Annotated in this window: 44 protein-coding genes (1 of these 44 running past the window's edge); 20 read left to right on the top strand and 24 right to left on the bottom strand. The window is 65.2% G+C overall.

Annotation, left to right across the window (positions count from 1 at the left end; genetic code table 11):
• From J2R80_RS08290 to J2R80_RS08280, 3 genes are all read right to left on the bottom strand, one after another.
• Window positions 1–752: the 5' portion of a trehalose-6-phosphate synthase gene (locus J2R80_RS08290; RefSeq protein ID WP_057021128.1), read on the bottom strand. It extends 700 nt beyond the left edge of the window; 752 of the gene's 1,452 nt are visible here — the first part of the coding sequence; it begins with the start codon at window positions 750–752; the stop codon falls past the left edge of the window.
• 202 nt (window positions 753–954) lie between these two features.
• The gene (gene otsB / locus J2R80_RS08285; RefSeq protein ID WP_375162565.1) at window positions 955–1,788 is read right to left on the bottom strand and encodes a trehalose-phosphatase; all 834 of its coding nucleotides are present in this window, start codon (window positions 1,786–1,788) and stop codon (window positions 955–957) included.
• A gap of 3 nt (window positions 1,789–1,791) precedes the next feature.
• Window positions 1,792–3,282 (bottom strand): MFS transporter, encoded by a 1,491-nt coding sequence (locus J2R80_RS08280; RefSeq protein ID WP_233475856.1) that lies wholly within the window; start codon window positions 3,280–3,282, stop codon window positions 1,792–1,794.
• A gap of 184 nt (window positions 3,283–3,466) precedes the next feature.
• Here J2R80_RS08280 and J2R80_RS08275 point away from each other — a divergent pair, with 184 nt between their 5' ends.
• On the top strand, window positions 3,467–3,835 hold the full coding sequence (locus J2R80_RS08275) for a DUF3175 domain-containing protein (protein ID WP_253638356.1): 369 nt from the start codon (window positions 3,467–3,469) through the stop codon (window positions 3,833–3,835).
• Between the two features lie 192 nt (window positions 3,836–4,027).
• On the opposite strand, the gene J2R80_RS08270 is transcribed toward J2R80_RS08275, so the two are convergent.
• A complete protein-coding gene (locus J2R80_RS08270) occupies window positions 4,028–6,061 on the bottom strand; it encodes a methyl-accepting chemotaxis protein (protein ID WP_057021126.1) in 2,034 nt (677 codons plus the stop codon).
• Between the two features lie 466 nt (window positions 6,062–6,527).
• Here J2R80_RS08270 and J2R80_RS08265 point away from each other — a divergent pair, with 466 nt between their 5' ends.
• Window positions 6,528–7,700 (top strand): FIST N-terminal domain-containing protein, encoded by a 1,173-nt coding sequence (locus J2R80_RS08265; protein ID WP_253638355.1) that lies wholly within the window; start codon window positions 6,528–6,530, stop codon window positions 7,698–7,700.
• Window positions 7,697–9,070, top strand: a complete 1,374-nt coding sequence (locus J2R80_RS08260; RefSeq protein ID WP_229192426.1) for a hybrid sensor histidine kinase/response regulator — start codon at window positions 7,697–7,699, stop codon at window positions 9,068–9,070. The genes J2R80_RS08265 and J2R80_RS08260 overlap by 4 nt, the downstream gene beginning before the upstream one ends.
• A 266-nt stretch (window positions 9,071–9,336) precedes the next feature.
• On the opposite strand, the gene J2R80_RS08255 is transcribed toward J2R80_RS08260, so the two are convergent.
• The 4 genes from J2R80_RS08255 to J2R80_RS08240 all read right to left on the bottom strand — a co-directional run bounded on the left by J2R80_RS08255 (window position 9,337) and on the right by J2R80_RS08240 (window position 14,125).
• On the bottom strand, window positions 9,337–10,077 hold the full coding sequence (locus J2R80_RS08255) for a response regulator transcription factor (RefSeq protein ID WP_057021123.1): 741 nt from the start codon (window positions 10,075–10,077) through the stop codon (window positions 9,337–9,339).
• A 280-nt stretch (window positions 10,078–10,357) separates the two neighbouring features.
• Window positions 10,358–11,038, bottom strand: coding sequence for a response regulator transcription factor (locus tag J2R80_RS08250; RefSeq protein ID WP_016843264.1), 681 nt, complete (start codon window positions 11,036–11,038; stop codon window positions 10,358–10,360).
• 135 nt (window positions 11,039–11,173) lie between these two features.
• Entirely contained in the window at window positions 11,174–12,382 is a 1,209-nt protein-coding gene (locus tag J2R80_RS08245) for a c-type cytochrome (RefSeq protein ID WP_309143802.1), read from the bottom strand.
• 27 nt (window positions 12,383–12,409) lie between these two features.
• Window positions 12,410–14,125, bottom strand: a complete 1,716-nt coding sequence (locus tag J2R80_RS08240) for a PQQ-dependent methanol/ethanol family dehydrogenase (protein WP_253638353.1) — start codon at window positions 14,123–14,125, stop codon at window positions 12,410–12,412.
• A gap of 404 nt (window positions 14,126–14,529) precedes the next feature.
• Here J2R80_RS08240 and J2R80_RS08235 point away from each other — a divergent pair, with 404 nt between their 5' ends.
• The 4 genes from J2R80_RS08235 (at window position 14,530) to J2R80_RS08220 (ending at window position 19,605) form a co-directional block, all read left to right on the top strand.
• A complete protein-coding gene (locus J2R80_RS08235; RefSeq protein ID WP_028335209.1) occupies window positions 14,530–15,015 on the top strand; it encodes a (2Fe-2S)-binding protein in 486 nt (161 codons plus the stop codon).
• Window positions 15,016–15,105: 90 nt separating this feature from the next.
• Window positions 15,106–17,445, top strand: a complete 2,340-nt coding sequence (locus tag J2R80_RS08230; RefSeq protein ID WP_253638352.1) for a xanthine dehydrogenase family protein molybdopterin-binding subunit — start codon at window positions 15,106–15,108, stop codon at window positions 17,443–17,445.
• 13 nt (window positions 17,446–17,458) lie between these two features.
• Window positions 17,459–18,259 (top strand): xanthine dehydrogenase family protein subunit M, encoded by an 801-nt coding sequence (locus J2R80_RS08225; RefSeq protein WP_057021118.1) that lies wholly within the window; start codon window positions 17,459–17,461, stop codon window positions 18,257–18,259.
• Between the two features lie 233 nt (window positions 18,260–18,492).
• The gene (locus J2R80_RS08220; protein WP_076834780.1) at window positions 18,493–19,605 is read left to right on the top strand and encodes a CaiB/BaiF CoA-transferase family protein; all 1,113 of its coding nucleotides are present in this window, start codon (window positions 18,493–18,495) and stop codon (window positions 19,603–19,605) included.
• Between the two features lie 201 nt (window positions 19,606–19,806).
• Here J2R80_RS08220 and hppD read toward each other — a convergent pair whose 3' ends face one another.
• Window positions 19,807–20,925 carry a 4-hydroxyphenylpyruvate dioxygenase gene (gene hppD / locus J2R80_RS08215; RefSeq protein WP_076834778.1) on the bottom strand — a complete coding sequence of 373 codons (1,119 nt, stop codon included), beginning with the start codon at window positions 20,923–20,925 and terminating at the stop codon, window positions 19,807–19,809.
• A gap of 123 nt (window positions 20,926–21,048) precedes the next feature.
• Between hppD and J2R80_RS08210 the strand changes: the two genes are divergently transcribed.
• A complete protein-coding gene (locus J2R80_RS08210; protein WP_038385738.1) occupies window positions 21,049–21,525 on the top strand; it encodes an Lrp/AsnC family transcriptional regulator in 477 nt (158 codons plus the stop codon).
• Window positions 21,526–21,606: 81 nt separating this feature from the next.
• Window positions 21,607–21,918 carry a DUF1272 domain-containing protein gene (locus tag J2R80_RS08205; protein WP_028335203.1) on the top strand — a complete coding sequence of 104 codons (312 nt, stop codon included), beginning with the start codon at window positions 21,607–21,609 and terminating at the stop codon, window positions 21,916–21,918.
• Between the two features lie 99 nt (window positions 21,919–22,017).
• Here the strand turns inward: J2R80_RS08205 and fahA are convergent, their stop codons facing one another.
• From fahA to J2R80_RS08180, 5 genes are all read right to left on the bottom strand, one after another.
• Entirely contained in the window at window positions 22,018–23,289 is a 1,272-nt protein-coding gene (gene fahA / locus J2R80_RS08200) for a fumarylacetoacetase (RefSeq protein WP_076834776.1), read from the bottom strand.
• 109 nt (window positions 23,290–23,398) lie between these two features.
• Window positions 23,399–24,745, bottom strand: a complete 1,347-nt coding sequence (hmgA, locus tag J2R80_RS08195; RefSeq protein ID WP_057021113.1) for a homogentisate 1,2-dioxygenase — start codon at window positions 24,743–24,745, stop codon at window positions 23,399–23,401.
• A gap of 2 nt (window positions 24,746–24,747) precedes the next feature.
• Window positions 24,748–25,701 (bottom strand): MBL fold metallo-hydrolase, encoded by a 954-nt coding sequence (locus tag J2R80_RS08190; protein WP_057021112.1) that lies wholly within the window; start codon window positions 25,699–25,701, stop codon window positions 24,748–24,750.
• A gap of 231 nt (window positions 25,702–25,932) precedes the next feature.
• Window positions 25,933–26,160 carry a DUF2783 domain-containing protein gene (locus J2R80_RS08185; protein WP_225643236.1) on the bottom strand — a complete coding sequence of 76 codons (228 nt, stop codon included), beginning with the start codon at window positions 26,158–26,160 and terminating at the stop codon, window positions 25,933–25,935.
• A 9-nt stretch (window positions 26,161–26,169) separates the two neighbouring features.
• Window positions 26,170–27,798, bottom strand: a complete 1,629-nt coding sequence (locus J2R80_RS08180) for an FAD-dependent oxidoreductase (protein ID WP_253638351.1) — start codon at window positions 27,796–27,798, stop codon at window positions 26,170–26,172.
• 169 nt (window positions 27,799–27,967) lie between these two features.
• On the opposite strand from J2R80_RS08180, the gene J2R80_RS08175 reads away from it, so the two are divergent.
• Entirely contained in the window at window positions 27,968–28,528 is a 561-nt protein-coding gene (locus J2R80_RS08175; RefSeq protein ID WP_375162564.1) for a MarR family winged helix-turn-helix transcriptional regulator, read from the top strand.
• Window positions 28,529–28,791: 263 nt separating this feature from the next.
• On the opposite strand, the gene J2R80_RS08170 is transcribed toward J2R80_RS08175, so the two are convergent.
• Window positions 28,792–29,778: an NAD(P)-dependent oxidoreductase gene (locus J2R80_RS08170; RefSeq protein ID WP_309143801.1), complete on the bottom strand. Its 987-nt coding sequence runs from the start codon at window positions 29,776–29,778 to the stop codon at window positions 28,792–28,794.
• The gene (locus J2R80_RS08165; protein WP_253638350.1) at window positions 29,747–30,553 is read right to left on the bottom strand and encodes an N-acyl homoserine lactonase family protein; all 807 of its coding nucleotides are present in this window, start codon (window positions 30,551–30,553) and stop codon (window positions 29,747–29,749) included. The genes J2R80_RS08170 and J2R80_RS08165 overlap by 32 nt, the downstream gene beginning before the upstream one ends.
• A 387-nt stretch (window positions 30,554–30,940) precedes the next feature.
• Here J2R80_RS08165 and J2R80_RS08160 point away from each other — a divergent pair, with 387 nt between their 5' ends.
• From J2R80_RS08160 to J2R80_RS08145, 4 genes are all read left to right on the top strand, one after another.
• On the top strand, window positions 30,941–32,500 hold the full coding sequence (locus J2R80_RS08160) for a caspase family protein (protein WP_253638349.1): 1,560 nt from the start codon (window positions 30,941–30,943) through the stop codon (window positions 32,498–32,500).
• Window positions 32,501–32,639: 139 nt separating this feature from the next.
• Window positions 32,640–33,293 (top strand): OmpA family protein, encoded by a 654-nt coding sequence (locus J2R80_RS08155; protein ID WP_253638348.1) that lies wholly within the window; start codon window positions 32,640–32,642, stop codon window positions 33,291–33,293.
• A gap of 247 nt (window positions 33,294–33,540) precedes the next feature.
• The gene (locus tag J2R80_RS08150; RefSeq protein ID WP_028335192.1) at window positions 33,541–34,458 is read left to right on the top strand and encodes an efflux RND transporter periplasmic adaptor subunit; all 918 of its coding nucleotides are present in this window, start codon (window positions 33,541–33,543) and stop codon (window positions 34,456–34,458) included.
• A gap of 13 nt (window positions 34,459–34,471) precedes the next feature.
• A complete protein-coding gene (locus J2R80_RS08145; RefSeq protein ID WP_253588560.1) occupies window positions 34,472–37,624 on the top strand; it encodes an efflux RND transporter permease subunit in 3,153 nt (1,050 codons plus the stop codon).
• 474 nt (window positions 37,625–38,098) lie between these two features.
• On the opposite strand, the gene J2R80_RS08140 is transcribed toward J2R80_RS08145, so the two are convergent.
• The 6 genes from J2R80_RS08140 to J2R80_RS08115 all read right to left on the bottom strand — a co-directional run bounded on the left by J2R80_RS08140 (window position 38,099) and on the right by J2R80_RS08115 (window position 45,233).
• Window positions 38,099–38,734, bottom strand: coding sequence for a pyridoxamine 5'-phosphate oxidase family protein (locus tag J2R80_RS08140; RefSeq protein WP_076834761.1), 636 nt, complete (start codon window positions 38,732–38,734; stop codon window positions 38,099–38,101).
• A gap of 107 nt (window positions 38,735–38,841) precedes the next feature.
• Window positions 38,842–40,143, bottom strand: a complete 1,302-nt coding sequence (locus J2R80_RS08135) for an ArgE/DapE family deacylase (protein WP_253638347.1) — start codon at window positions 40,141–40,143, stop codon at window positions 38,842–38,844.
• Window positions 40,140–41,828: an ABC transporter ATP-binding protein gene (locus tag J2R80_RS08130; RefSeq protein WP_253638346.1), complete on the bottom strand. Its 1,689-nt coding sequence runs from the start codon at window positions 41,826–41,828 to the stop codon at window positions 40,140–40,142. Before J2R80_RS08130 ends, J2R80_RS08135 begins: the two co-directional genes overlap by 4 nt.
• Complete coding sequence (locus J2R80_RS08125) at window positions 41,825–42,658, bottom strand: ABC transporter permease (protein WP_057021099.1); 834 nt, start codon at window positions 42,656–42,658, stop codon at window positions 41,825–41,827. The genes J2R80_RS08130 and J2R80_RS08125 overlap by 4 nt, the downstream gene beginning before the upstream one ends.
• Window positions 42,658–43,659: an ABC transporter permease gene (locus tag J2R80_RS08120; RefSeq protein ID WP_057021098.1), complete on the bottom strand. Its 1,002-nt coding sequence runs from the start codon at window positions 43,657–43,659 to the stop codon at window positions 42,658–42,660. Before J2R80_RS08120 ends, J2R80_RS08125 begins: the two co-directional genes overlap by 1 nt.
• A complete protein-coding gene (locus tag J2R80_RS08115) occupies window positions 43,656–45,233 on the bottom strand; it encodes an ABC transporter substrate-binding protein (protein ID WP_057021097.1) in 1,578 nt (525 codons plus the stop codon). The genes J2R80_RS08120 and J2R80_RS08115 overlap by 4 nt, the downstream gene beginning before the upstream one ends.
• Before the next feature lie 185 nt (window positions 45,234–45,418).
• On the opposite strand from J2R80_RS08115, the gene J2R80_RS08110 reads away from it, so the two are divergent.
• On the top strand, window positions 45,419–46,279 hold the full coding sequence (locus J2R80_RS08110; RefSeq protein ID WP_016845952.1) for a helix-turn-helix domain-containing protein: 861 nt from the start codon (window positions 45,419–45,421) through the stop codon (window positions 46,277–46,279).
• A 244-nt stretch (window positions 46,280–46,523) separates the two neighbouring features.
• On the opposite strand, the gene J2R80_RS08105 is transcribed toward J2R80_RS08110, so the two are convergent.
• The gene (locus J2R80_RS08105; protein WP_057021095.1) at window positions 46,524–47,198 is read right to left on the bottom strand and encodes a Crp/Fnr family transcriptional regulator; all 675 of its coding nucleotides are present in this window, start codon (window positions 47,196–47,198) and stop codon (window positions 46,524–46,526) included.
• 211 nt (window positions 47,199–47,409) lie between these two features.
• Here J2R80_RS08105 and J2R80_RS08100 point away from each other — a divergent pair, with 211 nt between their 5' ends.
• The 4 genes from J2R80_RS08100 (at window position 47,410) to J2R80_RS08085 (ending at window position 54,312) form a co-directional block, all read left to right on the top strand.
• Window positions 47,410–49,461 (top strand): AsmA family protein, encoded by a 2,052-nt coding sequence (locus tag J2R80_RS08100; RefSeq protein WP_253638345.1) that lies wholly within the window; start codon window positions 47,410–47,412, stop codon window positions 49,459–49,461.
• A 129-nt stretch (window positions 49,462–49,590) separates the two neighbouring features.
• Complete coding sequence (locus J2R80_RS08095; RefSeq protein WP_253638344.1) at window positions 49,591–52,029, top strand: adenylate/guanylate cyclase domain-containing protein; 2,439 nt, start codon at window positions 49,591–49,593, stop codon at window positions 52,027–52,029.
• A 470-nt stretch (window positions 52,030–52,499) separates the two neighbouring features.
• Window positions 52,500–53,426, top strand: a complete 927-nt coding sequence (locus J2R80_RS08090; RefSeq protein WP_253638343.1) for an alpha/beta fold hydrolase — start codon at window positions 52,500–52,502, stop codon at window positions 53,424–53,426.
• Between the two features lie 7 nt (window positions 53,427–53,433).
• A complete protein-coding gene (locus J2R80_RS08085) occupies window positions 53,434–54,312 on the top strand; it encodes an efflux RND transporter periplasmic adaptor subunit (RefSeq protein WP_076834752.1) in 879 nt (292 codons plus the stop codon).
• Window positions 54,313–54,516: 204 nt separating this feature from the next.
• Here the strand turns inward: J2R80_RS08085 and J2R80_RS08080 are convergent, their stop codons facing one another.
• On the bottom strand, window positions 54,517–55,368 hold the full coding sequence (locus J2R80_RS08080; protein WP_253638342.1) for a caspase family protein: 852 nt from the start codon (window positions 55,366–55,368) through the stop codon (window positions 54,517–54,519).
• A 372-nt stretch (window positions 55,369–55,740) separates the two neighbouring features.
• On the opposite strand from J2R80_RS08080, the gene J2R80_RS08075 reads away from it, so the two are divergent.
• On the top strand, window positions 55,741–57,468 hold the full coding sequence (locus J2R80_RS08075; RefSeq protein ID WP_253640948.1) for a hypothetical protein: 1,728 nt from the start codon (window positions 55,741–55,743) through the stop codon (window positions 57,466–57,468).
• Window positions 57,469–57,671: the final 203 nt, after the last annotated feature.

The following is a 57,671-nucleotide window of genomic DNA, read 5'->3' as shown; positions in this document are numbered from 1 at the left end:
CGCAGCCGCGTCACGTCGGGATGCGTCATCGCCTTGGTCGCCTGCTGCGCGAACTTGCCCGGATCGATGCCGATCGGAAACACCGCGGCGCGGGTGCGGCCGAACGACGAATTGATCACGCCGTCGCGCACCTCGAAGTCGAGATCGTGCTGCACATAGCTCAGGAAGTTCTCGCAGTCCTCATCGGTCTGGAAGCCGATCAGGTCATAGGACAGCATCGCCTCGATCAGCTCGCGATGATTGGGCACGCCCGCGATTACCGCGCGCGCCGGCCATGGCGTGTGCAGGAAGAAGCCGATCGGCTGCGTGACGCCGAGATCGCGCAGCTCGGCGCCGAGCGCGAGGAAATGATAGTCCTGGACCCAGAACACGGAATCCGGCTTGCGGAAGCGCAGCAACGCGCGCGCCATGAACGCGTTCACTTCGCGATAGCTCGCGTAGTCCTCGCGAGACGCACGAATCAGATCGGCGCGCGAATGCATCGCGGGCCACAGCGCCGAATTGGCAAAGCCTTCGTAATAGCCGCCATAGTGCGCGGCCGGCAGATCGAGCATCGCCAGCGCCCCCGCCCCGAGCGCTTCGACCTCTGCGAAAGGTTCCTTCAGGTTCCCGTCGCGGACGCGTCCGCTGGAACCCACCCATATTGCCCCTGTCTTTTCCACCACCGGCAACAATGCCGCAGCCAGCCCCCCCGTCATGGGTTCATTGGGTTTTCCGCGCGAGACGCGGTTCGATACGACGACGAGGTTCACCAGGTCCCCTCCTGTTGGTCAACTCGCGTATTAACAACCATTCATCAAGATGGTTCCTGATCAAGGAATCTCCCAATTGAAACCAAATTCTGGCGAACACGCACGGAACTCGCGGGAACTCGCGAAAAGAAAATTACGCGCGAGGTTGACGCCACGACGCAAAAGCACCGTATTCGATTCGCCTGCGATGAATGCGTTTCGGTTAGGACAGGCTGACGTCCCTATCAACGTCGAGCAGATGCGCGAGGAATTCGCGCACATCGCTCGGTCCGTCGAAATGTCCGGCGACGCCGGTTGCGCGACGGCCGACGGAGAACGCTAGACCGTCGAAATCGGGCATGATCGCAAACACGGTCTCGTCGGTGACGTCGTCACCGATGAAGAACGGGCGCCGTCCCTTGAACGGCTCATGCGTCATCAGCTCGAGCACGCCAGTCGCCTTGGTGAAGCCGGAATGCTTGATCTCGCAGACGCTCTTGCCCGGCAGCACCTCGATCGGCGCATTCGGCAACTCGGCGCGGATCAGCGACACCGCTTCATAGATCGCCTTCTCCGCCTGCGGCGCCAGCCGGTAGTGCAGCGCCAGCGAATAGCCCTTGTCCTCGAGCAGAATGCCGGGGCTGAGCTTTGCGACCGCGGCAAGACGGCGCTTCAACTCCTTGTCGAGCGGCGGCGCGTGTGCGGCGACCGCCTCGCTGTCCGGCTGCAGCCGCATCTCGGCGCCGTGGCCGCCGATCGCGGGAAACACTTCCGGCGCGAAGATCAGGTCGATGTCGTTGAGGGAGCGGCCGCTGACCAGCGCCAGCGCGCCGTGGGTGCGCTCATGCAGCTGCTTCAGCGTGGTCGACAGTTCCGGCGGCACCCAGACCTCGCGCGGCGTCGGCGCGAAATCGAGCAGGGTGCCGTCGATGTCAAGCAGCACCGCGGCCTGGCGGAGCGGCGGGATCAGCGACGCCGGCGTCGGCACGCTGTCCGTCTTGGCGTCAGGGGCAATGTCATCATCCATGGGCATTTCGGCCACGTCATGCTTCGTCATAGTCTACTCCACACATGCCAGTGGTCGCGCGACAGATTCGAGCGATTTCCGCTCGGCCGCGACGGCATAGCGCCATGCGACCGCTGCGGCGACCATCATGAGCGCCGACCCCAGCAGGTAGCCGGCGAAGACACTGTTGCGCGATCCGGTGTCGATCAGCACGCCGAACAGCGCCGGTCCAATTACGCCGCCAATGCCGGTGCCGATCGCATAGAAGGCGGCGATCGCGAGCGCGCGGACCTCCAGCGGAAACGTCTCGCTGACGGTGAGATAGGCGGCGCTCGCGGCCGGCGAGGCGAAGAAGAAGATCACCATCCAGGCGATGGTCTGGGTCTGCGCGGTGAGCACGCCGATCGAGAACAGATAGCCGGACAGCGCCAGCAGCACGCCCGAGATGCCATAGGTCAGCGCGATCATGGTGCGGCGGCCGAGCGTATCGAACAGGCGGCCGAGCAGCAGCGGCCCGAGGAAGTTTCCGGCGGCGAAGGGCAGGATGTACCAGCCGACATTGCTGGCGGCGACACCGAAGAAGTCGGTCAGGATCAATGCGAAGGTGAAGAAGATCGCATTGTAGAAGAACGCCTGCGCGGCCATCAGCGTGAGCCCGACCAGCGAGCGCTGCCGGTAGGTGGAGAACAGCGTCACCGCGACCTCGCGCAGCGGCGTGTGATCGCGCATCCGCAGCCTGATCTTCTCGAAGTCCGCGCTCGACTGCTCGTGGCCGAGCACGGAGGTCTCGATATCGGCGACGATCTTGTGGGCCCGGTCGGGATAGCCGTGGATCATCAGCCAGCGCGGGCTCTCCGGAATCCACATCCGCATCAGTAGCACGACGAGGCCGAGCACCGCGCCGGTGAAATAGGCGATCCGCCAGCCGTGGTCCGGCGCAAGGAACGCGGGATCGAGCAGGATGATGGCGCTCAGCGCACCGATCGCCGCCCCGATCCAGAAGCTGCCGTTGATGACGAGATCGGTCCAGCCGCGATAGCGCGCCGGCACCAGTTCCTGGATGGTCGAGTTGATCGCGGTGTATTCGCCGCCGATGCCGGCACCGGTGAGAAAGCGAAACAGCGCGTAGCTCGCGACATTCCACGACAGCGCGGTCGCGGCGGTCGCCGACAGATAAAGCGCGAGCGTGATGAAGAACAGCTTCTTGCGCCCGATCCGGTCGGTGAGCCAGCCGAAGCCCAGCGCACCGAGCACGGCGCCGGCGAGATACGCGCTGCTGGCAAGACCGACATCGGCGTTGGAGAAGCTCATCGTCGGGCTGTCCTTCAGCGCGCCCGACAATGCACCCGCGAGCGTCACTTCCAGCCCGTCGAGGATCCAGGTGATGCCGAGCGCCAGCACGACGCGGGTGTGAAAGCGGCTCCAGCTGAGATTGTCGAGCCGGACCGGAATCGAGGTCTCGATGATGCGGTCATCGTCCGGCGTGACCGGAGCCACGGCCTGTTGCGTCGTCGCGGAACTCAATTGTGTCGGCTGCACTGTCATCAGAATCGACCAATGAGAAAAACCCCGGAACGATCTGTTCCAAGGTTCACTCACCCGGAATTGCGGCAAACGGAGTGCCCGCCACGCGGTGTCAACGCCGCAGGCCGGCAAGGGTTCCCGCAATGCGGCATAGGAACCGCGGTCGCGGCGATCTGTTCTCGGCTCAAAACACACGGAGGCATCGATGGCCGCACACAAGAAAGCAACGCGCAAGACGGCAAGGACATCACCGGTACGGTCCACGAGCACGACGCGTCGCAGGAGTGGCGCAAGCAAGAGGACGGCGAAGCGCTGGTCGCAGCGGGTGACAAAGGAGAGCGACGCGCTCGACCTCAAGCACGGCGTGTTCAAGCAGACCAGCGCGAAGAAGATCGCATCATCGCTGAAGCGATCCGCCGAGCACAGCGCGCGCCGCAAGAGCGGCGCCTATCGTTCCGCACTGTCGATGCTGACCTTCTATATCAACCGCGCCGGCAAGACGCTGCCGAAGACCGAGCGATCACGGCTGGAGCGCGCCAAGGTCGAGTTGAAGCACCAGTTCGGGCGGGATTAGTCGTCTCATCCCGCCAACCAACAGCGTCGTCCCGGCGGAGTCGATTTGATTCTGTCGTCCTGGCGAAAGCCAGGACCCATACGCCGCGGCTCAACAAAAGGGCACGCGGCGAGTTGTGCTTACAGCAACAAACTGCGGTGGTTATGGGTCCTTGCTTACGCCAGGACGACGATGGATAGACCCGCGCGCGCCTTACGCTGCGCGGATGTTCGCCATGAAGCGGTCGAGCTCCTCGCGCAGCCGCGAGCTCTCGACCGACAGCGAGCGGGCCGAGTTCAGCACCTCTTCGGAGGCAGCTCCCGTCTCGGTGGCGCCGCGATTCACCTGGGTGACGCTGGACGCCGCTTCCTGTGTGCCCTGCGCGACGTTCTGCACGCTGCGCGCGATCTCCTGAGTTGCCGCGCTCTGCTGCTCGACCGAGCTTGCGATGTTGGTCGCGATCCCGGAGATCTGGCCGATCGTGCCGCCGATCTCCTTGATGGCGGCGACCGATTCCTGCGTCGCTGCCTGCATGCCCGAGATGTGGGTGGAGATCTCGTCGGTGGCCCTGGCGGTCTGGCTCGCCAGCGACTTCACCTCGGCGGCGACCACCGCGAAGCCGCGGCCGGCGTCGCCGGCGCGCGCGGCCTCGATGGTGGCGTTCAGCGCCAGCAGATTGGTCTGCTCGGCGATCGCCGTGATCAGCTTGACGACGTCGCCGATCTCCTGCGCAGCGCGCGAGAGCTTGCCGATCCGCGCGTCGGTCTGCTCGGCCTGACGCACGGCGGAATCCGCGATCTGGCTCGACTCCTTGGCGCGACGGCCGATCTCGTCGACGGACGCCGACAGCTCCTCGGTTGCGGAGGCGACCGATTGCATGTTGCTGGAGGCTTCCTCCGAGGCGCCGGCGACCTGGCTCGACAGGTTCTGCGTGGTCTCCGCCGTCCGGGTCAGTGTACCGGCCGCGGATTCGAGCTGCACGGCGGAGGCCGACACGTTGGAGACGATCGAGCCGACCGCGGATTCGAATTCGTCGGCAAAACGAATCAGCTCATTGCGCCGCGCGGTCGCACTCGCCTTGTTCTGCGCTTCCTGGGTCGCGGCATCGCGTTCGGCCTTGGCGATCGCCTGGACCTTGAATTCCTCCACGGCGCCGGCCATCTCGCCGAGTTCGTCGCGGCGGCCGAGGCCCGGCAGCACAACGTCGAAATTACCCGCCGCGAGCTCGCGCATCGCCGCACACATCGCCGCGATCGGTCGCGAAATACCCTTGCCCAGCAGGAACGCCCAGACCAGCCCGAGCACGAAGCTGCCGGCGGCGAGCATCAGGATCAGCTGCTCGGTCTCGCCGATCATGGTGTGCGATTCGTTTTCAAGTCGCTTCTGGTCGGCGAGCAGATCGGACTTCATCGCCGCCGCGCCCTGGCTGATAGCGGCCGCGGACTCCGTCATCTCGACGGTCAGTTCGTCGATCGACTTCGCGTTCGCGATCAGCTTGGCGAGCGCCTCGCGGTACTCTTCGAGCAGCGCGGTGATGTCCTTCACGCTCTGGGTGATCCGCTCGTTATTCGAGGTGATCGCCTTCACGAGATTGTCGGCGAATTTCAGCCGGGCGAGCGCGCTCGAAGCGACCGTCTTGTCGCCGTTGACGACGAAGGTATTGACGGCCCCGGTGATCGACTGGAGCTGGTCGGCCACCTTCTTGGCGCCGAACTGGATCGACTGCAGCTCGGAATCATCGGCGTTGCTCGGGAGATCGTCGAGCTTGTAGCGCATCGAGGTCGCGCTGCGGGTCAGCTTGTTCTGCGCGGTCTGTGCGCTGTCGTTCTTGATGCGGACGATCTCGGCGAAGATCTTGGTGAAGGCGCGGAATTCGCGCTCCAGCTTGGTGATCTGCTCGAGCCGGGCCGGGTTGGTGGTGCCCTTCATCGACGCCATGATGGCATCCTTCAGGCTGCCCTCGGCGGCGAGCGCGGCCTTGGCGTCGTCCTCCTTGCCGGTCGCGACGAAGTAGCGCGCCAGCGAACGGTAGGAGATCAATTCGCGATCGATGTTGCGGGCCAGATCGGCTTCCGCGACGCTCTGGCGATAGGAGCCGACGCCGGCGGAGACCCGCTCGAAGCCCATATAGGCAAAGCCCATGGTGGCTGCCGAAAGCGCCAGCGTGACGGCAAAGCCGAGCATGATCTTGGCGCGAAATCTGAGGGTTGGGATCCTGATCGACAACGATCGCTTCAGCCCCGGCATTCCAACCCCCGTCTTCATTCTGAAAACCACGCGGGGTCCGGCAGCAACCCGCCCCAGACCCCGGAGCGCAAAACTAAGGCAAAATCGATAAGGCCCGGTAAATGGGCAGCGGCCGCTTGGCCCGGCGCGATACTACCTTGGTCGGGCTAGGCGGGTGGGTAAGGCGATTGACGCGCGGGTCCGGCCCGATAGTTTAGAACCGATCAAATCCTGTCCCTGCCCGGGCCAGGAGAACACACATCGGGAGGTGTCCCATGTCATCGCGTCGACCGGCGCCATTGGCGCTTGCGGCGAGCGTAGCTGCCGGCGCAATAGCCCGGCCAATGGCATTTCCCCTCACGACCTGAAAGCCGCGGGCAAGCCGGAACGCCAGCCATCGCGGCATGGTCCGGATGCCCTCACGACCCGCGCGGGTTCAATCGGCCGCGCCAAGAAAAGCAAAAAATTCTGGTCAGGGAGAGCGCCTTTGGCGAAGCAGAACGGTAGCACCGCCGACAGTATCGTCGTGGTGCAGGCAAAGACCGACGGGCCGCGGGAAGCAGCCGACGAGATCGCGCGCCAATTGGCGGCGGCTGATCTCGCGATGCTCGTGGTGTTCGTGTCACCGGTCTACGAGCCGCAGACATTCATTGCCGAACTGTCCAGCCGGATGCCCGACGTACCGATCTTCGGCTGCACCACGGCCGGCGAATTGTCGCCCGGCGGTTGGGACGAGGACAGCGTCGTCGCGATGGGCTTCAACGCGGCCGATTTCGTCATCGCGGCCCGGCCGCTGTTCGACCTTTCGACATTTCGGGTCGATCACGGCCGCTCGATCTGCACCGAATTGCAGAACGAATTCGCGCAACGCACCGAGCATTGCGATCACACCCATGATTCCTTCGGGCTGCTCTTCATCGACGGCATGTGCCAGCGTGAGGAGACCATCATGTCGGCGATCTATGCGTCGCTCGGCGACATCCCGGTGGTCGGCGGCTCCGCCGGCGACGGTCTGCGCTTCGAGAAATCGTGGGTCTTCCATGGCGGCGAGGCCTTTACCGATGCCGCCGTCCTGATCCTGATCCGGACCCGGCTGCCGTTCCGCCTGTTCAAGTGCGATCACTTCGAACCGACATCGACCAAGATGGTGGTGACCGAGGCCGACATCGAGCACCGCATCGTCAAGGAATTGAATGCCGAGCCGGCGGCGCTGGAATATTCCCGCGCCGTCGGCCTCAGCGACAGCAAGCTCGAATTGTTCTCGTTCGCCGCGCATCCCGTGCTGGTTCGCGTCGGCGGCGCCTATTACGCGCGGTCGATCCAGCGCACCAACCCGGACGGATCGCTGCAATTCTTCTGCGCCATCGACGAGGGCATGGTGCTGACGGTGGCGCGCGAGCGCGACCCGATCGACGTGACGAGCCGCCTGCTCAAGGAGCTGACCGAGGATCTCGGCGAGGTCTCGATGTTCATCGGCTTCGAATGCGTGCTGCGCCGGCTCGACGTCGAGCAGCGCCAGCTGTCGCGGGAGATGTCGGAGCTCTATCGCCGCAACAAAGTGATTGGCTTTCAGACCTATGGCGAGCAGTATCGCTCCATGCATGTCAACCAGACGCTGACCGGCATCGCCATCGGCAAGCGGGCACTCGCGCCGCAATGACGGATACCAAGACCACGCGAATTGCGGCGCTCGAACGCGAGGCCGAGAAGCTGCGCAAGATCAACGCGGCGCTGATGTCGCGCGTCGAACGCTCGACCGATCAGCAGCTCAACGCCTTCTCGCTGTTCGAGACCGCGATCGCGCTGGACCAGCAGGTGCGCGACCGCACCCAGCAGCTCAAGCAGGCGCTGCAATCGCTGGAAAAAACCAATGGTCGCCTGCTGCAGGCCAAGCAGCAGGCCGAGGCGGCGAGCTCGCTGAAATCATCCGTGCTGGTCTCGGTCACGCACGATCTGTTGCAACCGCTGAATGCGGCGCGGCTGACGCTGTCCGCGCTGACCGAGATGGCAACCGAATCCAAGAGCGTCGCGCTGACCGATCAGATCGACCGTTCGCTGGCGACGCTCGAGGACATGCTGCGGACGCTGCTCGACATCTCCAAGCTCGATGCGGGCGTGCTCAGGCCCGAATTCGGGCCGGTCGCGATCGCCTCGCTGTTCGAGCCGCTGGAGCAGGAATTTGTCGCGACCGCCGCCAAGCGCAATCTCGGTTTCCGGATCATGCCGTCGTCCGCGGTGGTTCGCTCCGATCCGCTGATGCTGCGGCGGATCCTGCAAAACCTCGTCGCCAATGCGCTGCGCTACACCCAGCGCGGCAGCGTGCTGATGGGATGCCGGGCCAGGGGCGATGACATCTGCATCGAGGTGCACGACACCGGGCCGGGCATTCCGGAAGCGCAGCGCGAAGCCATCTTCGTCGAGTTTCAGCGCGGCGAGACCAGCGCCGGCGACAAGGCCGGCATCGGGCTTGGTCTTTCGATCGTGCGCCGGTTTGCCGACCTGCTCGGCCATGACATCAGGCTGAGCTCGCGCGCCGGCAAAGGCTCGGTATTCTCGGTCACCGTGCCTCGCACGCTGGATCCGGTTGCGATCCCGGTGCGCGAACAGGCCAGCGTCGACTATCGCTATGGCGGCATGGAGGGCGCCAAGATCCTGCTGATCGAGAACGACCTCTCGAGCGCCGAGGGGCTCGCCCATTTGCTGGAGAAATGGGGCTGTGACGTCGCGGTGACGATCTCCAAGACCGAGGCGCTCGAGCGCATCCACGCGCTCGACGGCATTCCCGACGCCATCATCGCCGATCTGCATCTCGACAATGGCGAGACCGGAATTCAGGCCGTCGATGTCATCCGCGGCGCGATCAACGCCAAGGTGCCGGCGATCATCGTGACCGCCGACTACTCGGCCAAGGCCGCCTCCGACGTATCGGCCTTCGGCCATGAACTGTTGAAGAAGCCGATCAAGCCCGCCGAGATGCGCTCGCTGCTGTCGTTCCTGCTGGCGGCGGAGCAGTCGGGCGCGCGGTTATGAGCAGAGCGTTTTCGAGCGAAGTGGATACCGGTTCGCGTGAAGAAAACGCGTCAGACAAGAACCTGGAGCCTTTCCCGTTGCGATTCCATCGAAACGGGAAAGGCTCTAGTGTCCCGAATCCGAAGTTCGCATCATTTGCCGCACCTTCGGAGCGAACTTCGGATTCGATAAGGACACTAGCAAACTTATGGTTCTAGTGTGCATTATGAATGCGAAGTTCGTGAACGTGGCTGCCGCGAAATCGCACGAACTTCGCATTCAGCACACTAGGCGCCATGCGATGACGGCGAGGCCGTCACCGGCGCGTGGTCGTGCTTGCCGAAGTCCAGCTTCGACAGCGCGATGATGGCCTCGGTGCGGCTGCGCACGCCGAGCTTGCGCAGGATCTCCGAGACATGCACCTTCACGGTGGTGACCGAGATATCGAGCTCATAGGCGATGTGCTTGTTCTGCAGGCCGCGGCAGATCATGTCGAGCACGCGAAGCTGCTGCGCGGTGAACTGGCCGAGCTGCTGCACCAGCTCGCGCGCCTCGGCCTGGGCCTTCCGCGCGGCGGCGGTATCGCGAAAGCGCGGCGGCAGGCACACCGCGCCTTCGAGAATGCCGCGCAACAGCCGCGCCAGCTCGAGCTTCGGCGTCGACTTCGGGATGTAGCCGGAAATCCCGAGCGAGATCGCGCCGCCGACGATCCGGGGATCGTCATGCGCCGACACGATCACCAGCGCGCTGCGCGGCGCGGCGGCACGCACCCGGTAGGCGCCGAGCAGGCCCGTGGTGCCGGGCATCGACAGATCGAGCAGGATCAGATCGAGCCCGTCGCGCGCCGCGATCACATCCAGCGCACCGTCGATCGACGTCGCCTGCAGCACCTCGGCATCGGGAAACTCGGCCCCGATCACGCCGATCAGGGCGGCACGGAACAGCGGGTGATCCTCGACGATCAGCAGTCGAGGCGTACCCGCCTTGCCGAGCGGCGGCTCGTCCGCCAGGGGCGCGGTCGTGGTCAATGCTGCGCCGTCCTCCCTCGGATGCTCATAACAGCCATTGTGCGCACGACGTTATCTCAAAGCCGGATGGCAGCCTATAGGCAGGATTTCCAATGCGCCCGCCTCGCAGTGCAGCACGGCTAGTGTCCCGAATCCGAAGTTCGCATCATTTGCCGCACCTTCGGAGCGAACTTCGGATTCGATAAGGACACTAGCAAACTTATGATTCTAGTGTGCTTTATCAATGCGAAGTTCGTGAAAGTGGCTGCCGCGAAATCGCGCGAACTTCGCATTCAGCACACTAGGGCGCCTTCTCCGCCTTTGCGCCCGAACAGGCCTCCGGGACCGGAAGCGGAATCTTGCCGAGCTCGATGATCGCCTTGTTGCGGCTGAACAGCTTCAGCTTGCGCAGGATCTCGGTGACATGCGCCTTCACGGTGGATTCCGCGAGCTTGAGCTCGGCGGCGATCTCGCGGTTCTGCAGGCCGCGGATGATCAGATGGAGCACGCGGATCTGCTGCGGCGTCAACTTCTGAATGCGTTCGCGCAGCGTCCGCGCCGTCTCGGACTGTTCCAGCGCACCGACCGCGACGAAATCCCGCGGCGCGGAGACCGACCCGCTCAGCACACGCGCGATCGCCTGCGAGAGCTCGCCGAGCGAGGTCGACTTCGGCAGATAGCCGACCGCGCCCATCTCGAGCGCCTCGCGGATGGTGTGCTTGTCCTCCTCGCTCGAGACGATGGCGATCGGCAGCCGCGGATAGCGATCCCTGATCTTCTGGAAGCCGGAGAAGCCGACCACGTCGGGCAGCAGCAGATCGAGCAGCGCCAGGTCGATATTCGGCTCGCTGGCGAGGATGCCAAGGGCCCCCTTGATCGAGGTGGCCTCATAGATCCGGGCATCGGGATGCGAGATGCGGATGGCGTTGCCAAGCGCCTCCCCGAACAGGGGGTGATCGTCGATGATCAGGAACCCCATCATGAGGACCCTCGCACTGCCCAAGCCTCCGTTCCGATTGGATCGGAACGGGGCTCTCGATTCATGTTCTGACGCGTTTTCTTCACGCGAACCGGTATCCACTTCGCTCGAAAACGCTCCTCTTGCGAACCGCAGCTTCTAGTTCGATCCGCCGGTATCCTGCACGCTCTGCAGATAGACATATACGTTTCTGAGCTCGTCGTCGTTGAAGACGTCCTTCCAGGCCGGCATGCCCTTGGCCGGCCGCCCGTCATGGACCGTCTTCCAGAATGTCGATTCCATGTCGTCAGCATAGCGCTTCTTGAGCAGCCTGAGATCGATCTTTCGCTCGGCCTGCACCGCGTCCGGGCCGTGGCAATGCGCGCAGGTTCCGTTGAAGACCTCCCGCCCGGCGGTGGCATCCCCCTTGGCGTCGCCGGCGGTCGCGGCGGTCTGAACCGGTCTCTCGGCCGCCGCGGCCGCGGCCTGCCCGACCGTGACGGGCTCGCTGGCGCCGACGGACGACGTCGTCGCGCGGTCGGCCTCGCCGAACTTCACCGGTGCGCCGTTCGGCACGCCATATTTGGCAAACAGGGCGGCAATCTCCGGCTGCAGCGCCGGCAGCACGCCGTCGACTTCATCGCGCAACGCGCCGGACGCCTTGGCGAAACCGATCGCGGTCGCCCAGAGCAGGCCGTCGCCCTCGGTGGACACGATCTGATATTTGTCGCCGAAGCTGGTCTTGTTGAGCCAGCCCGCCACCGGCGCCCAGATGAAGGCGATGTCGGCCTTGCCCTGTTCGAGCGCCGCCATGCCCTCCTCCGGGCTGAGCACGGTCACCTTCCGGACGTCGTCGCGCAGCGCGAGCAGGTTCTGCGGCGTCGATTGATACTGCACCGCAACCCGCAATCCCCTGAGGTCGTCGACGCCGGCAAGCTTGCGGTCCTTGCTGCCGACCAGCGCATAGCCCTCATGGGCGATCGGCTTCGAGAAGATCACCGCCGGGCCCATGAAATCGTCGATCAAAGGCAGGCCGACCATGGCGTCGCACTGCTTGCTGAGCAGCGTCTCCCGCACCGTGCGCTTGCCGAAATAGGACTTGTACCAGTTGGTGCTCACCGTGCGGCCGAGCGTCTGCGCCACCGCCTGGCCGATCTCGAGATAGAGGCCGGGCTTGCCCGGGTCGTCGCTCGAGAACGGCAGGTTGGTCGGGTCGGCGCAGAGCCGCAGCGGCGGCTTTGTCTCGTCGGCGCCGGCCGCCAGGGCCGGCACCATGAGCAGGGCGGAGAGCAGCACGGTCCGGATTGCATGTTCCAACCGCGTGTTGCGCGAGGGGGTGCGCAGTTCGTTTCGGGCGATGCAGGACACGGACAATGCTGCCTCCTAGACGATCGTTTACTGCAGGGCGAACACGAACAGCGAGCCGCCTTCGGGCGCCGCGGCGACCATCTTCTTGCCGATGTCACCGAGGAAGGCCGGCAGCGCCGCGGTGCGTCCGACCACGATCGCGACATACTGCTTGCCGTCGACCGAATAGGTCACTGGACCTGCACCGATGCCGCTGCCGAGGTTCTTGCTCCACAGCACCTTGCCGTTCTTGGCATCGATGGCGCGGAAGTCGCCATGCAGATTGCCGGAGAACACCAAATTGCCGCCGGTCGTCAGCGTGCCGCCGTTGAAGGGCAGGTCTTCCTTGATGCTCCACACCTTCTTGTTGGCGATCGGATCCCAGGCTACGAGCTCGCCGAGGAAGCCGCCGGGGCCCGGCTTGGTCGGGAATTCGGCGCCAAGATAGAACACGCCGCGCTTGTAGTTCACGTCAGAGACCGACCAGTCCATGCACACATTGTTGCTCGGGATGTAGACGAGGCCGGTCTGCGGGTTGAACGACATCGGCTGCCAGTTCTTGCCGCCGATCAGGTTCGGGCAGATGTCCTTGGCGGGATGGCCCGGGCCCGGACGCTTGTCCGGATCCTCTTCCGCCCGCATCGTGTTGATGTCCCACTTCTTGGCCCAGTTGGCGAAGACGTATTTCTCCGCGGAGATCATCTTGCCGGTCTCGCGGTTGGCCACGAAGAAGAAGCCGTTGCGGTCCGCCTTCATCAGCACGGGCGTCTCGGTACCCTTGATCTTGAGGTCGGCGAGCAGCAGCTCGTTGACGCCGTCATAGTCCCAGGCGTCAGCCGGCGTGCCCTGGATGTGCCACTTGATCTTGCCGGTGTTGGGATCGATCGCCAGCGTCGAGGCCGTGTAAAGGTTGGTCAGCTTGCCGAAATTGCCGTCGCCGGTGGAGCGCACCGCGGTGTTCCACGGCCCCGGATTGCTGGTACCCCAGTAGACCGTGTCGGACTTGGCATCGTAGGAGCCGACCAGCCAGGCGGCGCCGCCGCCGTGCAGCCCGGTGTCGCCCTTCCAGGTGTCGCTGCCGGGTTCGCCCGGCGCCGGCACCGTGTAGGTCTGCCAGAGCAGCTTGCCGTCCTTGAGCGAGAACGCCTGCAAGGCGCCGCGGACGCCATATTCGCCGCCGCCGAAGCCGATGATGACCTTGTCGCGGACGACGAGCGGCGGCGAGGTGATGACCGAGCCCTGCTTGTAGTCGACGACCGTCGAGGTCCAGAGCTCCTTGCCGGTCTCGGCGTCGAGCGCGGTCAGCTTGCCGTCGAGCCGGCCGACGAAGATCTTGCCGTCGGCATAGGACACGCCGCGATTGTTGACGTCGCAGCAGGCGTATTGAAGCACGTCATCCGGAATATCGGGCTGCCAGGTCCATTTGCGCGCGCCGGTCGCGGCATCGATCGCATAGACGTATTTCGGACCCCACGAGGTCGACACATACAGGTTCTTGCCGATCACAACGGGCGACGACTCGTTGGAGCGGAGCGAAGCCAGCGACAGCGAGTAGACCAGCTGCAGCTTGCCGGCATTCTCGGAGTTGATCTGCTTCAACGGGCTGAAACGCGTATTGCCGTAATCGTGGCCGGCAATTGCCCATCCGTTGGGATCGGACGCCGCCTTCACGACGGAATCATTGGCTTTCGACGCACCAATGCCTGCCAGCACCATGGCGACCAGCGACACGCCGGCAAAGAAAATCCCGCTCCTCAGCTTCATTGGCTTCCTCCAATATGATTTTGTTGCCGCGATGGATGCATCGCGGGCGCGGATCGCTACCGAATTTCATGAACCAGCGATCTTCTGCCGCTGCGTCGGCGATGAAAATGACAGCAACGCCCTTGCGTCGTTATAGGCGGAAGGTAGTAGCGATCGCGGCGACGATTTTGGCGTGCGGCGAGCACCGTCAGTTTGCCGAAAACCGCTTGCGCTGCCGGGCAATTTCGTCGCGCTGGAGTGCGCCGCAGGCTGCTTGCAAATTGCCCATTGAACGGCCGCCTGCTAGGATCGCAGGCACTGCCCGGCGCCTTCATGACAGGGCCGCGACTACGACTTTGATCGCGGTTACGACCCACATGAAGCGTGGTCTACTGGGCCCATAACGAAGCTATTGGGAGAAACGCGTGTCTACAGTCAAACTGACGGTAAACGGCAAGGCGGTCTCGGTCGACGTTGAGGACCGAACCCTCCTCGTGCACCTCTTGCGCGAAAACCTGAACCTCACCGGCACCCATGTCGGCTGCGATACCAGCCAATGCGGCGCCTGCGTCGTCCATGTCGATGGACGGGCGGTCAAATCCTGCACCATGCTGGCCGGCCAGGCCGCGGGCTGCAACGTCACCACGATCGAAGGCCTCGCCAAAGGCGACGAGCTGCACCCGATGCAGGCGGCGTTCCGCGACAATCACGGCCTGCAGTGCGGCTATTGCACCCCCGGCATGATCATGTCCGCTGTCGACATCGTGCACCGCCATGGTGGCAAGCTCGATGAGGAAACGGTTCGCCACGAGCTCGAGGGCAATATCTGCCGCTGCACCGGCTACCACAACATCGTCAAGGCGGTGCTCGACGCAGCCGGCCGCATGAAGGTTGCGCAGGCCGCCGAATAGCGCGCCACGCACCGCACACGATCAAGCTCACCACCGCCGGTCTCGATGGAAACGGCGGCAAATCGAATCTCCGGTCGGGAGGACTAGACAATGGGTGTTGAAGGAATTGGCGCACGTGTCGTGCGCAAGGAAGATCGCCGGTTCATCACCGGACAAGGACGTTACGTCGACGACGTCAAAATGGTCGGCATGAGCTACGCTCACTTCATCCGCAGCCCGCATGCCCATGCCAAGGTCAAGGGCATCGATTCCGCCGAGGCCATGAAGATGCCCGGCGTGATCGCGGTGCTGACCGGGCAGCAGATCGTCGACGACAAGGTCGGCAATTTGATCTGCGGCTGGGCCATCACCTCGAAGGACGGCTCACCGATGAAAATGGGCGCGTGGCCGGCGATGGCGCCGGAGACCGTGCGCTTTGTCGGGCAGGCCGTCGCGGTCGTGATCGCCGAGACCAAGAACCAGGCCAGGGACGCCGCCGAAGCGGTCGTCGTCGATTACGAAGAACTTCCCGCGGTGCCTGACATCAAGGCCGCGATCAAGCCGGGCGCCGCGCAGCTTCATCCCGAAGCTCCCGGCAACATCGTATATGACTGGCATCTCGGCGACGAAGCCGCGGTCAAGGATGCCTTCAGCAAGGCGGCCAATGTGGTGACGCTCGACCTCACCAATAACCGCCTGGTGCCGAACGCGATGGAGCCGCGCGCGGCGATCGCGCATTACGACCAGGCCGAAGAGCACTACACGCTCTACACGACGTCGCAGAACCCGCACGTCGCCCGCCTCGTGCTGTCGGCGTTCTACAACATCGCGCCCGAGCACAAGCTGCGCGTGATCGCGCCCGACGTCGGCGGCGGCTTCGGCTCCAAGATCTACATCTATCCCGAAGAGATGGTGGCGCTGTGGGCCTCGAAGAAGGTGGGCCGCCCGGTGAAGTGGACCGGCGACCGTTCGGAAGCCTTCCTCACCGACGCGCATGGCCGCGACCATGTCTCGAAGGCGGAGTTGGCGTTCGACAAGGACAACAAGATCCTTGGCCTGCGGGTGAAGACCCACGCCAATTTCGGCGCCTATATGTCGCTGTTCTCCTCGGCCGTCCCGACCTATCTCTACGCGACGCTGCTGTCGGGCCAGTACGTGATTCCGGCGATCTATGCCGAGGTGATCGGCGTCTACACCAACACCACGCCGGTCGACGCCTACCGCGGCGCCGGCCGCCCCGAGGCCAGTTTTCTGATCGAGCGCATGATGGAGACGGCGGCGCGGCAGTTGAAGGTCGATCCGACCGAGCTGCGCAAGAAGAACTTCATCACCCAGTTCCCGCATCAGACGCCTGTGATCATGGCGTATGATATTGGTGACTTCCACGCTTCGATCGATGCCGCGATGAAGGCGATCGACTATGCCGGCTTCCCGGCCCGCAAGGCCAAGGCCAAAGCCGACGGCAAGCTGCGCGGCATCGGTATCTCCTGCTACATCGAGGCCTGCGGCATCGCGCCGTCGAAGGCGGTCGGCAGTCTCGGCGCCGGCGTCGGCCTGTGGGAGTCGGCTGAGATCCGCGTCAACCCGGTCGGCACCATCGAGGTGCTCACCGGTTCGCACAGCCACGGCCAGGGCCACGAAACGACGTTCTGCCAGATCATCGCGGAGCGGCTCGGCGTGCCGATCAGCCAGGTCTCGATCGTCCATGGCGACACCGACAAGGTGCAGTTCGGCATGGGTACCTACGGCTCGCGCTCGCTCGCGGTCGGCGGTACGGCGATCGTGAAGGCGATGGAGAAGGTCGAGGCCAAGGCCAAGAAGATCGCGGCGCATGCGCTCGAGGCGTCCGAGAGCGACATCGTGATCGAGAACGGCGAGTTCAAGGTCACCGGCACCGACAAGTCGATCGCGCTGCCGATGGTCGCGCTCGCCGCCTACACCGCGCATAATTTGCCTGATGGCATGGAGCCTGGCCTGAAGGAGACGGCGTTCTACGACCCGACCAACTTCACCTTCCCGGCCGGTGCCTATATCTGCGAACTCGAGGTCGATCCCGGCACCGGCAAGACCTCCTTCGTCAACTTCGTCGCAGCCGACGATTTCGGCCGGCTGATCAACCCGATGATCGTCGAGGGCCAGGTCCATGGCGGCCTTGCGCAGGGCATCGGCCAGGCACTGCTCGAAGGTGTGGTCTATGACGGCACCGGTCAGCTCATGACCGCGTCCTTCATGGACTACACCATGCCGCGGGCCGACGACCTGCCCTCGTTCCAGCTCTCCCACACCACGACGCTGTGTCCGGGCAACCCGCTCGGCGTCAAGGGCTGCGGCGAAGCCGGCGCGATCGGCGCCTCGGCTGCCGTGATCAACGCGATCACGGACGCGATCGGCAACAACAAGCTGGAAATGCCGGCGACGCCCGATCGCGTCTGGCACGCCATTCACGGTTGAGGGAGGAAGAGCCATGTACGAGACAAATTATCACCGCGCTTCCTCGGTCGCTGACGCCGCCGCAACCTTCGCCAAAGGCGCGGAATCAAAATTCCTCGCCGGCGGACAGACCCTGCTGCCCGTGATGAAGCAGCGGCTCGCCGCGCCTTCCGACGTGATCGACCTCTCCAAGGTGCAGGAGATGATCGGCATCGAGGTGTCGGGCGACACCGTCACCATCAAGGCCGCGACTCCGCATTACGATGTGGCGCAAAGTGATGCGGTGCAGAAGGCGATCCCGGCGCTCGCCAATCTGGCGTCGCTGATCGGCGATCCCGCCGTGCGCTATCGCGGTACGATCGGCGGCTCGCTCGCCAACAACGACCCGGCGGCGGATTATCCGGCGGCGGTGCTGGCGCTCGGCGCGACGGTCAAGACCAACAAGCGGTCGATCGCGGCGGATGATTTCTTCAAGGGCCTGTTCACGACGGCGCTCGAGGATGGCGAGATCATCACCGCGGTGTCGTTTCCGGTCCCGGCCAAGGCGGGCTACGCGAAGTTTCCGAACCCGGCCTCGCGCTTCGCGCTGACCGGCGTGTTCGTCACCAAGACCAAGTCGGGTGACGTCCGCGCCACCGCCACTGGCGCATCGCAGAGCGGCGTCATGCGGGTGGCGCCGATCGAGCAGGCGCTGAAGGCGAACTGGGCGGCCTCGGCGCTCGACAGCGTCAATATCCCGGCGAGCGGCTTGCTCGCTGACATCCACGGCTCGGCCGACTACCGCGCCAACTTGATCAAGGTGATGGGACAGCGGGCGGTCGCGGCCGCGGGCTGATAGCGCCTAAACACAAGTCCAGAACGGCGCGCAGCGATGCGCGCCGTTCGCGTTTTTACCGGCGGCACAGGACAAAAGGTGCTTGCCACATCCGGCTTTAGGCGAGACAATTTAGCTAATCAGCTAATTAAAAATACCGTCCCACGGACGGCTGGGAGAACGCATGAAGTTCGGCACCAAGCCAGCCGTGACATCTCAGCCGCCTAGCGCCCCGCAACCAACGGAAGAACAACGTGCTCGATAAACCTGCCTCCCAGACTGCCGCCCGCACCTCGGGCCCGCTCGCCGGCTTCCGCATCGTCGAATTCGCCGGCATCGGTCCCGGCCCGTTCGCCTGCATGCTGCTCGCCGACATGGGCGCCGAGGTCATCACGCTCGATCGGGTCGGCGCCGGCAAGAATCTGAAGGCGGTCGCAACCCGCGGCCGCAAGGTCATCGAGCTCGACCTCAAGAACAAGGCGGCGATTGCTGAAGTGCTCGACCTGCTCGGCCACGCCGACGCGCTGATCGAGGGCTTTCGTCCCGGCGTGATGGAGCGCCTCGGCCTCGGCCCGGATGTCGTGCTCGCGCGCAATCCAAGACTGGTCTATGGCCGCATGACCGGCTGGGGCCAGGAAGGCCCGCTGGCGAATGCCGCCGGCCATGACATCAACTACATCTCGATCACGGGCGCGCTGGCTGCGATCGGCACCAAGGAGAAGCCGGTGCCGCCGCTCAACCTGGTCGGCGATTTCGGCGGCGGCGCGCTCTACCTCGTGGTCGGCGTGCTCGCCGCGCTGCTGGAAGCGCAGAAGTCCGGCAAGGGCCAGGTGGTCGATACCGCGATGTGCGACGGCGCGGCCTCGCTGATGTCGATGTTCTACGACATGGCCGCGCAGGGCCGCTGGAGCGGCGGCCGCGACCAGAATTTCCTGGACGGCGGCGCGCATTTCTACGGCGTCTACGAATGCTCCTGCGGCAACTTCATCTCGATCGGCTCGATCGAGCCGCAATTCTACGCGCTGCTGCGCAAGCATGCCGACCTGACCGACGCCGACTTCGACGCGCAGATGGACCGCAAGGCCTGGCCGGCGCTGAAGGAGAAGCTGACCCGGGTGTTCAAGAGCAAATCGCGCGCGGACTGGTGCCAGATCATGGAAGGCACCGACATCTGCTTCGCGCCGATTCTGACCATGGAGGAAGCGCCCAAGCATCCGCACATGGCCGCGCGCCAGGTGTTCGTCGAACGCCACGGCGTCACCCAGCCTGCCCCCGCGCCGCGCTTCTCGCGCACGCCGTCCGCGATCCGCGAGCCGGAGCTGGCGAATATCGGGGATGTGACGGCGGCTTGGAAAGCAGCGAAGTAAATCTCGTTGTCGTCCCGGCCAAGCGAAGCGCGAGCCGGGACCCATAACCACGACACGCGGTTGTGGCGCGCGGCTTTTTCCGCGGGACTACTACCCGGCACACGCGATAGATTCCGCGGTATGGGTCCCGGCTCCCGTGCGCAATTGCGCACGAGGCCGGGACGACACCCTTTGCTGTGCGCTGGCGCGGCGCGCCATGGCTCACGCCGCGTGATCGACCTTCAGCACGCCGCGGCGGATCTGGTCTTCCTCGATCGATTCGAACAGCGCCTTGAAGTTGCCTTCGCCGAAGCCGTCGTCGCCCTTGCGCTGGATGAACTCGAAGAAGATCGGCCCGATCGCGTTGGCCGAGAAGATCTGCAGCAACACCTTGGTCTGGCCGCCGTCGACCACGCCCTCGCCGTCGATCAGGATGCCGTTGGTCCTGAGCCGGGCGACGTCCTCGCCATGCTTGGGCAGGCGGGCGTCGATCCGCTCGAAATAGGTATCGGGCGGCGACGGCATGAACGGCAGGCCGTCGGCGCGCAACCTCTCGACCGTCGCGTGGATATCGCGCGCGCCGCAGGCGATGTGCTGGATGCCCTCGCCGCGGTAGACGTTGAGATATTCCTCGATCTGACCGGAATCGCCGGCGTCCTCGTTGATCGGAATCCGGATCTTGCCGTCCGGACTGGTCAGCGCACGGGAGAACAGGCCGGATGCGCGGCCCTCGATGTCGAAGAAACGGATCTGACGGAAGTTGAACAGTTTTGCATAGAAGCCGGTCCAGACATCCATCCGGCCGCGATGGACGTTATGGGTGAGGTGATCGATGTAATAAAGCCCCGACCCGGCCGGGCGCGGGTTGACGGCCCCGAGCCACTCGAACTCGGCATCATAGGCCGAACCCTTGGCGCCGTAGCGGTCGACGAAATAAAGCAGGCTGCCGCCGATGCCCTTGATCGCGGGCACATCGAGCGTCTTCGCCGCGGGCGCGACATCCGCCGGCTCCGCGCCGAGCGCGAGCGCGCGTTCATAGGCTTGCTTGGCGTCGACGACGCGGAATGCCATCGACGGCGCGCAGGGACCGTGCGCGGCGACGAAGTTGAAGCCGTGGCTGCCCGGCTCCTCATTGACGAGATAGTTGATGTCGCCCTGGCGATAGACCGTGATCTGCTTGGTCCGGTGGCGGGCGACCGCGACGAAGCCCATCAGCTTGAAAAGCGCGTGCAGCTCCGCCGGATTCGGATGGGCATATTCGACGAACTCGAAGCCGTCGGTGCCCATCGGGTTCTCAGTGCTGATTTCGGCCGGCGGCGCATCGTGCGGAAACGGACCCATGGCGGCAACTCCCTGACTTGTCTGGGGATCAGTTTCCGTCATTTGCTGCACAACGTGCGTGCAAAATCGGTCCCATTTTGCTAGCCTTGCGCACGATCCGTGCACGAAATGGACACTTGACGCATGCCTGAAGTGGACGCCTTCGACCTGAAAATGCTCGCCGCCCTGCAGGACGACGGCCGGCTGACCAACCAGCAGCTGGCCGACCTCGTCGGGCTGTCGGCATCGCAATGTTCGCGGCGGCGGATGCGGCTGGAGGAGGAGAAGGTCATCGCCGGCTACCATGCCGAGCTCGCCGGCGAGGCGCTCGGCTTCGGCCTGATCGCCTTCATCCACATCACGCTGGCGACCCACTCGCCCGACAACGCCAAGCGGTTTCGCGAGTTGGTCAACCGGGTCGACGATATCCAGGAGGCCTATGCGCTGACCGGGGATGCCGACTACGTGCTCAAGGTGATGCTGCGCGACCTCAAGAGCCTGTCCGACATCGTCAACAACGTGCTGATGCCGCACCAGAGCGTGGCCCATGTGCGCTCCTCGATCGTGCTCGACCGCCTGAAGGAGAGCACCAGGCTGCCGCTGAAGTCGCTACAGGCGTGATGGCTCGAATCGAGGGAAATCCGCCATTCGCTTTTGCGGCACCACTTGCGATCATTCCGGCAACGGCAAGAGAGACGAACCATGGCGCTGCAGCTGCGACCGAACTGCGAATATTGCGACAAGGACCTGCCACCCAGCGCCACCGACGCGCGGATCTGCTCCTATGAATGCACGTTCTGTGCGGATTGCGCCGAGACCAGGCTCGGCAATGTCTGCCCGAACTGCGGCGGCGGCTTTGCGCCGCGGCCGATCCGCCCGGCCAAGCCGTGGCGGCCGGGTGTCTGCACGGTCAACCAGCCGCCGTCGGACAAGCGGGTGCATTTGAAATACAGCCTCGAGGACGTCGCGGCGAATACGGCGCGCTTGAGGGATGTCAGGCCCGAGGAACGGTAGCTGGCCCACCCGTCATTCCGGGATGGTCCGAAGGACCATACCCGGAATCTCGAGATTCCGGGCTCGATGCTACGCATCGCCCCGGAATGACAACGCGACCTACTCCGTCGCGACGATCGTGCCTTCGACCTCGCCGAAGCCGACGCGATAGCCGTCGCCCTGGCACCAGCCGCGCATCACGAGCGAATCGCCGTCCTCCAGGAACGACCGCGTCACGCCGCTGGCAAGTTCGACCGGCTCGGTGCCGTTCCAGCTGATTTCCAGGAGACTGCCGCGCTGGTGCTTCTCGGGGCCGGAGATCGTGCCGCTGCCGAGGAGATCGCCGACATTCATCGCGCAGCCGCTCGAGGCATGGTGCACGAGCTGCTGCACCGACGACCAGTACATGTATTTGAAGTTGGTGCTGCAGATTGTCTTCGCCTCGTTCATTGCACCGGCGCGCAGCGCGACGTCGAGCTGCATGTCGTAATTGTTCGGCTGGGTCTGCTTGAGATACGCCAGCGGCTCCGGCTGCTGCGCCGGGCCCTGCATGCGGAACGGCTCGAGCGCCTCGCGCGTCACCACCCACGGGCTGATCGAGGTCGCGAACGCCTTGGCCTGGAACGGGCCGAGCGGCACATACTCCCACTGCTGGATGTCGCGCGCGCTCCAGTCGTTGAGGATGACGAAGCCGAAGATCATCTCCTCGGCCTGCTTCTCCGTCAGCATCTCGCCCATCGGCGAGGCCTGGCCGACGACCACGCCCATCTCGAGCTCGAAGTCGAGCCGCTTGCAGGCGCCGAAGCTCGGCACCTCAGCGGTCGGCGGCTTCAGCTGGCCGCGGGGGCGGCGCACTTTGCTGCCCGACACGACCACCGTCGAGGCGCGGCCGTTGTAGCCGATCGGCATATGCAGCCAGTTCGGCTGCAGCGCATTGTCCTTGCCGCGGAACATGACGCCGACATTGGTGGCGTGCTCCTTCGACGAGTAGAAATCGGTGTAGCCGGAGACCGCGAACGGCATGTGCAGCCTGACGTCGGCCATCGGCACCAGCGCCCGCGCCCGCAGTTCCCTGTTGTCGCGCAGCTCCGGATGATCCGAGCGGAGCAGCTCGCTGATCCGCGCCCGCGTCGCCGACCACACTTTCGGCCCGAGCGCCATGAAGGCGTTGAGCGACGGCTGCGAGAACACGCCGAGCGGCCCGACATCGAGCCGCGAGTCCTGCTCGAGCTCCCACAGGTCGAGCACATAATCGCCGATCGCAACACCGACGCGCGGCGCAAGGCCATCCTTCGACGAGAACACACCATAGGGCAGGTTCTGGATCGGGAAGTCGGAGGTCGGGGCGACGTCGATGAAGGAGCGGAGCTTTGGGTCGTTGGGGTGGGTCACTGATTCCTCCAATCAAGAAGCTGTCATGCCCGGGCTTGACCCGGGCATCCATCTTCGGAAAGCGCGATGGATCGCCGGGTCAAGCCCGGCGATGACGAGGGACACAAACTCACGGCTTGTTCGGGTCGAACTTCTTCTCCAAGCCCTTCCAGCAATCCGAGTAATCGTCCTGCAGCGTCGACGATTTCGCCGCATGTTCGGTCACGCGCTGCGGGAACCGGGTCTCGAACATGAAGGCCATCGTGCCGGTCAGCTTGACCGGCTTCAGCTCGCTGTTGCTGGCGTGCTCGAAGGCTTCGCGGTCGGGACCGTGCGGCAACATGCAATTGTGCAAACTGATGCCGCCCGGCACAAAGCCCTGCGGCTTGGCGTCGTAGACGCCGTAGATCAGCCCCATGAACTCCGACATGATGTTCATGTGGTACCACGGCGGACGGAAGGTGTTGTCGGCCACCATCCAGCGCTCCGGGAAGATCACGAAGTCGATATTCGCGGTGCCCGCGGTCTCCGACGGCGAGGTCAGCACCGTGAAGATCGAGGGATCGGGATGATCGAAGGCGATCGCGCCGACCGGCGAGAAGGTACGCAGATCGTATTTGTAGGGCGCGTAATTGCCGTGCCAGGCGACCACGTCGATCGGCGAATGCGGCAGCGTGGTCTTGAACAGCGAGCCGCCCCATTTGACGTAGAGCTCGGTCGGGGTGTCCTTGTCCTCGTAGCTCGCGACCGGCGTCAGGAAGTCGCGTGAATTGGCGAGGCAGTTGGCGCCGATCGGGCCGCGCTCCGGCAGCGTGAACGCGCCGCCGTAATTCTCGCAGAGATAGCCGCGCGCCGGGCCGCCGGGAATTTCGACGCGGAATTTGACGCCGCGCGGGATCACCACGATCTCGCCCGGCTCGGCATCGATCCGGCCGAACTCGGTGACGAAACGCAGATTGCCCTGCTGCAGCACGAACATCATCTCGCCATCGGCATTGTAGAAATGCTGATCGACCATCGATTTGGTGATGAGATAGATGTGTGCGGCCATGCCGGCCTGGGTGTTGGCATCACCCGCCGTGGTCATGGTCTGCACGCCCTGCAGGAAGGTCATGTCCTCCTTCGGGATCGGCGCGGGGTCCCAGCGCAACTGTGCGATCGGCATGTCGTATTCGTGGCACGGCGCGGTGCGCCACAGCCCGCTATCTGCCTTGGCGAAGCGGCCGGAGTGCCGCACCGACGGGCGGATGCGATAGAGCCACGAGCGCTCGTTGGTGCCGCGTGGCGCCGTGAACGGCGAGCCGGACAATTGCTCGGCATAAAGCCCATAGGCGCAGCGCTGCGGCGAATTGCGCCCCATCGGCAGCGCGCCGGGCAAGGCCTCGGTCTCAAAGCTGTTGCCGAAGCCGGACATGTAGCCCGGGGTGACTTGCCCTGAGCTGCGGACGATCTGATCAGGCGAGGTATTGATGTTCATCGCTATCCTCCTTGCAGGGCGGCCCACATTTCCTGGTCGCGCTTGTCGGTCCAGATCACGGGATCGTCGATCCCCGACGCCTCGTCATAGGCGCGCGAAACGTTGAACGGCAGGCAGTGCTCGTAGATCGCAAACTTCGAGAACTTCGGATCCATCACCTCGCGCGTCGCCGCCATCGATTCCTTCAGGCTGCGGCCCTTGGCGACCGACGATTCGGCAGCGCCGTAGAGCGTGGTGACGAAATCGCGGGTCATCGCGATCGCATCGCGCCCGGTGGCGAGCCCCTTCAGCGCATCGCCGCGGCCCGGCGCGATCGCCTTCGGATTGAAGGCGCGGATCTCGTTCAAGGTCGTCGGCCATTCGCGCAAATGCGCATCGCCACAATAGCACGCCGAGTGATATTCGATCAGATCGCCGGAGAACATCACCTCGGCATCCGGCACCCAGGCGACGATGTCGCCCGAGGTATGGCCGGCGCCGAGCTGCATCAGCCGCACCTCGCGCTTGCCGAGATAGATCGACATCTCGCCTTCGAAGGTCAGCGTCGGCCAGGTCAGGCCGGGAATGCTTGCCGCATCCTGGAACAGGCGCGGGAAGCGGCCATATTCGGAATCCCAATCCTGCTGGCCGCGCTCCTCGATCAGGCGATAGGTCTCCTGCGAGGCGACGATGCCTTGCGCGTGATAGGCGGAGGCGCCGAGCACGCGCACCGCATGATAGTGCGACAGCACGACATATTTGATCGGCTTGTCGGTGACGGTCTTGACCCGCTCGATCACCTTGTTCGCCATCGCCGGCGTCGCCTGCGCGTCGAACACCAGACAGCCGTCGTCGCCGACGATCACGGCGGTGTTGGGATCGCCCTCGGCGGTGAAGGCATAGAGGTCGGTGCCGATCTCGGAGAAGGTGACCTTCTTCTCCGAAAGATCCGTGGTCGATGCGAAACCTTTGGCCATCAGTTCAATCCTGTCCGTTCAAGAGCATTCGCCCCCTCTCCCCGTTCTTACGGGGAGAGGGTTGGGGTGAGGGGCTGTCTCCGCATACACGGCGACAGATGTGTCTGCGGAAGCTCCCCCTCACCCGGACCGCATCTGACGATGCGTTCCGACCTCTCCTCGCAAGCGGGGCGAGGTGAGGCGGAGGCTGCTGCGCGACTTGATAAAGATCCATCCTGATTCAGCTCGTAACTATTGCTGTTGCTGTTGTTGCTGCTGGCTGGCGTCCAGCATCCGCCGCTTCGCCAGCGCGATCGCCTCGCGCAGCACGTCGAGATCACCGATATGGTTGGCGAGCACCAGAACCAGCGCAGCATCGAGATCGGCGCTCTGCGCCTCGGTGAGGCCGCGATGGGCCTCGACGATGGCGCGGAAGGCGTCGTCGGGCTTTGCGAAATTCGAACCGGTCGACAGCGCCATGACTGCTCCTCAGTTCAGGCCGGCTGCGCGCGCCAGCGCCGCATCAAGTGCCGGCCGCGCCGCGTTGCGGAAGCGTGCCGCGACATAGCCGTCCGGCCGCAGCAGATAGGCGGTGCCGGGCTCGGCATCGTAGCGCTTGCCGGCAAGGCCCTGCGCGTCGACCAGCCCATCCTCGCCGCCGACTCGGATGCTGCCGACGCCATCGGGCACATCGGCAGCCGCGCCATTGCCAAACTCCAGCAGCGTGAAGCGCGTTCCCTGTCTGATGAAAACATCGGTCAGATAGGTGGAACCTCCGCCCTGCTCCGTCACCGGAGCATCCGGCATCGAGGCGCCGGGCCGCGGGCCGCCGCGCCAATCATCGCGATCGCCGCTCGACAGCGGCGTATCGTAGACCGACGGCACCGACAGCCGCCCGCCATTGACCATGCGCTTGCCGAACTCGGTATCCTTGGCGAGCGACAGCACCGCCTGGCGCAGCCGCGCCTCCTGCCGTGTCACCGGCGCCATGAAGTCGGTCGAGCGGGTCGACTCGCGGATGTTCTCGTCCGCAGCCGCGCTGCGCTCGATGTGATAGCTCTCCAGCAAGCCCTCCGGCGACAGCCGGCGCAGCACGCGGTCGAGCTTCCACGCCAAATTCTCGGCGTCCTCGAGCCCGGAATTGGCGCCGCGCGCGCCGAACGGCGAGACCTGATGGGCGGAATCCCCGGCAAAGATCACCCGGCCGTGGATGAACTTGGCCATCCGGCGACACTGGAACTTGTAGAGCGAGATCCATTCGAACTCGAACTTGTCATGGCCGAGCATGCGCTCGATCCGCGGCCGGACATTCTCGGGCTGCTTCTCGGCCACCGGATCGGCATCCGGGTTGAGCTGCAGATCGATCCGCCAGATGTCGTCCGGCTGCTTGTGCAGCAGCGCCGAGCGTCCGGCATGGAACGGCGGATCGAACCAGAACCAGCGCTCGGTCGGGAACGCCGCCGTCATCTTGACGTCGGCGATCAGGAACTGGTCCTCGAACACCTGGCCCGCGAACTCCGCGCCGACCATCTGCCGCAGCGAGGAACGAGCACCATCGCAGGCGACCACGAAGGTCGCGTGCACCTGGTAGGAGCCGTCAGGGGTTGCGATGGTCAGCGCAACGCCATCGTTGCGGCTCTCCAGCGCGATCACCTTGTTGCGCCAGCGCAGGTCGATTTCAGGCAGTTGCCCGACCCGGTCGACCAGATAGGCCTCGGCGTAGAACTGCTGCAGGTTGATGAAGGCGGGCCGCTTGTGGCCTTCCTCGGGAAGCAAATTGAACTGGTAGAGCTGCGAGGCGCCGTGGAAGATCTTGCCGACGCTCCACACCACGCCTTTCTCGACCATGCGGTCGCCGACGCCGAGGCGATCCCAGAACTCAAGCGAGCGCTTCGAGAAGCAGATCGCGCGCGAGCCTTCGCCGATCCGGTCGGCATCGTCGAGCAGCACCACGCGCTGGCCGCGCTGCGCGAGATCGATCGCGAGCGACAATCCCACCGGCCCGGCGCCGACCACGACGACGGGATGCTCCGCGACATTGGCGCCCGAGCGCTCCTGGTCGGGATGACGGCGATAGCCGAACTGGGTTTTGGCCTGTGCCGTGTTGGCGTGTGCCATTGCGTGACCCTGGATGTTTCCCTTGCGCCGCGGCCTCTGGCTGCGGTTCTGTGTGACCGGCGTGCGACCGGGACCTTGCGAGCCGGCCGCGACCTTGCTAAATTAGTCTCACTTGCAACTATCTTAAACCCCCAGTCGGGGCTGCCGTCAACTCAAATTGGAGGGATTTTTGGCACGGACCTCTGCAAGCCAGCCTCCAGCCCGGCCGCGCAGTGCCGTGGAAGCGGAGCTGCGCGACACTATCGCGCCGACCAAGAAGCGCCTCGATCTCTTCCATTTCATGCCGTTCCGCCTGAACCGGCTGGCGGCCGAGGTGTCCTCGGCGCTGTCGAGCGAATATCAGGCGCGCTACGGCCTCGACATTCCGGCGTGGCGCGTGCTCGCAACGCTCGGCTTCCGCAGCGATCCCTGCAGCGCGCAGTACATCGCGCACTGCACGCGCACCCATAAATCCACCATCAGCCGCGCGGTGTCGGCGCTGATGGAGCGCGAGATCGTCGAGCGCGTCGAGAACGCCGACGACCGCCGCGAATTCCGCCTGCGACTGACCAAAACGGGCCAGGCGCTCTACGAGGAACTGATCCCGCGCCTGCTGCGCAAGGAACAGGAGATCTTGTCCTGCCTCTCCGCACAGGAACGCCGCGACCTCGGCCGCTTGCTCGGCAAGGTCGAGAACAGCCTCGAACTGGTGCAGACCAGCGAAGAGGCCGACGCCAAGGACGTGTATTAGGCTCACTCAACCCGTCATCCTGAGGAGCGCGCAGCGCGTCTCGAAGGATGCACGGCCCGGCTGGTGGCCGTCGACCCTTCGAGACGCGCGCAAGAGCGCGCTCCTCCAGCGACAAAGGCGAAGCCTTTGCGCGGGGGTGACGGTGATGGAATCTTGTGCGGCTCCTTCCACCGTCATTGCGAGCGAAGCGAAGCAATCCATGCATCCGAGCATGCGGGACGATGGATTGCTTCGTCGCTACGCTCCTCGCAATGACGGTGCCGTTACGCCCTGTCGATATGTGTCGCGATCACCGGAAAATAATTGTCCTTCGATCCCTTGTCGATCGCTTCCTGAAGCACCGTGCCGATCAGCTCCGCGCCGCGGATCTTGATGCCCGCATCGGCGGCGAGCTCCAGCGCGTAGGACAGATCCTTCAGCGCATATTCGGTCGAGAATGCGCGCTCGGGAAACACGCCGGGCACGATCGCCTTCATGCCATGGTTGCGCAGCGCAAAGCTGTCGGCCGAGCCCTTCGACAAGGTTTCCAGCAGCAGCTTCGGATCGACGCCGTTATGCTTCGCCACCGCGACAGCCTCGGCCAGCGCGTTCACGGTCTCGAACAGCACCATGTTGTTGAGGATCTTGGTCACCTGCCCGGCGCCGACGTCACCGCAATTGGTGACATCGGTGGCGAAGCAGCGGATCAAGGGCTCGATCGCGGCATAAAGCGCGGGCACCGCGCCGACCATCACGCTGAGCGTGCCGTCCTGCGCCGCCTGCCGCGTGCGCGCGATCGGTGCGTCGACCCACGCCGCGCCCTTGGCCTGCAACTGCGCGGCGAAATCGCGGGTCTGGCTGACTGAAGACGTGCCGAGATCGACCACGATCTGGCCGCTTCTCGTGTTCTTCAAGATGCCGTCGCCTTCGAACACCGCGCGCACGTGCCTGGCGCTCGGCAAGCAGAGGAACAGCACATCGCTCTGCTTGATGACGTCGGCGACCGACGCGGCAACCTCGGCACCGTCGGCGCGCAACCGCTGCAGCGGTTCGGCCGAGAGGTCGAACACGACAACGCGCTTGCCGCTCTTCTTGACCAGGTTGCGGCAAATCGGCTCACCCATCACGCCGAGGCCGATGAACCCGAGAGTCTTGGTGTCAGTCGTCTTGGTGTCAGTCATATCGCTTCTTTTGACGTTTCTTGACGTGCTGCAGACGTGCCTCGCCCAACCGGCGAGGCTATTTCGCGAACGATCGCGACGGCGCCAGATGCAGCGCGAACGCGTCGACCTTGTCGCTGGCGCGCGGATAGATCTCGCTGACGATCGGATCGTGACCGGGAATGAAACGGTCCGGATGACCGGCGAGCCGCTCGACGGTCTCCCAGCCCTGCGCCATGTCGCCGACATTGTAGACGATCGGGAACGGGCTGCGCTTGTGCAGGTTCGCATAATAATGCGCGGCATCGGACGCCAGCACGACCGGCCCGCGCGCGGTCTCGATGCGCACCACTTGCAGGCCGTCGGAATGGCCGCCGACGCGATGCACGGTGACGCCGGGTGCGATCTCGCCGTCGCCGGAGTGGAAGGTGACGCGCTCGCCATAGACGTGGCGCACCATCTGCGTGACGTGCTCGATGGAGAACGGATGGCGCAGCATGCCGTTGCACATGCAGCGGCCGGTCGCGTAGCTCATCTCGCGTTCCTGCAGATGGAATTTGGCGTTCGGAAAGCGATCCAGATTGCCGGCGTGGTCGTAATGAAGGTGAGTGACGACGACATCCTTGATGCTGTCGGCACTGACGCCGAAGCCGGCCAGCGCGTCGACCGGGTTGAGCGTCAGCTTGCGGGCGCGCGCCTTAGCCTCCTCGGCGTTGAAGCCGGTGTCGACCAGGATGTCGCGGCCATGGCCACGCACCACCCAGACGAAATAATCCAGGTCCTGCGCGGTGGTATCGTGCGGATCGGGCACCAGGAAGTTGAGGTGGGGCGTGCGCGGCGACATCGTCGCATAGCGCAGGGCGTAGATCTCGTAGGCGTTTCCCATCGGTTTCGCTCTTGTTTGCAAGGCCTGTTTGAACGGCTTGTCTTTGAATGGCTTGCCGTCCCGAACACAAAGCCATCGCCTCGCGCAAAGGTCAAACCGTGCGGCGTGCGACGAGCGCATGACAGGGTGGCGACAGCCTTCGTGAGTGCAGGCACGTTATCGGCCCGCAGGAACCAGCACCGTGCCGGATGACGATGGCCGCCATGACCGCATGCTGCTGCACTGCGGTCTGGCTGGTATCACCGCGATAAACGATGCTGCCGCAAGCCGTTGACGGGGGCTTGGCCGTGGTTTGATAATGGATTTTCGCTAGAGTAAGGTTCCCGAGGCGCAGGCTGGAAGCGGCGCCATTTCACTGGAATGCCGCGATCTGGATTTGCTGCGATTATGAAAATCCGCCTTGCCTTGCTCGCCACGCTGATTTTTTCAATCGCGGCGCCCACTTTGTCCTTTGCCGCCGGCGACCGTTTCGCGCTGGTGATCGGCAACGCCAAATATCCCGACGCCGACGCACCGCTGAAGGAGCCGGTCAACGACGCCCGTGACGTCGCCGACGAGCTGAAGCGCGACGGCTTTACCGTCGAGGTCGGGGAGAACCTGACCGGCGACGGCATGCGCCGCGCGTTCGACCGGCTCTACGGCAAGATCAAGCCGGGCTCGGTCGCCCTGATCTTCTTCTCCGGTTACGGCATCCAGTCGAACCGGCAGAGCTACATGATCCCGATCGATGCGCAGATCTGGGCCGAGGCGGACGTACGCCGCGACGGCTTCAGCCTCGAGACCGTGCTCGGGGAAATCAACAGCCGTGGCGCCGGGGTGAAGATCGCCTTGATCGACGCCTCGCGGCGCAACCCGTTCGAGCGGCGCTTCCGCAGCTTTTCGGCAGGGCTCGCCCCGGTGATCGCGCCGAACGGTACATTGGTGATGTATTCGGCCGCGCTGTCGTCCGTCGTCTCCGACAATGGCAACGACCACAGCCTGTTCGTGCGGGAACTCCTGAAGGAGATCCGCACCCCCGACCTGATGGCCGAGGAAACGCTGAACCGCACCCGCGTCGGCGTCACCCGCGCCTCGCGGCAGGAGCAGGTGCCGTGGATCTCGTCGTCACTGGCCGAGGATTTCTCGTTCATTCCGGCCGGCGCAGGCGGGCCGTCGAACGCCGCGCCGGCACCCGCCGCGTCGCCGTCACCCGAGGTGGCAACGGCACCGCCGGTCGCGCCTCCGCCGGCTCCGCCCGCCGCAACGCCGACACCGCCTGCGGCAACCCCGACGCCACCTGCGGCAACAGTGCCGACACCATCACCGGCGCCGCCGACGCCTCCGGTTGCGGCAGCGCCGACTGCACCGCCACCCCAGCCCAAGGCGCCCGAGATCGCCCTGCCGCCGCCCGCCGCTCCGCCGCCGGTGGTGATCCAGCCCACGCCGGCGCCGAGCAATTCGCCCGTGCTCGCCGATGATCCGACGATCAAGAGCCTGAGCGAAAAGCTGGACAAGAATCCCGACGACGCAGCGGCGCTGTATCGCCGCGGCCAGGTCTATGCCAGCAAGGGGGCCTACGACCTCGCGGTGAAGGACTTCACCAATTCGCTGCGGCTGAACCCGAAGGATGTCGAGGCCTATAACAACCGCTGCTGGGTCCGCACCGTGATCGGCGACCTGCAGGCGGCGCTGAAGGACTGCAACGAGGCGCTGCGGCTGCGCCCGAACTTCGTCGATGCGCTCGACAGCCGCGGGCTGATGAACCTGAAGGGCGGGCAGAACAAGAACGCGATCGCCGATTTCGACGCCGCGCTGAAGATCAACCCGCGGCTGACCTCGTCGCTCTATGGGCGCGGGCTCGCCAAGCAGCGCAACGGCGCGGTCGCGGAGGGCGATCTCGACATCGCCAACGCCAAGGCGATGGACCCGAACATCGTCAAGGAATTCGCCGACTACGGCGTGCAGTGACAATGGACGAAGGTCTGCCTGCGGCTCGAACCGCTGACGGAATTGCGCGACTAATCAGAGGGTGCGAGCCGGGCGGCGATGCCGGCAATCAATCTGGATAGTCGTTGGAACCGCGCCAGCTTGCGCAAGAGGGACCGAAATGTTCAAGCCGTCGGCAAAGGCCGCGATCGTTTCAATCATGACCGTTGGCGCCGCGCTGTCGTTTTGCCTGGCAGCCGCCCGCGCCGGTGACGATGTCACCGAGGACCAGATCATCAGAGCGCTGACGCCCGACAAGAAGCCGCTGACCCGCGGCCTTTCGGCCGGACCGCAGACCACCTCGCCGGAGCTGAACGCCGACCAGGCCAAATTCGTGCAGAGCGTCCGCGGCCGCGCCACCCGCTCGCTGTCCTCGGCGGAACGCGAGGAAATCGCGACCATCGTCCAGGACAAGCCGAAGATCGATCTCGAGATCAACTTCGACTACAACTCCGCCGACATCAGCGCGAAGTCGCTGCCGTCGGTGCAGGCGCTCGGCCGCGCGTTGACCAATCAGGACCTGAAGGGCTCGACCTTCGTGGTCGCCGGCCACACCGACGCCGCCGGTGGCGAGGACTACAATCAGGGGCTTTCGGAGCGCCGCGCCGACGCCATCAAGCGCTATCTCGTCGACAAATATGGCATCAACGGCACCGATCTCGTCACCGTCGGCTATGGCAAGAGCAAGCTGAAGGACCCGAACCATCCGATGGCGGAGGTGAACCGGCGCGTGCAGGTCGTGAACGTGGAAAACAAGGCCACCGCCGCCAAGTGATGGGCGGTGGCGTGGCCCCTTTTTGAGGCTACAATGCGTCCCGCACCCCGGCGGGGCGCATTTGCTTTAGGGCCAATGCTGTTGGGCCGAGCCCCAACGCGGCCCACAGGTGACCCGCCTCACATGACGTCAGGGCATGATCCGGAACAATGGCACCGGCCTTCCGAATGCCCAGGCAATACGATAGCGAGCATGATGAGACTTCGACCAACACCGATGACGCGCCAAGCTCCGGATTGATCAGGCGATGAATTTTTCCCAATACCTCAAGCCTGCGCTCGGCACGGTGTTCTTCCTCGCCCTCGCGATCGCCTATTACGCGTTCGAGCACCGCTCCCATCCGGAGGAGAAGGAGACGCCGGGCCAGGCGCTGGTCGTGGTGACGAAGTCGACCAATGCCTGCTTCTCCGACATGGTCCGCGTCACCGGCTTCATCGTGCCGCGCCGCGAGGCGCAGGTGAATGTCGACCAGGACGGCTCCAAGGTCACCGACGTGCTGGTCCGCGAGGGTGACACGGTCACCGAGAACCAGGAACTGGCGCGGCTGACCCCGCCGCCGCAGCAGGCCGCACAGGCCAATGCCAAGCCGCTTGTGCTGCGGGCGCCGGCGGCCGGCCTCGTCACCGAAGTGCGCACCGCGCCCGGCGCGCCGGCCTCGCCGCAGGCTCCTCCGATGTTCAAGATCTCCATCAACAACGAGATCGAGCTCGACGCCGAAGTGCCGGGCTTTCAGCTCCTGAAGCTCAATCCCGGCGCCAATGTGCGGATCAGCCGCGACGATGCGCCCGACATGGTCGGCAAGGTCCGCCAGATCTCGCCGCAGATCGACCGCACCACCCAGCTCGGGCATGTCCGCATCACCATCAACAACAATCCGACGCTGAAGGTCGGCATGTTCGCGCGTGCCAATATCGACGCCAAGCGCTCCTGCGGCGTCGCGGTGCCGCGTACCGCGATCGACCGCCTGACCCTGCAGGTCGTGAAGGGCAACACCGTCGAGACCCGCAGGGTGCGCGTCGGGCTGACCTCCGACACCTCGACCGAAATCCTTGAAGGCCTCGACGTCGGCGAAATCGTCGTGGCCGACGCTGGCACCTCGCTGCATGACGGCGACCAGATCAAGACCATGTTCGCCGACGAACTCGATCGCACGCGATCACGGTAATTCGGGCACGCTAATGGCTTTGAACATCTCGGCATGGTCGATCCGGAACCCGCTTCCCTCGATCGTCTTCTCGATCATCCTGCTCGTGCTGGGCTGGGTCTCCTTCACCAAGCTCGCGGTGACGCGGCTGCCGAGCGCCGACATTCCGGTGATCTCGGTCGCGGTCTCGCAATTCGGCGCCGCGCCGTCGGAACTTGAATCGCAGGTCACCAAGACCATCGAGGACGGCGTCTCCGGCGTCGAGGGCGTGCGCCACATCTCCTCCTCGATCACCGACGGCCTGTCGGTGACCACGATCCAATTCGCGCTGGAGACCAACACCGACCGCGCGCTCAACGACGTCAAGGATGCGGTGACGCGCGTGCGCGCCAACCTGCCGCAGAATGTCACCGAGCCGTTGATCCAGCGGGTCGACGTGATCGGCCTGCCGATCGTGACCTATGCCGCGATCTCGCCCGGCAAGACGCCGGAGCAGCTGTCCTATTTCGTCGACGACGTGGTCAAGCGCGCCCTGCAGGGCGTGCGCGGCGTCGCCCAGGTCGAGCGCATCGGCGGTGTCGAGCGCGAGATCCTGGTCTCGCTCGATCCCGACAAGCTGCAGGCGGTGGGACTGACCGCGGTCAATGTCAGCCAGATCCTGCGCGGCACCAATGTCGACGTCGCCGGCGGCCGCGCCGAGATCGGCAAGAACGACCAGGCGATCCGCACGCTGGCCGGCGCCAAGACGCTGAACGAGCTCGCCGGCACCATGATCCCGCTGTTCGGCGGCGGCGAGATCCGGCTCGACGATCTCGGCACCGTCACCGACACCATCGCCGACCGGCGCACCTTCGCCCGCTTCAACGGCGAGCCGGTGGTCGCGCTCGGTATCAAGCGCTCCAAGGGCGCCAGCGACGTCGTCGTCGCGGCCGCGGTGCAGAAGCGGATCGACGCGCTGAAGGTGGCCTATCCCGATGTCGACCTGAAGCTGATCGACACCTCGGTCGAGTTCACCAAAGGCAATTACGAGGCCGCGATCTCGACCCTGTTCGAGGGCGCGATCCTCGCCGTCATCATCGTGCTGCTGTTCCTGCGCGACATGCGCGCCACGATTATCGCAGCGGTCTCGCTGCCGCTGTCGATCTTCCCGGCGTTCTGGGCGATGGACCTGCTCGGCTTCTCGCTCAACCTCGTTTCGTTCCTCGCCATCACGCTTTCGACCGGCATTCTGGTCGACGATGCCATCGTCGAGATCGAGAACATCGTCCGCCACATGCGGATGGGCAAGACGCCCTATCGTGCCGCTCTGGAAGCCGCCGACGAGATCGGCCTTGCGGTGATCGCGATCTCGCTCACGATCATCGCGATCTTCGCGCCGGCGAGCTTCATGTCCGGCATTGCCGGGCAGTTCTTCAAGCAGTTCGGCATCACCGTGTCAGTGCAGGTGTTCTTCTCGCTGCTCGCCGCGCGCTTCGTGACGCCAATGCTGGCCGCCTATTTCCTCAAGCATCATGACCACGACGATCCACCGCCCGGCCCGATCCTGCGCGGCTATCACAGCCTCGTCACCTGGTCGGTGAAGCATTACTTCGTCACCGTGCTGATCGGCTTTGCGATCTTCGCCGCGTCGATCTGGAGCATCACGCTGCTGCCGCAGGGCTTCCTGCCGGCGCAGGACACCGCGCGCTCGCTGCTCGCGATGGAGCTACCGCCCGGCTCGCAGCTCGCCTACACCGAGAAGGTCACCGAGGAGATCGTGGCGCGGCTACGCAAGCGGCCTGAGGTACGGAGCGTGTTCGTCGATGGCGGCCGGGTGCCGCCGGGCCTGCAGGAGGTCCGCCGCGCCGCGCTGATCATCAACTACACGCCGAAGGCCGACCGCAAGATCACCCAGCGCGAGCTCGAACTGTCGATCGGCAAGGAGCTCGATAACGTTCCCGACATCAGGTTCTGGTTCCTCGACGAGAACGGCCTGCGCGCGATTTCGCTGGTCGTCACCGGTACCGACAGCAACATCGTCAACAACGTCGCCAGCGAACTCGCGACGCAGATGAAGCGGATTCCGATCATCGCCAACGTGATCTCGGAGACCGCGCTCGACCGGCCCGAGCTGCGCATCCGTCCGCGCGCCGAGCTCGCGGCGCGGCTCGGCGTCTCGACCGAAAGCCTGTCGCAGACCATTCGCGTCGCCACCATCGGCGACGTCGGCCCGGCGCTGGCGAAGTTCGACGCCGGCGACCGCCAGGTGCCGATCCGCGTCCAGCTCGAGGACAATGCGCGCAGCGACCTGCAGATGCTGGAGCAGCTGCGGGTGCCGCTCGGCCAGCGGGGCGAGCGCGGCGGCGTGCCGCTCTCCGTCGTCGCCGACATCCAGCTCGACCAGGGCCCAACCAGCATCAACCGCTACGACCGCGAGCGGCAGGCCACCGTCGCCGCCGACCTTGTCGGCAATGCCGCGCTCGGCGACGCCACCAAGCTGATCTACGACCTGCCGGTCATGAAGACCCTGCCGAAGGGCGTGCGGGTCAGCCCGTCCGGCGACGCCGAGAGCCTCGCCGAGCTGTCCGACGGTTTCGCCACCGCGATCACCGCCGGCCTGATGATGGTCTATGCCGTGCTGGTGCTGCTGTTCGGCACCTTCCTGCAGCCGATCACCATCCTGTTCTCGCTGCCGCTCTCGATCGGCGGCGCGATCGGCGCACTGCTGTTGACCGGCAAGCAGCTCACCACGCCGGTGTGGATCGGCATCCTGATGCTGATGGGCATCGTCACCAAGAACGCCATCATGCTGGTGGAGTTCGCGGTGGAGGCGATCCGCGACGGCAAGGCGCGCGAGGAAGCCATGATCGACGCCGGCATGAAGCGCGCCCGCCCGATCGTGATGACCACGATCGCGATGGCCGCCGGCATGATGCCGTCAGCGCTGGCGTTCGGCGCGGGCGGCGAATTCCGCTCGCCGATGGCGCTCGCAGTGATCGGCGGCCTGATCTTCTCGACCGCGCTGTCGCTGGTGTTCGTGCCGGCGATGTTCATGGTGATGGATGATATCGGCGGCCTGATCTGGCGCTTCGGCAAGCGGCTCGTGGTCTCGCATGCCGACCACGAGCTGACCCCGAACGAGCACCAGTCCGACGACACCAAGCGCCCGCCCGGCCCGCCGAACATGATCTCGCCCGCCGCGGAATGAGCTGAGGCCGCTCAGTGACCCGTGGCGCGACTAGATCATGATGGGGTTCAGCAGCGCTACGAAAATGCTGCGCTCCCGCTCCCGCTTAAGGGTCACTCGCGGGAGGGGAGAGGCGCGTTGCCAAAATATCGAAAACAACCCCATGCAAAGTAGCCGGCAGTGGCCGTCGTTTGACCAGGCTACTTGACACGTCGGGCAACTCACGGATACTTTTCTAATACTCCGAAATCACGCAGACGCACGCCCCCCCGGGCATATGGCATTCATGCGATGCTGTAAGCAACGTTTCCACGTCGTCATGGCCAATAGCCATATGCGATTGCCCTGCGCTTGCGGAGGAGGATTAGGATTTCACCACGAATCGTATTGTGGAGAGAGCCCCACCCGCCGCGCTACGCGCGTCGGCCTCCCCCGCGAGCGGGAGAGGCGAATCGAATGCGCGGACAGGCCGCTCTAATCAAGTCGCATCCCGCTCTAATACAGCCGCGTCCGATAGGCCTCTTCCATCGCCTTCTCGGCGACTTCGACCTCGATCGCGGCGGTCTGCTCGGCGATGATCCGGCCGAGCGTCGGAAAGCTGTGGCGCTCGACTTGCGCGGCGGGATTCCAGAGCTTCGAGCGCATCAGTGCCTTGCCGCAGTGGAAGTAGGTCTCATCGACATGCACCTTGAGCCCGATGATCGGCGTGACGTTCTGCACCGTCAGCGGCGTCAACAGATCCGCCTCCTGCGAGATTTCGGCCCGCCCGTTGACGCGCAGCGTTTCGTTGATGCCGGGCACCATGAAGATCAGCCCGATCCCGGGCGACGCGATGATATTGCCGAACGTATCGACCCGGTTGTTGCCGCGCCGATCCGGGATCAGCAGCGTCTTGTCGTCGAGCACGGAGACGAAGCCCGGCGCATCGCCGCGCGGGCTGGCGTCGGCATGACCCTTGCCGTCGCTGGAAGCGATGACGAGGAACGGCGACAGCGCGATGAAGTCGCGGCAGAACTTGTCGAGATGATAGAGCACCTTTTTCTCGGCGAGCGGGCTCAATTGCCCGAAATGCGCACGAAGATCCTCGTGCGATTTGACCGGCGGCTTGCCGCCCGCACTCTGGTCACCCATAGCGAACCTCCCGTTTGGTTTGTCTCAATTCGTTGAGCATGATCTCCGCGCAAGCGCTCCGCGTTTGTCGCGAGGGAACACCGCTTCGCACTTTTCCGGATCATGCTCTATACCGCGTCGATCCCGCACCAGCTCGCGACGAAGAGGGCGTAGGCCTTGGTCACCTTCTTCAGCGAATCGAGCTGGACCCGTTCATTGAAGCCGTGCGCGTTCTCCATCCTGGCGCCGAAGCAGAATGCGGGAACACCATAATCCAGGCCATAGAAGCGCGCATCCGTCAGCGCGGTCGAGGGAAAATCCGTCAGCTTGCGCCCGAACACATGCTCGTAGACCGAGCCGAGGACCGCCTCGCTCTCCTGCACCTCGGTCGCTTCATAGCCCGGCGACAGGAAGCCGGACCAGACGATCTCTGGCGGATTGTTGGCGAGGAACGGATGGGCCCTGGCAGCCTTGGTCACGCACTCGACGATCTCGGCCTGGCAGTCGGCGATTTTCCATCCCGGCAGGATTCCGATCCGGCAATCGACGTCGCACCACGCCGGCACGCTGGAGGCCCAATCGCCGCCCTTGATGATGCCGGGATTGAAGTTGAGCGGGTGATGCACCGCGCCGAAATGGCGATGCGACTTGGCACGTTCGTTCCACTCCGCCTCGAGCGCGTCGAGATGGCCGATCAGATGATAGGCGGCACGGATGGCATTGGAGCCGGTGCCGGCGCGCGCGACATGGACCGGGATTCCGCGAACCTTCAGGCGAAACCAGATCACGCCGACCTGGGCTCGCATCAGCCGTTCCTCGGTCGGCTCCGGCAGCAGGCAGGCATCGGCACGGTAACCTCGCTGCAACGTCGAGAGCGCGCCGAGACCGGTGCTCTCCTCCTCGATCACGGATTGCAGATGGATGCGGCCCTTCGGCGCAAAGCCCGCGGCCTTCACCGCATCGAGCGCGTAGAGCGCGGCAATGGTGCCCGACTTCATGTCGCCGGTGCCGCGGCCATAGAGCCAGCCGTCCTGGACCACCGGCTGGAACGGCGGCCGCTCCCACATGTCGAGCGGCCCGACCGGCACCACGTCGCAATGCCCCTGAAGGATCAGCGAACGCCCCTCCTCGCGCGCCGGCCGATAGGTGCCGACGACGGTCCGCGCGCGGGAGAAATCGGTCTCGACCGGCCCGTAGCCGGGCAGCGTCTTCAGCTCGTCCTGATTGATGACCCAGTCGTCGACCTCGTAGCCGCGCTCGCGCAGCAACTTCGCGAACATGTCCTGGCACGGACCTTCCTGGCCGCGCGTGCTGGGAATCGACGAGAAGGCGATCGTGGTCGCGATCTGCTGCTCGAAGGCGGCGTCGACAGCCGCCTCGATGCGCTCGCGCGCGCCGGCCGGAAGGGGGACTGAACGGCTGTCGGTCATGAATTGATCCTTGCTGTGGGGCGTGTAACGGCCGCGGTCGCAAAGCCCGGCTGGTCGAAGAAATCGCGCCCGGGAATCGCGTCGAGCAGATCGCGAGTGTAGGCCTGGCGCGGCGTGGTGAACACTTCGGCGGTGGTGCCTTCCTCGACGATACGCCCCTTCTGCAGGACGATGACGCGGTCGGCGATCTCGGCGGCGATCCGCAAATCGTGCGTGATGAAGATCATCGCAAGCCGCATCTCCTGGCGCAACTCGGCGAGCAGCGCCAGCACCTGGGCCTGCACCGAGACGTCCAGCGCCGACACCGCCTCGTCGGCGATCAGAACCCGCGGCTTCAGCGCCAGCGCCCGCGCGATGCAGATGCGCTGGCGCTGGCCGCCCGAGAATTCGTGCGGGTAGCGATCGGCGGCGGTCCCCGACAGGCCGACCCGCACCAGGAGCTTGTTCGCCTGCGCCATCGCCTCGGTCCGCGACGTCCCATAGGCCATCGGCCCGCGCGCGATGGCATCGCCGACCTTCTGGCGCGGATCGAGACTGGCAAACGGATCCTGGAACACGATCTGGAGCCGGCGCCGCGCCTGGCGCAACGCCTCACCGCGCAGCTGCCGGAGATCCGCGCCGCCAAAGCGGATGGCGCCGGCATCAGGTTCGGTGAGCCGCATGATCATGCGCCCGAGCGTCGACTTGCCGGAACCGGATTCACCGACCACCGCAAGCGTCTCGCCCTCGTGCAGCGTCAGCGAGACGCCATCAGCGGCGATCACCTCGCGTGGCGGCTGCAGCCAGCCGCGCTTGACCCGAAAGGTCTTTTGCAGGCCGATGACCTCGAGCAGCGGCTCGGGACGCAGGATGGCCTCGTGGATGTCGGCGAGGCGCGCCTTCGGAACCGCGTCGATCAGTTCGCGCGTGTAGGCGGCCTGCGGATTGCGAAGCACCTCGCTGGCCGTGCCCTGCTCGACCACCTTGCCATGGCGCAGCACCACGACGCGATCGGCAACGTCGGCGACAACGCCGAAATCATGGGTGATCAGCAGCACGCCCATGCCGCGCTCGCGCCGGAGATCGTCGATCAGGCGCAGGATCTGGCGCTGGGTCGTGACATCGAGCGCGGTGGTCGGCTCGTCTGCGATCAGGAGCGCGGGGCGGTTGGCCATCGCCATCGCGATCATCACGCGCTGGCGCTGGCCACCGGAAAGCTCAAACGGGTAGCTCTTTTCCAGCAGCTGCGGATTCGGCAGTCCGACCTGGGTCAGCAGCGTCAGCACCCGCTCGCGGAGTTCGGTCGCCGAGGGCGCAGGCCGCTGGTGCGCCAGGATCATCTCCTCGATCTGCCTGCCGACGCGCTTCAGCGGATTGAGCGAAGACAACGGCTCCTGAAAGATCATCGCGGCGTTGCCGCCGCGCAGCTTGCGGAGAGCGCGGCCGTCGAGCTTCGACGGATCCTGCCCTGCGACCGCCACGGCGCCGGACGCGATGTCGACGCCCCGCGGCAACAGCGACAGCACCGCATGCGCGATCATCGACTTGCCGGAGCCGGACTCGCCGACCAGGCAAACCACTTCGTTTGGCTTGATCTCAAAGGAGACGTTCTCGACCGCGAAGGGCCGATCACCGCCCTTGGGGAGCGCGATCGAGAGACCATCGACGGCAAGAACAGGCGCACCGGACTGCATGGCTTCGCTCATGAGCGGCGCCTCGAGACGCGCGGGTTGAGGACATCAGACAGTCCCTCGCCGAACAGGTTGATCGCCAGCACGGTGACGAGGATGGCGAGGCCGGGAAACACGCTCATCCACCACGCGTTCCGGATCACGGTGCGGCCCGCGCCGATCATGAAGCCCCACGACATCAGATTGGGATCGCCGAGCCCCATGAAGGACAGCGCGCTTTCCAGCAGGATCGCAGTGGCAACCGTCAGCGACGTCACCACCAGGATCGGCGAGATCGCGTTCGGCAGGATATGGCCGAGCACGATGCGCCAGGTGCGTTCGCCCTGGCACAGCGCGGCCTCGACGAATTCGCGGTGCCGCAGACGGAGGAATTCGGCGCGCGTGAGCCGCGCCAGCGGCGGCCAGCTCACCGCGCCGATGGTCAGGATGATCGTGAGCAGCGACGGATTGAAGGTCGCGACCAGCAGGATGGCCAGCACGAAGGCTGGAATGGTCTGGAACAATTCCGTCATCCGCATCAGCACCAGATCGACCTTGCCGCCGAAATAGCCTGAGATCGCGCCGATCACGACGCCGATCGCCATCGCCGCGAGCGCTGAGGCGATGCCGATCAGGAGCGACACGCGTGCGCCATAGGCGACGCCGGCGGCGACGTCGCGGCCGAGCGTATCGCCGCCGAGCCATAATCCGTCCTCGCCGGGCGGCGTGAACGGCGCGCCGACCATCTCCCAGGGCGAGACCGGAAACGCGATCGGCGCAACGATCGCGACGACAACAACGACGAGCAGCAGGACGAGGCCGATCATTCCGCTCGGATGACGCAGGAAGGCGCGCACCGTGTCCATCACGCCGCTCCCGTGGTCATGCGGGGATCAATCAACCGGTAGACCAGGTCGGTGAGCAGGTTGAGCGCGATCACGACGATCGAGAGGATCAGGAAGATGCCGAGCAGGACCGGATAGTCGCGCTGCAACAGTGCCTCGAAGGTCAAGCGGCCAAGGCCCGGCCAGGCAAACACCGTCTCGATCACCACAGCGCCGCCGACCAGCGCGCCGGCCTGCATGCCGGCGACGGTGACGACCGGCACCAGCGCATTGCGCAGCATGTGGCCGACCACGATGCGCGTTCCGGACAAGCCCTTGGCGCGCGCGGTCTTGATGAAATCCTGCTGCGCGACCTCGATGATCGAGGATCGCATCAGCCGCGCATAGATCGCCAGATAGATCGCCGCCAGCGACGTGACCGGCATGATCATGTGTTTCATGATGTCGAGCGCATGCTCGACCGGCGAGAGCTGGACGTTGATGGTCTCGTAACCGAACGGCGGCAACCAGCCGAGCGTCACCGAGAACACCAGCACCAGCATCAGGCCGAGCCAGAACACCGGCGTCGCGTAGAGCACGAGCGAGAGCACGGTGAACACCGTGTCGAGCACGCTGCCGGCCGCGAGCCCGGCCAGCGCGCCGAGCGCGGTGCCGATCAGGAGCGCGAGGCAAAACGCCGTGACGGACAGCAGCAGCGTCGCCGGCAGCCGTTCGAGGATCAGATCAACGACCGGACGACGCTGGCGATAGGAATAGCCGAGGTCGAGCCTGATGACGCGGCCGAGGTGGCTCACGAGCTGCACGAAATACGGCTTGTCGAGGCCATACTCCTTGCGCAGGTCGTCGAGCAGTTTTGGATCGGACGCGCCGGATTGCCCGGCCATGACCTGGGCCGGATCGCCGGGCGCGGCGCGCACCAGCACGAAATTGAACGTCGCGATGACGAGGATCACGGCGACGAGTTGGGCGATGCGGCTGACCGCCTGAAGCCCGATCGTCGCGGCGCTGCCGAGCCGGGTCACGATTTGTAGACCGACCCGAAGGTTTCGTGCGAGCCGATGCCCGTCGTCACGATGTTCTTGAACGCCTTGTCGTAGATGATGGGATATTCGATCTCGAGCGTCCAGGCCACCGGCACATCCTCGACCAGGATCTGCTGCACCTTGCTGTAGAGCTCCTGGCGCTTGGCTTCATCGAGCGTCACCGCGGCCTCGTCGAACAGTTTGTCGACTTCGGTATTCGAATAGCCTTGCGTGTTGGAGAACAGGATGCCCTTCTTGATGTTCGACGAAATATAGGTGCGGGCGACGCCCAGCGCGGGATCGCCGAGCTGGTAGAGCAGATTCTGGGTCATCTCATAATCCCAGTTGCCGACCTTCTCGGCCCATCCGGCCATGTCGGTGCCGACAAGCACGAGATCAATGCCGACCCGCGCGAAGCTCTGGCGGAAGAATTCGCCGGCCCGCTGATAGGACTCGCCATAGGGCGGCACGATATACTTGATCTCGGCGCGCTTGCCGTTGGCGCCAGGCTTCAGTCCCATGTCGTCGAGCAGGGCCTTGGCCTTGTCGACCGAAAACTCGTAGCGCTTCACGTTCGGATCGTAGAACCGCGTCTTCGACGAGATCGGTCCGGTCGCCACCTTGGCATTACCGAAATAGACCCGCTTGCTGAACGCCTCGCGATCGATCAGGTGCATCACCGCCTGCCGGAACCGCTTGTCGTTCATCGGCGCGATGCGGTTGTTCATCTCGAGCCACTGATGCGGCGCGAAATACTCGTAGCCCCTGGTGGTGAATTCGAGATTCTTCTGCGCCTTGAAGCGCTGGACGTCGTAGAATTCGACGTCGGACCATTGCACGAGCTGCACCGTGCCGTTCTCGAGCGCCAGCGCGCGCGAGGCCGCATCCGGAATCACGCGATAGACGATCTCGTCGAGATAGGGCTGGTCCTTCTGATAGTAGCCGTCGTGGCGGACGAGATGAACGTGCGAGCCGCGCACCCACTCCTTCAGCTTGAAGGGGCCGGTGCCGATCGCCTTGTCGTTCTCCGGGTTCTTGCGGTAGTCGGTGCCGTCATAGATGTGCTTGGGTACGATCGGTGCAGACGTGCAATCGAAGCAGCCGATGAAGGGCGCGAACGGCTGCTTCAATTTGAACACGACGGTGAGCGGATCGGGCGCTTCCGCCGTCGCCACGCGGGCGAAGTTTTGCCGTGCGCGCGGATGCGTCTCCACCAGCAGCTTCATGCAGCTGAAGACCACGTCCTCCGAGGTCATCGGCTTGCCGTCGTGGAAGGTGATGCCGGGAAACAGCTTGAACGTATAGGTCAGGCCGTCGGGCGAAATCTCCCAGGACTGCGCCATGCCGGGCATCGGCTTGAGATCGGCGCCGTATTTCAGCAGGCCTTCGTAAATCTTGCCGCCGAGCGTCAAGGTCGGCTGCTGCTGGTTCAGCGCGGTCACCAGGACCGGTGGCTCGGGCTGGATGATGGTGTTGAGCGTCCCACCGCGGGTCTGGCCCGCCGCCCGCGTGATGCCGAACGGGATGGCTGCACCGCAGGCCAGCATTGCCTTGGTGAATTCGCGTCTGTTCATCGGACCTCTCCGTCTCCGCGTTCTCACATTCGATTTCGGCGAATGCCGCGGGGTGAGGCATTGTTGCCAAACGCCATATCCCGCGCTACCTGAAGGGGGACAACAACCATCGCGATCGGGCCAAGTGGCCCGGAAGATGCATGAGCACCCTGCGAAAACGACGATCGATCAGGAGCTCACGACACTTGAAAGTCGCAGCGCGACGAAATGACACCACCGGCTTGCGCGTTTGCCGCAAGCAATCGGGTCCCGCAGCCGCCGCGCACTATGCCGGACAGCTGCAACAGGTCGAACGGCCGCTCGCGGCGATGGCGGCCTCCTATCCGAACGAAAGCACCAGCGCGCGGCACGCGCACCGACGCGATCAATTCATCCTGCAGACCGCGGGCGTGACCTCGATGATGACCGAGCGCGGCCATTTCGTCGTGCCGCCCGGCCACGGCCTGTGGATTCCAGCCGGCGTCGCGCACCAGTCGCGGGCATGGGGCGAGGTCGAGATCCAGACCATCTATGTCACGCCTGACCGCATCAGGAATGCTCCGGCGACATGCCGCCTGATCAGGGTCTCCGCGCTGGTCGAGGCGTTGATGGAAGAAGCGGTGCACATGCCGACCCGTTACGATCCGGAAGGGCGCGACGGCAGGCTGGTCGATTTCCTGCTCGACGAGATCGGCAGGATGCCGGAAGTGTCGCTGCATGTGCAGGTGCCGCCCGATCCGCGGCTCGCCGCGATCTGCGAAGCCGTGCTGGTCGATCCGAGTTCCGATCTTACGCTCGACGAATGGGCCGATCGCTGCCAGCTCAGCCGGCGGACGCTGACGCGTCTGTTCCGGCGCGAGACCGGCCAGAGCTTTGCGGCCTGGCGCCAGCGGGTGCGGCTGCTCGAAGCGCTGGCGCGGCTCGGCGCCGGCGAGGCCGTCACCTGCGTTGCGCTCGACGTCGGCTATGAAAGTCCGAGCGCTTTCGCCGCGATGTTCAAGCGCGAGCTCGGCGCCGCGCCGCGCCAGTATCTGCGCTGGGCCGATCCCGAAGTGGTGATGCGGTAGGCGCTCGCGTCACGCATCTATCGAAATGCAAAACCCCTGCGGTCAACGGGAGAGACCGCAGGGGTTTGCAGGTGGATGGCGTGAGGCCAGCAAGGCTGGGTGTCACCCCAAGGACCGGCGGCCGGATGAAAGCGGTACCGGCCTCATCATGCAAGCACGTCTTTTAGGCAGGAGTGCGTCAACATCGGCAAGCAGAGCACGCGAGAGAATTGAATCTTCCCGCGCGCGTTGCATGCAGTCCGCTCTAGTCGTTGCGGGCGACCGCCGTCAGCTTGGTCATGTTGTGCAGCATGATCCGGCCGCGTTGCAGGTCGACGATGCCGTCCTTGCGCCAGGTCTGCAGCTGCCGGTTGACGCTTTCGCGCGCGGCGCCGACGAAGATGCCGAGCTGTTCCTGCGAGATGTGCACCTCGGAACCGAAATCCTCGGCCAGCGCGCACAGACGCCGTGCGAGGCGGACCGGCAAAGGCTGCAGCACGGATTCTTCCATCCGCTCGCTCTGCCAACGAATTCGCTGGCACAGCAATTCGATCAGCCTGACCGCAACCTTCGGCTCGCGCTCGAGGAAGCCGAGGAAATCCTGCCGCCGCAACACGAATAATTCGCTGGGCTCGCCCGCGGTCGCATCCGCGGTGCGGTCCTGCCCGTCGAGCACGGCGACTTCGCCGAACAGGTCGCCGGATCCCATGAAGTTCAGTGTGAGCCGGCTGCCGTCGGAAGCACCGGTCTCGATCCGAATCTGGCCGCGGCGGACCCCAAACAGGGCATCGCCGGGATCGCCTTTCTGGAACAGCACCTCACCGGTCGCGAGTTGCTGGGTGTGGCAAAGGCCGGAAAGCCGCTGCAACTCGTCCGCACCGAGATCGGCGAACATCGGATTCATCTTCAGAATGACCGCAAATTCGGCCTGTTTGCTCATTGTACTGCCTTCCAAATCCTTCCGAGCAGTCCCCTGACGCCCGGTTAGCAAAAATCACCCTCATAAGAGTGTGGGAGAGGTCACATAAGTTCATGCGGTAACGGATTATTTTTCCGGTCATTGGAGCCAGATCCTGCTTGCGGGATAAACTCGTGTGATCGGCCGTGACTTTCTGCAACGGAACCCCGCTTGCCCGGCCTGGAACAACGACATGAGAGCACTGAAATTCGCCGGGGCCGCCATCGCTGCCGTGATCGTGATCATCGCGTTGGTGGCCGTGGTCGGGATCCCGTCCTCGTTCCTCACATCGACCATCACCGATCGGGTCGAGCGCGAGACCGGCTACAAGCTCACCATCAAGGGCGGCGCCAAGATCGGCCTCTGGCCGAAGGTCAATCTGACGCTGAGCGACGTCGTGTTGCAGGACCCGCGCGGGCGCGACGTCAACAACCGGTTCGCGGCAAGCAGCGTCGAGGCCGAGATGACGCTGTCGAGCCTGTGGTCGGGCCGGCCCGACATCACCGACCTCGCGATCGTCAAGCCGGTGATCAATCTGCCGCTGCAGCGCGAGCGCACCCGCGACCACAATCCGCCGGCGAAATCCTCCGCGTCCGATAGCAGCGGCATCACGATCCGGCATATCAGCGTCAGCGGCGGCACCATCGTCTTCGCCAATGTGCGCGACCGGATCGAGAGCCGGATCGAGACGCTCAATGCGGACGCGACCATCGGCGACGACCGCAAGATCGTCGTCACGGGTGACGCACGCGCCGGCGACAAGCCGCTGAAATTCGAGATCCGCGCCACCGCGCCGCAAGCACCGCTGGAGCGTCAGAGCGTGCCGGCCGAATTCAGCATCGATGCGCCCGGCCTGTTGCCCGCGGCGATCAAGGCGAATGCGGAAGCGCGGCTGAACGGCACGGTGGTGATGTTCAACGGCGTCTCCGGCACGCTCGGCGACGGCGGCTTCACCGGCTGGGCCTCGGTCGATTTCGCCAGCAACAAGCCGCTGGTGAAGCTCGATCTCGACTTCCAGCACATTGCGATCGCGATGCCGCCGGGGCAGGCCGGCTCCACGCAGCCGCTGGGTACGAATACGTGGAGCAACGCGTCGGTCGATCTTGCCGGGCTCAACTATGTCGACGCACAGGCGCGCATCTCGGCGGCGGAGCTCGTGATCGGCGACGGCCGCTTCACGCAGGCGGCAATCGATGCGTCCATCGACAGCGGCGTGCTGAAGGGCCGGTTCGCCAATCTCGGCGCCTATGAGGGCACCGCCGATGGCGACGTCACCATCGACGCGCGAGCTCCGAATCCAACCTACGCGTTACGGCTCGACCTCGCCGGCGCGCGCGCGCTGCCGGTGCTGAAGAGCCTCGCCGAGTTCGACAAGCTCGACGGCAAGATGCAGGCCAAGATCGCGCTGACCTCGCAAGGCAGCAGCGAGCGCGCCATCGTCGGCAATCTCGCCGGCACCGCCTTCGTCGTGTTCCAGGACGGCAAGATCCTCGGCCTCAACGTGGCGCAGATGATCCGCAACCTCACCACCAGCACCTTGTCGGGCTGGCAGGAGAGCCAGGAATTGTCGACCGATCTCAGCCAGCTCTCGGCCTCGTTCAAGGTCGACAAGGGCCAGGCCGTCACCACCGACCTCAATCTGATCGGTCCGCTGGTGAAGATGACCGGGGTCGGCACCATCGACCTCAACACCCGCCAGATCGGGTTCCGCGTCGAGCCGCAGCTCGTGATGACCACCGAAGGCCAGGGCCGCGCCGGCAATCCGGTCGGCCTCGGCATCCCCGTGATGCTCGAGGGACCCTGGGTATCGCCGCGGATCTATCCGGAGATGCAGGGCATGCTCGACAATCCGCAGGCGGCCTATGCCAAGCTCAAGGAGATGGGCAAGGGCCTGTTCGGGGCGAACGGCCAAGGGCTGAGTCAGGGCATCAACGGGCTGACCAATCTGCTCAACGGCGTGCAGGGCGGCGGCGCGCAGCCCGGCAGCAGCGGCCAGGGCGGCGGCGCCGGCCAGAGCAACCCGCTCGGCGGGCAGCTTGGCGACACCATCGGCAATTTGCTGCAGCAGGGCCTTTCCACCCTCAACCAGAGCAACGCATCGCGCCCGAGCCGCGACCTGAGCCAGCCCGCGCCGCCGGCCCCCGACCAGGCCCCGCCGCCACCGCCCCCTCCGCCCGGCGAGACCGCCGAGCAGCACGACAGTCCGGCGATGAAGGACGTGCTGCGTCAGCTGTTCAATCGCTGATATTCCCGGATATCCCCCGCCGATATGAAGGGATAACCATGCGGCCCGAGCGGCCGCCCCGCCCCGCCGATCCGTGCTAAATAGCGGCGGATCATGCGGCGCACCCGATTGGGGGCCGGACGAGGCTGGATGAACGCGGCTACGGACAAGGGCAAGAACTGGTTCCTGCGCGGCGGCCTGTTCGCCAAGTATGTCCTCGCGCTGGTCGGCCTCGTCGTGTTCGTGCTGGCGGTCAACGGCGCGCTCGAGACCTGGATCAGCTACCGCGGCATCAAGGGCACGCTGACGGACGCGATGAGCGAGAAGGCGGATGCGACCGCCAAGCGCATCGAGCAGGCGATATCCGATCTCGAGCGGCAGATCTCCTGGGTCACCCGCGCCTCTTCCAACACGATCGAGCTGCGCCGCGCCGACTACGCGCAGTTGCTCGGCCAGGTGCCGGCGGTGAGCCAGCTCACCCTGATCAGCGGCCAGGGCCGCGAGCTGCTGCGGCTGTCGCGCCAGACCACCACCGTGAACTCCAACGCCGACTTCTCCCGCGATGTCAGATTCACCGAGACCATCGCCCGCGGCACCGCCTACGCGCCGGCGTATTTCCGCGACGGGCGGCCGTTCATGTCGATCGGCGAGCAGCATTCCGGCTTCAATGCCGGTGTCACCATGGCCGAGATCGACCTGCGCTTCCTCAATGACTATTTCGGCGACTCCCAGGTCGGCCGGCTCGCTCATGCCTATGTGGTCGATGGCAAGGGCCGCGTGCTGGCGAGCTCGTCGAAGGGTCCGGAGGTCGGCAAGGACCTTGCCGCGCTGCCGCAGGTCGCCGCGGTGCTGTCGCCTAGCGGCAGGCCGATCGTCTCCGGCAAGGATGTCGACGGCAACGCGGTGCTGACGACAGCAACGGCCGCGCCGAACCTCGGCTGGCACGTGTTCTATGAGCAGCCGACCGCGCAGGCGCTGTCGCCGATCCGCGACCAGCTGGTGCGCATCGCGCTTTTGATCGCGCTCGGCCTCGTGGTCGCGATCATCGCCGGCACGATCCTGGCGCGGCGCATGCTGGAGCCGATCACGGCGCTGCGCACCGGCGCGCGTCGGTTAGGGGCCGGCGATTTCGGCCATCGCATCGAGGTGAAGACATCCGATGAGCTGGAAGAGCTCGCCGGCCAGTTCAACAGCATGGCCACCCAGCTTGCCGAGACGTATTCCGACCTCGAGGCCAAGGTGAAGGAGCGGACCCGCGACCTCGCGCAATCGATCAACGAACTGAAGGTGCTGGAGGAGGTCGGCCGCGCGGTGGCGTCCTCGCTCGACCTCAATGCCGTGCTGCCGACGGTCGGCGCCCGCGCGCTCGAGATCACCCATGCCGACGCCGTGCTGATCTATGGCTATGACGCCGCACAGCGCAGCTTCAACCTGACGCAATCGATCGGCATCGACAGCGGAGCCGAAGGCCATCACCGCACGATCGATGCGGCGAACAGCAGCCCGCTCGGCGAAGCCGCCGCGAAGGGCGAGCCGCTGGCGTTCCCGGATCTCACCGACCAGCCAAATCATCCGCTGCGCGATGTCGTGGTCGGCGCCGGCTTCCACTCGGTGCTCGTGGTGCCGCTGGTCGATCAGCAGGGCGTGCTCGGCGCGCTGGTGGTGCTGCGTAAGGCGGCCGGCGACTTCCCGGCGAGCCTGATCGGCCTGATGAAGACCTTTGCGCATCAGGCGGTGCTGGCGATGCGCAATGCGCGGCTGTTCACCGAGGTGGACCAGAAGAGCCACGCGCTGGAAGCGGCCAACGCCACCGTGCGCGAGCAGGCCGACAAGCTGCGCGAGCAGACCGAGGCGCTCAAGGACTGGAACAAGTCGCTGGAGCAGCGGGTCGAGACCCAGCTCGGCGAGCTCGAGCGCGTGCGAAGGCTCGAGCGCTTCCTGGCGCCGCAGGTTGCGCAGCTGATCGCCTCGTCGGACAATCCCGAGGGCCTGCTCGACAGCCACCGCCGCGAGGTCACCGTCGTGTTCTGCGACCTGCGCGGCTTCACCGCCTTCACCGAGGCGACCGAGCCGGAAGAGGCGATGAACGTGCTGCGCGAATATCACGCCGCGCTCGGCAAGCTGATCTTCAAGTATGAAGGCACCCTCGACAAATATGCCGGCGACGGCGTGATGATCCTGTTCAACGCGCCGATCCAGCTCGCGGACCACACCGCGCGCGCCGTGAAGATGGCGGTGGAGATGCGCGACACGGTCGGCCCGCTGACCGAGAAGTGGCGCAACCGCGGGCACAGCCTCGGCTTCGGCATCGGCATTGCGCTCGGCTACGCCACGCTCGGCCAGGTCGGCTTCGAGCAGCGGCTGGAATATGCCGCGATCGGCAGCGTCACCAACCTCGCCTCCCGCCTGTGCGGCGAGGCCAAGGCCGGCCAGATCGTGGTAAGCCGCCGCGTCTACGGCATGGTCGAGCCCTTCGTCGAAGGTCGCGCCATCGATGACCTCGTGCTGAAGGGATTCAATCATCCCATCCTGGCGGCGGAGATCCTGAGCTGGAAGGGCGAGCCATCAGCGGAAGCGGCGGCGGAGTAGTCAAGACACGGCTCCCTCCCACGTCGTCCCGGCGAAAGCCGGGACCCATAACCACCGATGTTTGGATTGAACACGGCTGCGGCCGCAGCACAGCGTCATCGCAAGCAGCGGTGGTAATGGGTCCCGGCCTTCGCCGGGACGACACTGAATATGCGGCCCCGTTTCTGATTCAACTATCAAACAGCCAAGGGATAGACCCGAGGGGAGAAGCACACGCCCGCATCCTCGCGACGCGATCGCGCCCGAGTCATGCGATCAATCCAGCCTCACACAGGAGAGGGCGCAGGGAAGGCCGGGCGCCGATTGCCACGAGCCTCAAATCAACATCCAGTGAATCTGTCTGCCTCCGCAATCACGATCACGCCCCCTCCCCCCCTCCCAGGAATAACCCATCCCCCACCTCGCTCGCGTCATGACGGGCGCGTGCGAACGCGCGCCCGGCGACAACAAGAACAAGCAGGATGGGTTTGATGACGGGTTTGGATGGGACGCACGCGGCGGCGTCGGTGGTGGCGCTGCATTGCTCGCTGGGATCGGGACGGCAATGGACCAAGCTTGCGGCTGCGCTCGGCGGCGACCGGTTCATGGCGCCGGATATTTCCGGTTATGGCGTTGCCGCCTGCGGGCGCGACTGGCCGCGGACGCTGGATGGCGAGATTGCGCGGCTCGAGCCCTGGCTCACCAGGGCCGACGGGCCGTTCCATCTGATCGGGCATTCCTATGGCGGGGCGATCGCGTTTCGGCTGGCGACGGCAACGCCTTATGCGCAGTACATCCGCAGCCTTACGCTGATCGAGCCCGTCCTGCCTACGTTGCTCAGAGACACGCCTGCCGATGCGCGGCTGTACGACCGCTTCGCGCGGATCGCGCAGATCGTCTCAAGGGATATTGTCGATGGCGCCGTGATGGAGGCGGTCGAGGCGTTCACCGCGTTCTGGGCCGGCTCCGGGCCGCGCGAGCAGTTCTCGCCGAGCGGGCGGCTGCGGATGATCGAGCAGGCCGACAAGCTGCCTTGCGATTTCAGCGCCGCGCTCGACCTCGACGCCGTGGCGGAAGCCGCGCGTGCCTTGAAGGTGCCGACGCTGCTGATCTCGGGCGGGCTGTCGCCCTATGTGACGCAGCGCATTGTCGCAAAACTCGCCGCGCTGATCGACGGCGCCGAACTGCGGCATCTGCCGGGTGCCGGCCACATGCTGCCGGTGACGCATGCCGATCGGGTCAACCCGGAGATCCTGCGGCACATCTGGCGCGCCCAGGAGTTGGCGAAGCTGGAGCTGGCGAATTTGGAGCTGGCGAAGCTGGAGCTGGCGGCGGATGCGGGGCCGGCCGAGGCAGCGCAGGCGGCTGGTTCGGCCCGGCGGCATCTGGTATTCAGGAGGCCCTCATTTTGGGAATAGTTTGCCAATGATTTTGCCTCGTACGCGCGCCCCAGCCCTTGCCGCCTCCGCGCTGCTCGTGCTCGCGGCCTCTCCCGCGCTTGCCGCGGGCGAAGCCGACGCCGTGCCGAAGGGCGCGGCGGTGACTGTGCTGAAGGCCTCGAAATTCTGCTTCGGCAATATCGTCGAGGTCTCGGGCATCGTGCTGCCGCGTGACGAGCAGCAGATCCGGCCCGACCGTTTCGGCTTGAAGGTGGCGGAGGTGATGGTCGATCCCGGCGACACTGTCACCGCCGGCCAGGTGCTGGCGAAGCTGACCGATGGGGCCAACTCGGTCAACGTCACGGCGCCGGTGGCGGGCACGATCTCGGCGTCGTCGGCGATTGTAGGCAGCCCGGCCTCGGGCAAGGACGCGCTGTTCTCGATCATCGCCAAGAGCGAGTACGATCTGGTCGGCATGGTGCCGACCCGCGACATCGCCAAGCTGAAGACCGAGCAGACGGCGCAGCTCAAGGTCCTCGGCGCCGGCGATCTCGATGGCAAGGTGCGGCGGATCGCGCCGACGGTCGAGCCGAACAGCCAGCTCGGCCAGGTGTTCATCGGCATCGGCGCGAACAAGCGGCTGCTGGTGAATTCGTCCGGCCGCGCCCAGATCAAGACCGGGCAGAGCTGCGGCGTCGCGGTGCCGCTGACCGCGATCCTCTATTCCACCGCCGGCACCGTGGTGCAGGTGGTGCGCGGCGGCCGCGTCGAGACGCGGCGGGTCGAGACCGGATTGATGTCGGCCGGCCAGGTCGAGATCCGCGACGGCATCCAGGAAGGCGACATCGTCGTCGCCCGCGCCGGCGCCCTGCTGCGCGAGGGCGATCCGGTGCGGCCAGTCGGCGCCAGCGCGGATGCAAAGTAGGCGGCGCTCCATCTACAGCGTCGTCCCGGGCAAGCCAACGGGTCGGCGCAAAGCGCCGCCCGATGACAGGCTCCGCGCGACCCGGGACCCATAACCACCAATGTGAATTGTCTGAAGAGCTGTCGCCACAGCGCGCTTCAACAATGCGGCCCTGTGGTTATGGGTCCCGGCTTTCGCCGGGACGACGTGGGGAAAGAGTCGGGCTCAGCCGCCGAGCTTGATGTCTTCCAGCAGCGAGGACGACACGCTCGGCACCTGCTCGCCTTCGGAAGCGCGCGAGATCGCGACGCGGGTCTTGTTGAAGGCGCTTTCGGCGCCGGCCTGGGCGTTGAGGTTGTTGAGCAGCTCGGAGACCAGCACGCTGTTCGGCGCCTTGCTGTCGTCGGCGACCTTGCCCGGCGTTGCCGAGCTCAGCACGATGGTGTTCTCCGGCGGGCTGATCGGGGCGAGGCCGTGCGAGAACGCGCGGAAGCGGCGCTCATAGGGATTGCGGCGCGAGGCGTCGAGCACGACGAGCTTGGCCTTGGCGCCGCGCTCTTTCATCGCATCGAGCACGGACTCGACGCTGACGCCGGTGCGCTTGACGTCGGCTTCCTTCCAGATCGTGGCATCGACCGGGATCATGTAGCTCTCGCGGCCGACCTGCACGCCGTAGCCGCCGAAGAACAGCATCACGACGGTGTCGGGGCGGATCTTGGCCTTCATGCGCTCGACCGCGCGGAACATGTCGTCCTTGGTCGCATCCTCGACCACGTCGACGTCAAAGCCCTCGCGGCGCAGCGCCGACGACAGGGTGCGGGCATCGTTGATCGGCTGGGCCAGCGGCGCCGCGGCGTCCGGATAATGGCCGTTGCCGATGATCAGCGCGAGGCGGGACGTGCCTGCCGGAATGCTGCCGGTCAGCTCGGTGGGGGCGACCTTATCGCCACCCTTGGCGACATCGAGGGTGCGCTTGTTGAGCGCGGCATGGGCGCCAATCGCCAGCGACACCGTGCCGGCCACCGCCACGCAGACGGCGATGGTGCGGCGGGAAATGCGAAGCTGCCTAAGGTCCATAGCGTTCCTAAGTCCCAATTCTTATCCCGATGGCGCTCAAGCGAAGATCGCGCCAGTTAGTCGCGTCAAAGACGTTCAGGTTTAATGGGGTTGAGGTGTGTGTGCCGTTGAATTGAACTCAATTTGCGGCGCCGCAACAAACGCTCCTTTAACCCGGACGGCCGCTCGGGGCAACCCGAATTGCCGCATGCCGCCGCCCGGCAGAGGCCATTGACGCCGTTAAGATCCCGTTACGTGATCTCTGTCACATTTGTATTCTTCAGGGATTCATGTAGCTTTCCAAAGGCTTGCGAGTTTGGGGCAGAGCGACAGGAAACTCCGTCGGGCGGCGGCGTTAACCGGTTCCTCGGGAAAGGGGATTGTTTGAGCTTCTTGGGCCTTCACGAGATCGCAGGCGCGGTGTGCCGGTCGCTGACTGTCAAGAAGGACGGCCCGTCGCTGTACGATGTCTGCGACCCCGTGCTGCAGGCCTATCGCGGCGGCGATGCCCATCTCGGAAAATTCTACCGGACCGCGCTCGGCAATCCGCCGCTGCGCGCGCTGCTCCGCCGCACCGGCCTGCCCGCGCTCAACGATCCCGACCGCCTCTCCGGCCTGCGCGCGGCGCTCACCGCGGCGCGCGACGTCGAGACGCCGGACTGGGCCGCGATCGGCACGCCCGTCGCAGTATTGATGGACGGTATCGGTGTGCGCCATCCGGCACCGCCCGCCGCGACCGCACCTGGCCGCCCGCCGGAGATCGCCGAGATCGACCGCGTGATCCGCCTGACCGGCGCGCATCTGCTCGGCTCGTTCGGCAGGAACGGCTTCATCCCGACCTATGCCGCCTTCAACCTGATCGGCGACCCCGACGTCGGCGGGCGCGAGCTGCTGATGGCGCTGACCGGGCTGAACGCGCGCGGCTACAAGAACTCGACCTTGCTGTTCAATCTGGCGCGGATCTTCATCGCGCATTCGCCGGCGCGCGCGCTGATCAACCCGGCCTGGCGCGGCATCGCCGAGCCGATGTGGGAGCCGGTGCAGATCCGCCACCGCTCGGCCTATTACGACGCCTTCTTCACCGAGGCGCTGCTCGGCTTCGTCGAGACCGGGCTTGCCTCGCCGGATGAAGCTGTTACCGCGCGGCGCGCGATCGCCGACATGGTGGACTTCTGCCTCAAGACCAGCGCCGAGGAGGTGCCGTCGCATGACGGCTCGACGGTGAAGGTCATCACCGCGCTGGCGCCGGGCCGGCATCCGCGCTTCTCGCGCTTCTTCGCCCAGATCAAGCAGGATCTCGGCTTCGGCATCTATGTGCCGGACTGCGACACCACGGCGTGCTCGTTCTCGGCCGCGACCCAGGCGGGCTCCGACGATCCGATCCTCAAGCAGCCGCTGCTCGACTTCTACCGCGGCTACCAGGTGCGATCGGGCGCCAACGAGCCGCGCGTCACCGTGCCGCTCAACGACAATATCGACTACGAGGGCGGCATCGTCACCTGGATCGACAATCTCGCCGGCGAGCGGCCCTATGGCAACGACCTCGATCCGACACTGAACCTCGACATCCTCGAGGTCTCGTTCCGCAACCTCGCCCGCTGGCAGATCATCGAGACGCCGCAGCGGCTGGAGACCGTGCATCGCGTCATCGCCTTCCAGAAAAATCTGGTCGAAAGCGGCGCGTTCAAAAATCCGCGCTCGCACATCTATTATCTGCCCGAACTCTATTCGGCCTATTTCGGCCGCTGCTATGCCGCCTTCGTCGCGCTGCCGCTGGCGGCGCAGCGCATCATCGATCCCGGCAACGTGTTCGCGCTGATCCGCGCCCGCGTGCTCGGCTATGTCACGCGCGAGCTGATCGCCCACGAGATGAACCCGTTCGACGCCGCGCTGGCGCTGATGGCGCTGGCGCATCTCGGCGCCGAGGTCTCGACCTTCACGCCGGCGCTGCACTGCATCGTGCAGGGGCTCGGCGAGGGCGGCCGCAAGGGGCCCTACCGGGCCTATGAGTGGAATAAGATGAAGACGCCGACCCGCATCCTGGTCGGCGGGCCGGAGGTGACCTCGGCGTTCGTGCTGATGGCGCTGGCGCTGGCGAAGCGACGAATGGCCGCGGTGTAGTTTCGTAGCCCGGATGGAGCGCAGCGTAATCCGGGGTGTTGCCCGCCGACAAAGATTCCCGGATTGCGCGGAGCTCCATCCGGGCTACGGATAAAGACCAACGCCTCGTTGATACCCGATGACGCTGCGCTCTACTCATCCGGGCTGCGGGACTTCACCCTCCCCTGGAGGGGGAGGGTCGTATCGCGTCGCGCGAAGCAAGA

The sequence above is a fragment of the Bradyrhizobium sp. USDA 4541 genome (genome assembly GCF_024171085.1).
GTDB lineage: Bacteria > Pseudomonadota > Alphaproteobacteria > Rhizobiales > Xanthobacteraceae > Bradyrhizobium > Bradyrhizobium australafricanum.
This window is presented reverse-complemented; position numbering and strand designations above follow the sequence as displayed.

What these genes read in the sequence shown, in the direction of transcription:
- otsB (WP_375162565.1), bottom strand. Translation starts at nt 1,788, where the DNA reads ATGACGAAGCATGACGTGGCCGAAATGCCCATGGATGATGACATTGCC.
- J2R80_RS08280 (WP_233475856.1), bottom strand. Translation starts at nt 3,282, where the DNA reads ATGACAGTGCAGCCGACACAATTGAGTTCCGCGACGACGCAACAGGCC.
- J2R80_RS08275 (WP_253638356.1), top strand. Translation starts at nt 3,467, where the DNA reads ATGGCCGCACACAAGAAAGCAACGCGCAAGACGGCAAGGACATCACCG.
- J2R80_RS08270 (WP_057021126.1), bottom strand. Translation starts at nt 6,061, where the DNA reads ATGCCGGGGCTGAAGCGATCGTTGTCGATCAGGATCCCAACCCTCAGA.
- J2R80_RS08260 (WP_229192426.1), top strand. Translation starts at nt 7,697, where the DNA reads ATGACGGATACCAAGACCACGCGAATTGCGGCGCTCGAACGCGAGGCC.
- J2R80_RS08250 (WP_016843264.1), bottom strand. Translation starts at nt 11,038, where the DNA reads ATGATGGGGTTCCTGATCATCGACGATCACCCCCTGTTCGGGGAGGCG.
- J2R80_RS08240 (WP_253638353.1), bottom strand. Translation starts at nt 14,125, where the DNA reads ATGAAGCTGAGGAGCGGGATTTTCTTTGCCGGCGTGTCGCTGGTCGCC.
- J2R80_RS08230 (WP_253638352.1), top strand. Translation starts at nt 15,106, where the DNA reads ATGGGTGTTGAAGGAATTGGCGCACGTGTCGTGCGCAAGGAAGATCGC.
- J2R80_RS08225 (WP_057021118.1), top strand. Translation starts at nt 17,459, where the DNA reads ATGTACGAGACAAATTATCACCGCGCTTCCTCGGTCGCTGACGCCGCC.
- hppD (WP_076834778.1), bottom strand. Translation starts at nt 20,925, where the DNA reads ATGGGTCCGTTTCCGCACGATGCGCCGCCGGCCGAAATCAGCACTGAG.
- J2R80_RS08210 (WP_038385738.1), top strand. Translation starts at nt 21,049, where the DNA reads ATGCCTGAAGTGGACGCCTTCGACCTGAAAATGCTCGCCGCCCTGCAG.
- J2R80_RS08205 (WP_028335203.1), top strand. Translation starts at nt 21,607, where the DNA reads ATGGCGCTGCAGCTGCGACCGAACTGCGAATATTGCGACAAGGACCTG.
- hmgA (WP_057021113.1), bottom strand. Translation starts at nt 24,745, where the DNA reads ATGAACATCAATACCTCGCCTGATCAGATCGTCCGCAGCTCAGGGCAA.
- J2R80_RS08190 (WP_057021112.1), bottom strand. Translation starts at nt 25,701, where the DNA reads ATGGCCAAAGGTTTCGCATCGACCACGGATCTTTCGGAGAAGAAGGTC.
- J2R80_RS08185 (WP_225643236.1), bottom strand. Translation starts at nt 26,160, where the DNA reads ATGGCGCTGTCGACCGGTTCGAATTTCGCAAAGCCCGACGACGCCTTC.
- J2R80_RS08180 (WP_253638351.1), bottom strand. Translation starts at nt 27,798, where the DNA reads ATGGCACACGCCAACACGGCACAGGCCAAAACCCAGTTCGGCTATCGC.
- J2R80_RS08165 (WP_253638350.1), bottom strand. Translation starts at nt 30,553, where the DNA reads ATGGGAAACGCCTACGAGATCTACGCCCTGCGCTATGCGACGATGTCG.
- J2R80_RS08160 (WP_253638349.1), top strand. Translation starts at nt 30,941, where the DNA reads ATGAAAATCCGCCTTGCCTTGCTCGCCACGCTGATTTTTTCAATCGCG.
- J2R80_RS08155 (WP_253638348.1), top strand. Translation starts at nt 32,640, where the DNA reads ATGTTCAAGCCGTCGGCAAAGGCCGCGATCGTTTCAATCATGACCGTT.
- J2R80_RS08150 (WP_028335192.1), top strand. Translation starts at nt 33,541, where the DNA reads ATGAATTTTTCCCAATACCTCAAGCCTGCGCTCGGCACGGTGTTCTTC.
- J2R80_RS08145 (WP_253588560.1), top strand. Translation starts at nt 34,472, where the DNA reads ATGGCTTTGAACATCTCGGCATGGTCGATCCGGAACCCGCTTCCCTCG.
- J2R80_RS08140 (WP_076834761.1), bottom strand. Translation starts at nt 38,734, where the DNA reads ATGGGTGACCAGAGTGCGGGCGGCAAGCCGCCGGTCAAATCGCACGAG.
- J2R80_RS08135 (WP_253638347.1), bottom strand. Translation starts at nt 40,143, where the DNA reads ATGACCGACAGCCGTTCAGTCCCCCTTCCGGCCGGCGCGCGCGAGCGC.
- J2R80_RS08130 (WP_253638346.1), bottom strand. Translation starts at nt 41,828, where the DNA reads ATGAGCGAAGCCATGCAGTCCGGTGCGCCTGTTCTTGCCGTCGATGGT.
- J2R80_RS08125 (WP_057021099.1), bottom strand. Translation starts at nt 42,658, where the DNA reads ATGGACACGGTGCGCGCCTTCCTGCGTCATCCGAGCGGAATGATCGGC.
- J2R80_RS08115 (WP_057021097.1), bottom strand. Translation starts at nt 45,233, where the DNA reads ATGAACAGACGCGAATTCACCAAGGCAATGCTGGCCTGCGGTGCAGCC.
- J2R80_RS08105 (WP_057021095.1), bottom strand. Translation starts at nt 47,198, where the DNA reads ATGAGCAAACAGGCCGAATTTGCGGTCATTCTGAAGATGAATCCGATG.
- J2R80_RS08100 (WP_253638345.1), top strand. Translation starts at nt 47,410, where the DNA reads ATGAGAGCACTGAAATTCGCCGGGGCCGCCATCGCTGCCGTGATCGTG.
- J2R80_RS08095 (WP_253638344.1), top strand. Translation starts at nt 49,591, where the DNA reads ATGAACGCGGCTACGGACAAGGGCAAGAACTGGTTCCTGCGCGGCGGC.
- J2R80_RS08090 (WP_253638343.1), top strand. Translation starts at nt 52,500, where the DNA reads ATGACGGGTTTGGATGGGACGCACGCGGCGGCGTCGGTGGTGGCGCTG.
- J2R80_RS08085 (WP_076834752.1), top strand. Translation starts at nt 53,434, where the DNA reads ATGATTTTGCCTCGTACGCGCGCCCCAGCCCTTGCCGCCTCCGCGCTG.
- J2R80_RS08080 (WP_253638342.1), bottom strand. Translation starts at nt 55,368, where the DNA reads ATGGACCTTAGGCAGCTTCGCATTTCCCGCCGCACCATCGCCGTCTGC.